General features: G+C 39.6%; 42 protein-coding genes, 17 tRNA genes, 1 rRNA gene, 1 pseudogene and 1 other annotated feature. Of the genes and pseudogenes, 11 read left to right on the top strand and 50 right to left on the bottom strand.

Annotated elements, in window-relative coordinates; translation table 11 throughout:
- Positions 1-99: 99 nt before the first annotated feature.
- The 10 genes from J7E63_RS22655 to J7E63_RS22610 form a co-directional block, all read right to left on the bottom strand.
- Positions 100-173, bottom strand: a tRNA-Gly gene (locus J7E63_RS22655).
- Positions 174-189: 16 nt separating this feature from the next.
- Positions 190-266: transfer RNA gene (locus J7E63_RS22650), tRNA-Pro, on the bottom strand.
- A gap of 6 nt (positions 267-272) precedes the next feature.
- A tRNA-Arg gene (locus tag J7E63_RS22645) sits at positions 273-346 on the bottom strand.
- Between the two features lie 60 nt (positions 347-406).
- Positions 407-492, bottom strand: a tRNA-Leu gene (locus tag J7E63_RS22640).
- A gap of 61 nt (positions 493-553) precedes the next feature.
- Positions 554-638, bottom strand: a tRNA-Leu gene (locus tag J7E63_RS22635).
- 24 nt (positions 639-662) lie between these two features.
- A tRNA-Gln gene (locus J7E63_RS22630) sits at positions 663-737 on the bottom strand.
- A gap of 61 nt (positions 738-798) precedes the next feature.
- Positions 799-870: transfer RNA gene (locus J7E63_RS22625), tRNA-Glu, on the bottom strand.
- 11 nt (positions 871-881) lie between these two features.
- Positions 882-972 (bottom strand) — tRNA-Ser (locus J7E63_RS22620).
- 3 nt (positions 973-975) lie between these two features.
- Positions 976-1050: transfer RNA gene (locus tag J7E63_RS22615), tRNA-Asn, on the bottom strand.
- A 122-nt stretch (positions 1051-1172) separates the two neighbouring features.
- The gene (locus J7E63_RS22610; RefSeq protein ID WP_215016712.1) at positions 1173-1646 is read right to left on the bottom strand and encodes a SprT family protein; all 474 of its coding nucleotides are present in this window, start codon (positions 1644-1646) and stop codon (positions 1173-1175) included.
- Between the two features lie 95 nt (positions 1647-1741).
- Here J7E63_RS22610 and cmpA point away from each other — a divergent pair, with 95 nt between their 5' ends.
- Complete coding sequence (gene cmpA, locus J7E63_RS22605; protein ID WP_088085061.1) at positions 1742-1855, top strand: cortex morphogenetic protein CmpA; 114 nt, start codon at positions 1742-1744, stop codon at positions 1853-1855.
- Between the two features lie 302 nt (positions 1856-2157).
- Here the strand turns inward: cmpA and J7E63_RS22600 are convergent, their stop codons facing one another.
- The 6 genes from J7E63_RS22600 to acpS form a co-directional block, all read right to left on the bottom strand.
- Positions 2158-4332, bottom strand: coding sequence for a Tex family protein (locus J7E63_RS22600; RefSeq protein ID WP_308161993.1), 2175 nt, complete (start codon positions 4330-4332; stop codon positions 2158-2160).
- Between the two features lie 276 nt (positions 4333-4608).
- Positions 4609-4959, bottom strand: a complete 351-nt coding sequence (gene ndoA, locus J7E63_RS22595; RefSeq protein WP_007083556.1) for a type II toxin-antitoxin system endoribonuclease NdoA — start codon at positions 4957-4959, stop codon at positions 4609-4611.
- 4 nt (positions 4960-4963) lie between these two features.
- On the bottom strand, positions 4964-5245 hold the full coding sequence (locus J7E63_RS22590) for a CopG family ribbon-helix-helix protein (protein WP_066097189.1): 282 nt from the start codon (positions 5243-5245) through the stop codon (positions 4964-4966).
- 271 nt (positions 5246-5516) lie between these two features.
- Entirely contained in the window at positions 5517-6680 is a 1164-nt protein-coding gene (gene alr / locus J7E63_RS22585) for an alanine racemase (protein ID WP_215016708.1), read from the bottom strand.
- 125 nt (positions 6681-6805) lie between these two features.
- A complete protein-coding gene (locus tag J7E63_RS22580) occupies positions 6806-7819 on the bottom strand; it encodes a LolA family protein (protein WP_215016706.1) in 1014 nt (337 codons plus the stop codon).
- Between the two features lie 189 nt (positions 7820-8008).
- Entirely contained in the window at positions 8009-8359 is a 351-nt protein-coding gene (gene acpS, locus J7E63_RS22575) for a holo-ACP synthase (protein WP_215016704.1), read from the bottom strand.
- Positions 8360-8462: 103 nt separating this feature from the next.
- Between acpS and J7E63_RS22570 the strand changes: the two genes are divergently transcribed.
- Entirely contained in the window at positions 8463-9188 is a 726-nt protein-coding gene (locus J7E63_RS22570) for a rhomboid family intramembrane serine protease (RefSeq protein ID WP_215016702.1), read from the top strand.
- Between the two features lie 210 nt (positions 9189-9398).
- Here J7E63_RS22570 and J7E63_RS22565 read toward each other — a convergent pair whose 3' ends face one another.
- From J7E63_RS22565 to uvsE, 3 genes are all read right to left on the bottom strand, one after another.
- The gene (locus tag J7E63_RS22565) at positions 9399-10862 is read right to left on the bottom strand and encodes a PH domain-containing protein (RefSeq protein WP_251033693.1); all 1464 of its coding nucleotides are present in this window, start codon (positions 10860-10862) and stop codon (positions 9399-9401) included.
- Positions 10852-11328, bottom strand: a complete 477-nt coding sequence (locus tag J7E63_RS22560; RefSeq protein ID WP_215016700.1) for a PH domain-containing protein — start codon at positions 11326-11328, stop codon at positions 10852-10854. Before J7E63_RS22560 ends, J7E63_RS22565 begins: the two co-directional genes overlap by 11 nt.
- 72 nt (positions 11329-11400) lie before the next feature.
- The gene (uvsE, locus tag J7E63_RS22555) at positions 11401-12363 is read right to left on the bottom strand and encodes a UV DNA damage repair endonuclease UvsE (RefSeq protein WP_215016698.1); all 963 of its coding nucleotides are present in this window, start codon (positions 12361-12363) and stop codon (positions 11401-11403) included.
- A 144-nt stretch (positions 12364-12507) separates the two neighbouring features.
- Here uvsE and J7E63_RS22550 point away from each other — a divergent pair, with 144 nt between their 5' ends.
- From J7E63_RS22550 to J7E63_RS22540, 3 genes are all read left to right on the top strand, one after another.
- Positions 12508-14058: a spore germination protein gene (locus J7E63_RS22550; protein ID WP_215016696.1), complete on the top strand. Its 1551-nt coding sequence runs from the start codon at positions 12508-12510 to the stop codon at positions 14056-14058.
- A gap of 20 nt (positions 14059-14078) precedes the next feature.
- Positions 14079-15218, top strand: coding sequence for a Ger(x)C family spore germination protein (locus J7E63_RS22545; RefSeq protein ID WP_251033694.1), 1140 nt, complete (start codon positions 14079-14081; stop codon positions 15216-15218).
- Between the two features lie 225 nt (positions 15219-15443).
- Positions 15444-16556: a GerAB/ArcD/ProY family transporter gene (locus J7E63_RS22540; protein ID WP_215016692.1), complete on the top strand. Its 1113-nt coding sequence runs from the start codon at positions 15444-15446 to the stop codon at positions 16554-16556.
- 56 nt (positions 16557-16612) lie between these two features.
- Here J7E63_RS22540 and cshA read toward each other — a convergent pair whose 3' ends face one another.
- The 3 genes from cshA to J7E63_RS22525 all read right to left on the bottom strand — a co-directional run bounded on the left by cshA (position 16613) and on the right by J7E63_RS22525 (position 21289).
- The gene (cshA, locus tag J7E63_RS22535; protein WP_215016689.1) at positions 16613-18112 is read right to left on the bottom strand and encodes a degradosome RNA helicase CshA; all 1500 of its coding nucleotides are present in this window, start codon (positions 18110-18112) and stop codon (positions 16613-16615) included.
- 591 nt (positions 18113-18703) lie between these two features.
- Positions 18704-20083, bottom strand: a complete 1380-nt coding sequence (locus J7E63_RS22530; RefSeq protein WP_215016686.1) for a UDP-N-acetylmuramoyl-tripeptide--D-alanyl-D-alanine ligase — start codon at positions 20081-20083, stop codon at positions 18704-18706.
- A 132-nt stretch (positions 20084-20215) separates the two neighbouring features.
- Positions 20216-21289 (bottom strand): D-alanine--D-alanine ligase, encoded by a 1074-nt coding sequence (locus J7E63_RS22525; RefSeq protein ID WP_215016684.1) that lies wholly within the window; start codon positions 21287-21289, stop codon positions 20216-20218.
- A gap of 224 nt (positions 21290-21513) precedes the next feature.
- On the opposite strand from J7E63_RS22525, the gene J7E63_RS22520 reads away from it, so the two are divergent.
- Positions 21514-22182 carry a sulfite exporter TauE/SafE family protein gene (locus tag J7E63_RS22520; RefSeq protein WP_215016682.1) on the top strand — a complete coding sequence of 223 codons (669 nt, stop codon included), beginning with the start codon at positions 21514-21516 and terminating at the stop codon, positions 22180-22182.
- A gap of 70 nt (positions 22183-22252) precedes the next feature.
- On the opposite strand, the gene J7E63_RS22515 is transcribed toward J7E63_RS22520, so the two are convergent.
- Positions 22253-23029, bottom strand: coding sequence for a hypothetical protein (locus J7E63_RS22515; protein ID WP_215016680.1), 777 nt, complete (start codon positions 23027-23029; stop codon positions 22253-22255).
- Positions 23030-23258: 229 nt separating this feature from the next.
- On the opposite strand from J7E63_RS22515, the gene mgtE reads away from it, so the two are divergent.
- Both mgtE and uptA read left to right on the top strand, forming a co-directional pair.
- Positions 23259-24617 carry a magnesium transporter gene (gene mgtE / locus J7E63_RS22510; RefSeq protein WP_214713449.1) on the top strand — a complete coding sequence of 453 codons (1359 nt, stop codon included), beginning with the start codon at positions 23259-23261 and terminating at the stop codon, positions 24615-24617.
- A 357-nt stretch (positions 24618-24974) separates the two neighbouring features.
- Positions 24975-25568, top strand: a complete 594-nt coding sequence (gene uptA, locus J7E63_RS22505; protein ID WP_251033691.1) for an undecaprenyl phosphate transporter UptA — start codon at positions 24975-24977, stop codon at positions 25566-25568.
- A 143-nt stretch (positions 25569-25711) separates the two neighbouring features.
- Here uptA and J7E63_RS22500 read toward each other — a convergent pair whose 3' ends face one another.
- The 3 genes from J7E63_RS22500 to argS all read right to left on the bottom strand — a co-directional run bounded on the left by J7E63_RS22500 (position 25712) and on the right by argS (position 30030).
- Entirely contained in the window at positions 25712-27538 is a 1827-nt protein-coding gene (locus J7E63_RS22500; protein WP_215016714.1) for an APC family permease, read from the bottom strand.
- Between the two features lie 269 nt (positions 27539-27807).
- Positions 27808-28272, bottom strand: a complete 465-nt coding sequence (locus J7E63_RS22495; protein WP_215016678.1) for a DinB family protein — start codon at positions 28270-28272, stop codon at positions 27808-27810.
- Positions 28273-28335: 63 nt separating this feature from the next.
- On the bottom strand, positions 28336-30030 hold the full coding sequence (gene argS, locus J7E63_RS22490; protein ID WP_215016676.1) for an arginine--tRNA ligase: 1695 nt from the start codon (positions 30028-30030) through the stop codon (positions 28336-28338).
- Between the two features lie 52 nt (positions 30031-30082).
- Positions 30083-30294, bottom strand: a binding site (T-box leader).
- Positions 30295-30397: 103 nt separating this feature from the next.
- On the opposite strand from argS, the gene J7E63_RS22485 reads away from it, so the two are divergent.
- Positions 30398-30655, top strand: a complete 258-nt coding sequence (locus tag J7E63_RS22485; RefSeq protein ID WP_168241563.1) for an alpha/beta-type small acid-soluble spore protein — start codon at positions 30398-30400, stop codon at positions 30653-30655.
- A gap of 196 nt (positions 30656-30851) precedes the next feature.
- Complete coding sequence (locus J7E63_RS22480) at positions 30852-31127, top strand: hypothetical protein (RefSeq protein ID WP_215016674.1); 276 nt, start codon at positions 30852-30854, stop codon at positions 31125-31127.
- 73 nt (positions 31128-31200) lie between these two features.
- Here J7E63_RS22480 and J7E63_RS22475 read toward each other — a convergent pair whose 3' ends face one another.
- The 4 genes from J7E63_RS22475 to J7E63_RS22460 form a co-directional block, all read right to left on the bottom strand.
- Positions 31201-31773 (bottom strand): TetR/AcrR family transcriptional regulator, encoded by a 573-nt coding sequence (locus J7E63_RS22475; protein WP_215016672.1) that lies wholly within the window; start codon positions 31771-31773, stop codon positions 31201-31203.
- A 123-nt stretch (positions 31774-31896) separates the two neighbouring features.
- The gene (locus J7E63_RS22470) at positions 31897-32679 is read right to left on the bottom strand and encodes an ABC transporter permease (protein WP_215016670.1); all 783 of its coding nucleotides are present in this window, start codon (positions 32677-32679) and stop codon (positions 31897-31899) included.
- 6 nt (positions 32680-32685) lie between these two features.
- Positions 32686-33489 carry an ABC transporter permease gene (locus J7E63_RS22465; RefSeq protein ID WP_215016668.1) on the bottom strand — a complete coding sequence of 268 codons (804 nt, stop codon included), beginning with the start codon at positions 33487-33489 and terminating at the stop codon, positions 32686-32688.
- Positions 33486-34463, bottom strand: coding sequence for an ABC transporter ATP-binding protein (locus J7E63_RS22460; protein ID WP_215016666.1), 978 nt, complete (start codon positions 34461-34463; stop codon positions 33486-33488). The genes J7E63_RS22465 and J7E63_RS22460 overlap by 4 nt, the downstream gene beginning before the upstream one ends.
- Positions 34464-34901: 438 nt before the next feature.
- On the opposite strand from J7E63_RS22460, the gene J7E63_RS22455 reads away from it, so the two are divergent.
- Positions 34902-35261 carry a hypothetical protein gene (locus J7E63_RS22455; protein WP_215016664.1) on the top strand — a complete coding sequence of 120 codons (360 nt, stop codon included), beginning with the start codon at positions 34902-34904 and terminating at the stop codon, positions 35259-35261.
- Between the two features lie 372 nt (positions 35262-35633).
- Here the strand turns inward: J7E63_RS22455 and J7E63_RS22450 are convergent.
- The 20 genes and pseudogenes from J7E63_RS22450 to rrf form a co-directional block, all read right to left on the bottom strand.
- Positions 35634-35951, bottom strand: a pseudogene (locus J7E63_RS22450) (VOC family protein); the annotation flags it as partial.
- Between the two features lie 24 nt (positions 35952-35975).
- Positions 35976-36944 (bottom strand): ring-cleaving dioxygenase, encoded by a 969-nt coding sequence (locus J7E63_RS22445; RefSeq protein WP_215016662.1) that lies wholly within the window; start codon positions 36942-36944, stop codon positions 35976-35978.
- 31 nt (positions 36945-36975) lie between these two features.
- Positions 36976-37374 carry a DoxX family protein gene (locus tag J7E63_RS22440; RefSeq protein ID WP_215016660.1) on the bottom strand — a complete coding sequence of 133 codons (399 nt, stop codon included), beginning with the start codon at positions 37372-37374 and terminating at the stop codon, positions 36976-36978.
- Between the two features lie 63 nt (positions 37375-37437).
- Positions 37438-37860, bottom strand: coding sequence for a MarR family winged helix-turn-helix transcriptional regulator (locus J7E63_RS22435; RefSeq protein ID WP_215016657.1), 423 nt, complete (start codon positions 37858-37860; stop codon positions 37438-37440).
- Between the two features lie 343 nt (positions 37861-38203).
- Entirely contained in the window at positions 38204-40006 is a 1803-nt protein-coding gene (glmS, locus tag J7E63_RS22430) for a glutamine--fructose-6-phosphate transaminase (isomerizing) (protein WP_215016655.1), read from the bottom strand.
- 478 nt (positions 40007-40484) lie between these two features.
- On the bottom strand, positions 40485-41834 hold the full coding sequence (gene glmM, locus J7E63_RS22425) for a phosphoglucosamine mutase (RefSeq protein ID WP_215016653.1): 1350 nt from the start codon (positions 41832-41834) through the stop codon (positions 40485-40487).
- Between the two features lie 38 nt (positions 41835-41872).
- Positions 41873-43102 (bottom strand): CdaR family protein, encoded by a 1230-nt coding sequence (locus J7E63_RS22420; RefSeq protein WP_215016651.1) that lies wholly within the window; start codon positions 43100-43102, stop codon positions 41873-41875.
- Positions 43095-43922: a diadenylate cyclase CdaA gene (gene cdaA / locus J7E63_RS22415; protein ID WP_168241545.1), complete on the bottom strand. Its 828-nt coding sequence runs from the start codon at positions 43920-43922 to the stop codon at positions 43095-43097. Before cdaA ends, J7E63_RS22420 begins: the two co-directional genes overlap by 8 nt.
- Before the next feature lie 130 nt (positions 43923-44052).
- The gene (locus tag J7E63_RS22410; protein ID WP_215016649.1) at positions 44053-44679 is read right to left on the bottom strand and encodes an anti-sigma factor family protein; all 627 of its coding nucleotides are present in this window, start codon (positions 44677-44679) and stop codon (positions 44053-44055) included.
- 18 nt (positions 44680-44697) lie between these two features.
- A complete protein-coding gene (gene sigW / locus J7E63_RS22405) occupies positions 44698-45261 on the bottom strand; it encodes an RNA polymerase sigma factor SigW (protein WP_088085027.1) in 564 nt (187 codons plus the stop codon).
- Positions 45262-45533: 272 nt separating this feature from the next.
- Positions 45534-46430 carry an arginase gene (gene rocF, locus J7E63_RS22400; protein WP_214713468.1) on the bottom strand — a complete coding sequence of 299 codons (897 nt, stop codon included), beginning with the start codon at positions 46428-46430 and terminating at the stop codon, positions 45534-45536.
- Between the two features lie 428 nt (positions 46431-46858).
- Positions 46859-46931 (bottom strand) — tRNA-Lys (locus tag J7E63_RS22395).
- A gap of 2 nt (positions 46932-46933) precedes the next feature.
- Positions 46934-47008 (bottom strand) — tRNA-Gln (locus tag J7E63_RS22390).
- Between the two features lie 49 nt (positions 47009-47057).
- A tRNA-Tyr gene (locus J7E63_RS22385) sits at positions 47058-47142 on the bottom strand.
- A 22-nt stretch (positions 47143-47164) separates the two neighbouring features.
- Positions 47165-47237, bottom strand: a tRNA-Thr gene (locus J7E63_RS22380).
- 176 nt (positions 47238-47413) lie between these two features.
- Positions 47414-47489, bottom strand: a tRNA-Val gene (locus J7E63_RS22375).
- Positions 47490-47530: 41 nt separating this feature from the next.
- A tRNA-Glu gene (locus J7E63_RS22370) sits at positions 47531-47605 on the bottom strand.
- Positions 47606-47626: 21 nt separating this feature from the next.
- Positions 47627-47699, bottom strand: a tRNA-Thr gene (locus J7E63_RS22365).
- A gap of 27 nt (positions 47700-47726) precedes the next feature.
- A tRNA-Asn gene (locus J7E63_RS22360) sits at positions 47727-47801 on the bottom strand.
- 14 nt (positions 47802-47815) lie between these two features.
- A 5S ribosomal RNA gene (gene rrf / locus J7E63_RS22355) occupies positions 47816-47932 on the bottom strand.
- Positions 47933-48013 lie beyond the last annotated feature (81 nt).

The following is a 48013-nucleotide window of genomic DNA, read 5'->3' as shown; positions in this document are numbered from 1 at the left end:
TGTTACGTTGGCTTAGTTTCTTTATTGAAACTAAAAATTTTTGTTTGTTTGCACGATTTTGTTTGTTTAGTTTTCAAAGAACAATTATTAAAGGTAATTTGGAGCGGGTGAAGAGAATCGAACTCTCATCATCAGCTTGGAAGGCTGAGGTTTTACCACTAAACTACACCCGCATAAAATATATTCGACTGGTCGGGAAGACAGGATTCGAACCTGCGACCCCTTGGTCCCAAACCAAGTGCTCTACCAAGCTGAGCTACTTCCCGTTAAAGTGCGCCCTGAGAGATTCGAACTCCCGACCTTTTGATTCGTAGTCAAACACTCTATCCAGCTGAGCTAAGGGCGCATGTATTGAAGTCAACTTTTAAAGTATACCAGACTCGGTATCGTTTGTCAACAATTTATTTGGTGCGGCCGAGAGGACTTGAACCTCCACGGGGTTGCCCCCACTAGGCCCTCAACCTAGCGCGTCTGCCATTCCGCCACGACCGCACGATAATTAGCGACAAAAACAATCATAACATACTAACCAAATTAATTCAAGTAAAACATTTGGTGCGGGTGAAGGGAGTCGAACCCCCACGCCTTGCGGCGCCAGATCCTAAGTCTGGTGCGTCTGCCAATTCCGCCACACCCGCATTTAATATTGATTTACAAAAAAATGGCTGGGCTAGCTGGATTTGAACCAACGCATGTCGCAGTCAAAGTGCGATGCCTTACCGCTTGGCTATAGCCCAATATTGATGTTTATAAAGATTAAGAAACAGGAAATGAATCAATGTCACTCCCCGTCCCAGATGACCCCTACGGGACTCGAACCCGTGTTACCTCCGTGAAAGGGAGGTGTCTTAACCGCTTGACCAAGGGGCCGAAAAATTATATGGCGGAGAAGGAGGGATTTGAACCCTCGCGCCGGTCACCCGACCTACACCCTTAGCAGGGGCGCCTCTTCAGCCTCTTGAGTACTTCCCCATATGGCTCCGCAGGTAGGACTCGAACCTACGACCGATCGGTTAACAGCCGATAGCTCTACCACTGAGCTACTGCGGAATAATATTATTAAAAACCTTAAATCAATTAGGCAATCACCTTATCGACTCTTTACATTATAATGACGTTATAATAGAAAGTCAATATAGTTTTTAGATAAAGATTTTTTCCAAATTCTTACGTCATTCTAAAATTATTTCTTTTATTTTCGTCAACTTTCCTCTACATTTTCCACAAACGTATCTACTTGTATCAATGCTTCTTTTTCGCCTGTAAGATAGCTGACATTTCGAGCATTGATATAGAAGGATTCTTTTGGATGTTCGTTTTACTGGTCTACCGGGTAATTGTGCACAAAATCGCGGTGCTCCTACTTTTTTTAATAATTGCTTAAACTCTTGGTCTCTATGCTGATACCCCTTCCCTTCAAGGTGAAGATGATAATGGCATAGCTCATGTTTAATGATCCCCACTAATTCTTTTACACCTAGCTGCTCGTAATATTTTTTATTTATTTCAATATTATGTGTGCCAAGAAGGTATCTGCCGCCTGTTGACCTTAGTCTTGGATTGAAAGACGCTATGTGTCGAAACTGCTTCCCAAATGATTCAACAGATATCTTTTCAACTAATGATTGAAGTTCTTGTTGTTCCATTTTGGGACCCTCACTTTCTTTGCGAACATGACAACCTATTATAGCATATATTGTATATACCTTTAATAATGATGTACTTTTCGGGAGGTTTTATTATGCCAACTTGGTTGCAAAACCAAATGAAAAGAGCTTTCTATGAGAAGGATCGCTATCAGATCAAGATGCTAAACCAGTGCTGGTTCTTTTACAGAAAAAAACACTTCTCTTAAGTTCATGAGGACAATTTATGCACTTCTCTTCCAATTTTTGTCCTCATGAATACCTCATGAGGACATTTTACACCTTTCTCTTCCTATTTTTGTCCTCATGAACACCTCATGTGGACATTTTAGACCTTTCTCTTCCTATTTTTGTCCTCATGAACATTTATGAGACCTTTCCCTTCACATCTAATAATTATTTCTAAGAGAGTTAATTGATTGGGACAAAAATAAAAAAGAAGACCCACTCGCATTGCGAAATGGTCTTCTATAATGGTGATAACGTTATTACAGGAACTCGTTAATTCCAACTAGTTCGAAGGCGCCAGCATTGTTAACGCAACCCGGCCTTTTTTCATATCAACGGAATCCACCCATACAGTGACTACATCCCCTACTGACACAATATCCAAAGGATGCTTTACAAATCTATTGCTTAGTTTGGAAATATGCACAAGCCCGTCCTGCTTAACGCCGATATCAACAAATGCACCGAAGTCCACAACATTCCGAACCGTACCTTGCAGCTCCATACCTGCTTGTAGATCTTCTAACTTAAGGACATCTTTTTTCAAAAGAGGGCGTGGTAAATCATCGCGCGGATCGCGTTCCGGCCTTACCAAAGCATCAATAATATCCTTTAGGGTTAATTCCCCGATAGCAAGTTCTTCTGAAACAGCTTTTAAATCAATCCCATTAAGAGCAGTTATTAACTCATCCGAACCAAGGTCATCAGTTGTAAATCCTAGACTCGCTAATAATTTCTTCACTTCGTCGTAATTTTCCGGATGAATCCCTGTTCGGTCAAGCGGCTGCTTGCCATCTAATACGCGCAAAAACCCTATCGCCTGCTCATAGGTTTTTGCACCAAGACGAGGTACTTTCTTTAATTGAACCCTGCTCGTAAATTTCCCTTCCTCTTCGCGCTTTTTGACAATATTATTTGCAGCCGTCTTGTTAAGCCCCGCTACATACTGTAAAAGTGATGGAGAAGCAGTATTCACATTTACACCGACCCTGTTAACGGCTGTTTCAACCACAAAATGCAACGATTCTGACAGACGTTTCTGGGAAACATCATGCTGGTATTGACCGACACCAACCGATTTTGGGTCAATTTTCACCAATTCCGCTAATGGATCCTGCAAGCGGCGGGCAATGGAGGCTGCACTTCTTTCTTCTACCTGCAGATTTGGAAACTCTTCTCTAGCAAGTTCAGATGCAGAATATACACTGGCACCGGCTTCATTAACAATCAAATAAAAAATTTCTTCATCCATTTCTTTTAAGATATCTGCGACAAACTGTTCTGTTTCCCTTGAGGCTGTACCATTTCCTATTGCCGCCATTTCAACTTTATACTCGCGGAGGATGTGAATAAACTTTTCGCGCGCTTCTTTGGCTTTGTTAACCGGTGGATGGGGATAGATCACATCTATCTTCAGCACCTTGCCTGTTTCATCTACGACTGCTAATTTACAGCCTGTCCGGTAGGCAGGGTCGACACCTATGACGACTTTGCCTTTCAACGGTGGCTGTAAAAGTAAGTTACGAAGGTTTTCAGAGAATATATGTATGGCTTGCTCTTCACCCTTATCCGTTAATTCATTGCGGATTTCCCGCTCAATGGAAGGCTGAATTAATCTTTTGTAGCTATCTTCCATCGCTTCTAACACAGTGGGTGCTGATGGAGAGTGCTGGATACGGATCCACTTTCTCGATAAATATGACAAGATTAAATCGGCATTCATTCTAATCGAAACTCTTAAAATGTCCTCTTTTTCACCACGATTTAAGGCGAGAATTCGATGCGGAACAATTTTATTTACAGGTTCTTCGTATTCATAATACATTTCGTAGACGTTTTTCTCATCTTTTTCCGCTTCTTTGACCACCGATACAACTGCACCGGATTTAAATGTTTCTTTACGAATCCATTTACGGCTTTCAGCATCATCAGAAACCCATTCCGCAATAATATCTTTCGCACCAGCAATCGCATCCTCAACGGTAAGGACTTCTTTTTCTTCTGATAAAAATTGTTTTGCTTTGTCTTCAACACTTTCTTTTGTAAAAGTCAGAAGCCACTCTGCAAAAGGTTCCAAACCTTTTTCTTTTGCAATCGTCGCTTTTGTCCGTCTTTTTTGTTTATATGGCCTGTATAAGTCTTCAACTTCTTGAAGCTTTTCTGCTTTGGTAATCGCCTGGTTAAGTTCGTCTGTTAATTTTCCTTGTTCGGCAATGATTCGAATAACCTCTTCTTTTCTATGCTCAAGGTTTTGGATATACTGCCAGCGTTCTAAAATATTGCGAATCTGTACTTCATCAAGTGCTCCTGTCATTTCTTTACGATATCGAGCAATAAAAGGAACTGTATTGCCTTCATCTAATAAAGAAATCACACTCTTTACTTGTTTATGAGATATTGTCAGTTCAGCTGCAATTTTCTTTAACAATTGATCATCTTTTACGATTGTATCATTCACAAAACAATCCTCCATTCCTTTTCATTCTATTGTATCAGAATCATTAGTCCGTTTCATTAAAGTGCCTTCCGCTATTTATTCTAAAGGCTGCTTTATACTTGGCTGTTGATTTCCGCTCCAGGGCGCTTCAATCAACATGTGCCAAAATCAACAATGAGCTTTAACATAGCCATTAAAAAAAAATAGGCGAGCATATGAGCTCGCCTAAGCAGAAGTAGAAAATGAGGTCAGGATATGTATGAAAAAACGCTCTTCCTAAAAAGAGCGTGCTTTAAATTAAAATTCGATGAGACCCAGGCTAACCTGCAACGCTTCATCCACTTTTTCCATCATTTCGTCATCGAGATGGGTGATTTTATCGGTTAACCGCTGCTTATCAATTGTACGAATTTGCTCTAACAGAATGACCGAGTCTCGTTCAAATCCGTAGCGCTTCGCATCAATTTCTACATGAGTAGGAAGCTTGGCTTTTTGAATTTGAGCTGTAATCGCTGCAACAATCACTGTGGGACTAAACCGATTCCCGATGTCGTTTTGGATGACAAGTACAGGTCGGACGCCGCCTTGTTCAGAACCAACAACTGGGGATAGGTCCGCGAAATAAACGTCACCACGTTTGACTATCAAAGGATTATCCTCCGCTTACAAGACGTTCAACTGTGTGTTCTGCCTCATATTCTGCTAAAAATGCTTCTGATGCAATTCTAAGATTTATCTTTGCCATTTCCATGTATCCACGTCTCATCGACTCGCGAATTTGTCTCTTTTTTCGTTCGCGTAAATACATTTTTGTTGCTTGGTAGATAAACTCGCTGCGGTTTACATTTTCTTGTTTAACAAAACCATCTAATTCCGTTAAAAGATGTTGCGGTAACTTCACTAAGATTTCCGTAGTTGCGCCTGACTCAGCCACAAACATACACCTCCACCATCACTACACACCATTTTTATCTAACCAGAATTCCTTCTGACGCATAAATTCAACACACTACATGAGTCGACCCAGAGTCTGTTTCATACAGTGAGTTTCACTTATCTATCTGTACCATCTACAATAATAACACTTATCGAACTTATTGCATAGACTATTTATAATACTACTGTATTATAAGCCAATAAAACACTCTTTTATGCACAAATTACCGCAATATCATAAATATGACTGGAAATCTTCATTTAGCCCATTAATCTTCAAGAAGGTAATTTTTTAAATCGACAATTTTCCCACTCTTTTTATAAATGCGCGGAACTCGATTTGCAATGATACATGGAACTTCATAATTAATTGTGTCAAGCTTTTGGGCGATTTCATTAACAGAAATAAACTGTTCCTCGTCCCCGCCGATTAATGTTACGGTGGTCCCAATTGGAACATGATATGGGAGACGAATCATACATTGATCCATACAGATTCGACCGACAATCGGCGACCTCGTTCCCTTAACAAGCACCTCTTGGCCTTGCAGTTTGCGAATCCAGCCGTCTGCATAACCAATCGGGATGGTCCCAATCCACTCTTCTTCACCAGTTTCATACGTTGCCCCATAGCTCACTTTTTCGCCCTTTTGCAACTTCTTTACATGAACAAGTCGTGACCTGAGTGAAAATGCTTCCCGGAGCGGAAAAGGAATTTCACTTTCCATCTCAAGTGAAGGTGTCAGGCCATACATTGCAATGCCAATCCGAACGGCATTAAAATAAGCGCTAGGATATCTTAGTGCAGCAGCACTATTGCTTGAGTGGATATACTTCGGTTGTTCTTTTAGCCCATTGGCCATACTGTCAAATAACGCTAATTGCTGACGAAAATAGGTTTCATCCAGTTCATCAGCCGTAGCAAAGTGTGTATAAATCCCTTCCAATATAAATTGGTCATTTTCGGAGATGATTTGTTCGATTGCAGTTAACTCTGGTAAGCTGCGAACACCAATTCTCCCCATCCCTGTATCTACTTTGATATGAAAAGAAATTCGATCCTCTGTCTTTAGATGTTTTATGGCCTCTTGCAGCCATTCCTTCTGGAAAACGGTAAGGGTAATATAAAATTTCGCTGCCACTTGAACATCTTCAGGCCGTGCAGCACCCAAGACAAGAATAGGAGCAGTAATTCCTTTCTTTCTTAAGGCTATCGCTTCATCCATAAAAGCAACTGCTAAATAGGCTGCACCTGCTTCAAGGGCTGTTTCTGCCACTTGAATATCCCCGTGGCCATATGCATTTGCTTTGACAACTGCGATCATATTCACATCTTGAGGCAAATGCTTTTTGACGGAGGCAACATTGGCAAGAATACAATCTAAATCTATTTCCGCCCATGTATCTCTATAAAAAAAACCTTGCTCTTCCATGTTTCCACTTCCTAATAGCTTTAATTAAATGTCATTCCATTTTATCACAAAAATTATCAAACTGCTGTTTACTATCATTTACAAATAAAAAACAGGCCCTGTAAAGAGCCTGCTAGTATCAATATTTATTTTACTGCTTCACCTTGGACAGATGCTGCAACTTCAATCATTTCTTCCTTCGTTAGGTTTTTCGATGCAATCATGTAATCCACACCATTATGCGACCAAGAGAGGGAGTGTTCCGAAACAGCCCCGATCGTCATACCTAAGTCGACAATATCACCTTCAATATAGGTTGGATTCGCAGACGCTGTTTTTGCTGTTACCTTTTCCTGGACAAGCGTGAACGATTTTTTGCCATCATAGGTGAGGACAACCCTCTTGCCATCTTCTAGCGCCACTTCTTTTTCCTCAATCAATTTTGTCCCTTTAAGTTCTGTAGTTGGATACATAACGGTAAAGGCATCATCGCCGCCATCTGCCATAGCAGGCAAATTAAGCTGCGCACGTGTCATGTTTTTCTTCATATCGAAATCATCCTTGTCAAAGCTGGCATTAAATTTCACTTTGGAAAACTCAACAGTTACAAGGGCATTTCGATCCGGATCCATTACTTTTACCACAGCAGGTGATAAATCACTTTTATTCAACTTGATTTCTTGGAATGGGAGCATTGTATTGTTTTGATAGCGGGTCTTCGTTTCGAATACATAATATTCTTTAGTGGTGGAGAATTTTGCACTTTTATCTGCAACAATATCCTTAATCAGCGATTCATACAAGTAGGCCTGGCTGCTATTTTGCGGCCAATCGCTTTGGAAACGGAAGCTCTTATTTAGAGCAGGGGTAAGAACAAATACGCCTTCGTTATTCCTTAATATCATCTGACTTTGGTCTTTTTGAGCATTTTTCAAATTCACGCGATAAAAGGTAGGATCTTTATGCCAAATTTCAACCTTATAAATTTGTGAATTAGATCCCATTTTCAACGTCATTTTTGCATTCACCTTATAGCCGCTTAAGTCATCTAGTTTCCCCGTTAGCTCTTTTACCACATCACCTTGTGATTTAGAACCGCAGGCCGCTAGTACAAAAATGACCATGAGCCCCGTGATTAGCAGCAATAGCTTTTTCCTCATTCCTTCAACCCCTTCTTGTCTCATTTCATATGATTATAGAGAAGAGAAAGGCAGGGGTCAGGCAATGGAGTTTGCTTAATGACCATGGCTGACCTTGTCTCTCCTGTTTCCCTATGAATATATGAGACAACCTAAAGGAATATGATAAGGAGTTGCCAAGCTATTTATTTTTATAAAAATTTATATGCACTAAATTTCTTCAATAATTACATGCGCTACGGCGTAATCTCTACTATGTGAAATAGATAAATGGGCATGCCTCTCTGGCTTTGCAAAAAAGGGTTTTCCAGATCTATCATTTTCAATTTCAATATCTAAAAATGATAACTCTTCACCAATACCTGTGCCATTCGCTTTAGAATACGCTTCTTTCGCCGCAAAGCGCCCTGCTAAAAATTCTACTTTTCTGACAGCCGATAAACCTTCAAATTTTAGCCGCTCATTCGGAGTTAACACGCGGTCCACAATTTTCTTTTGTCGATTGAGGATGTCCTCAATCCTTGAAAGTTCAATAATATCGATCCCAATCCCTTTAATCATCGTTCATCTTCCTTCTATTTGATATACAATGAGCATAAGTAATAGTGTACGAGGACGGAAATTAGTTATTTATAGTTAATGTGAAACTCAGGAGGTTTTTATCATGTTTACGAGAACGGAAAGTTTTCGCGATTTTATCCGCCTTTATCCAATTGTTTCTATTATTATTACCATTCATGTAGGATTATATCTTTTAACGAGTATAACCATCTTCCCTAACTCTTGGTTCTTTGAAAATCTTTCTGGAGTTAATCTTTATATTAAGGAAGGGGAATATTGGCGGCTGATTACACCGACCTTTATTCATAGTGGTTTTTCACACATGCTGTTTAATAGCTTTTCCCTTGTGCTATTTGGACCGGCACTGGAGCGCATGCTTGGAAGCGGCAGATTTTTATTTGTCTATCTGCTGTCAGGTTTTATTGCAAATGTCGCCACACTGCTGCTCCAGCCGCTCACCTATACCCACGTTGGTTCAAGTGGAGCGATATTTGGTTTGTTTGGTTATTACCTTGCGGTTATTATGTTTCGGAAACATATGCTTTCCAAGCAAAACTCGCAAATAATCCTTACTCTTTGTGTTGTCAGTCTCATTATGACATTCTTACAGCCGAATATTAATATTACCGCCCATCTTTTTGGATTACTTGGTGGTTTTTTAATGGGGGCGATTCCTTATTTCAATAAAAAAGATTTATCCGATTCGATTCGAGGCACCGCGAACTGGGCCAGCAGTAAGAAGAGCAGCATCTCCTATCAATCTCCATTGAAGGTGATCATTTGGGCGTCGATTATTATCATTGCTATTCTCGGATTACTAGCCCAATAAGAAAAGCGCAAGCGCCCTGTTCAGCGGCGTATGGCCTGGAGCGCTCCAACTGAGATAAAGGAAACACGAAGAGCCGAAGGCGATTCGATGTTGACTTATCGTAGGGCGGAGAGCGAAGGACACTAGCCGCTAGGGCGCTGGAGCTGGACAATTTTCAAAGTCGAAATTTATACTTTCTTATCTTGAAATAACAGGGATTTGCAGTCGAAACTACCTTTCACTGCAAATCCTTTTTTCTTTGCCGCTAGAATACCAATCATAAATTTTCTTTAGATCGCCCTTTTCCATATCAACGACAGTGCCGCCTGCATCACCAACGCCCGATTTCACAAAGGCTTCGAATGTTCCTAGTTCTTGTTTCTGCTGAAAATAACTTTCTCTTATTTCCAAGCTTTGAATCTTATTTTTCTTCATTATAACCATCGTTCGAATCAACATTAACGTTCGGTATCTTAGCGTTAGCTGCTGTTCAGCAAGAGTCCAACCAGCTGCCTTATATTTTAAAACAGCCCCAAGCGTCATCGCACCAAGCAGAATGATGGAAAGAAGGCCCCAAGTCTTCAAAAATAGTAGCGACACAATCACGATCGGAATAGCAATGTACCAGTGCCTGAATATATAGCGCCACATCGACCGTTTCGGTAGTAGGGTAAAGGTGGTCGGGACAAGGTAATCTGTAATGGCCGGTTCAAGGATGGAAGCGATCTGATCTAGCTTGACGATCGGCAAAAGGGTCACTTTAGAACCTTCATGATTGGCCGATGACCCGCCAGCACTTTCCGCATATACGGTCGCATAACCGAGGGGTTGTCTGACCATATTTTCACTGATGCGAATCGCTTGGATCCGCTTCAACGGAATTGTTATTTGTCTTCTCTCCAACAGGCCCTGAGTAATAACTAAATCATTGTCTTTTTTGATCACAGTAAAATTAGCATACTTTAGCATCGTACCAATGAGAGCGATTACCCATGCCAGGAAAAATCCAATAACCACAAGGATAATAAGCAGGATCAGATTAGGGGCCGTCCATTTTTCAATACCGCTGGCTAATCTTCGAAAGGGAATCAGGTCATCCACTTGACTTAATAACGCAAGGACAGCTGAGATGACCACCCCAACACCACCTGAGGTTAGGGAAAGTATTAATAATTGTCCGGTGGAAATTTTATAAACGGATTGACCCTCAGGTAGATCTTTTCCTTCGATTGCCCCGCTCCCTTTAGCTGCTGCCGTAAATTCCTGGATTACCAGAGCCTCCTCTTTCGATATCCCAGAAAGGACGGCTTCCGCTTCTTCTGATCCCATTCCGCCAGCTGTTTCAATTTGGAGTTTTACCAACCCGAACAATCGTTGTAAAATACCTTCGGAAAGATCGATACTTTGAATTCGCTCATATGGAATGTATCTTTTCTTTTGAATGAAAATCCCATCTTTAATCCGGAGTTCATCCTGTTCCAATTGGTATGTATACCGTAACCATGAGAGGAGACTGCTAATAAAAATAATAATAATCGCTATTAAGGACACACCCAAGGTGAAGAGTAACGGGCGACCACTATCACGAGTAACCGAAAATGTAAAAGCAGCAATTGGAAAAATAAAGTTTTTTATTCTTTTACCCATATATCCCAAAATGGCTATGGGATGAAGTCGTTTTGGTTTAGACATCATCTTCAGCAACCCTTGCTAGTTTCGATATATTGAGCCTTAATTGTTCTGCTTCTGTTTCTTCCAAAGCAGGAATTGGATGGGCTGTAGCCGCCGTATGAACAATCACTGATGCTAATTTGTACTTCCTTAGGATAGGTCCTTGGACGGTATCTACATGCTGGACGCGAACCATTGGAATTAAGGTACGACTTCGGATAAAGAAACCCTCCTGCAGCTCTATTTCTTCCTCACGAACTTCATATCTCCACCATTTCCATCTGAGTGCAGGAAATAGAAAAATATGTAAAAATGTAAAAATAACTCCTAATATGATGAGGGTAAGCGAAATCCAGAAGGGACCATCGAAAATATATAATAGTATAACAATAACAGCTGTGATCGACCATTCTATGACAACCTTGATTACTGCAGAGATTCTCCATACCTTTAAGGCCTTTTCCGAAAGTCGATTTTGCGGTTCAACCATTCATCTCTCCCCCTACTTCACAATCTCAAAATCAGTTTAAGTATACATGGTTGGGGAGTACGGCACTACTACTTATTCGATAATAAAACTGGACTGGTCGATCCACGTAACTCCTTCACACTCTTGCAAATCCTTTACCAGCTCAAAAAGCGCCGTATCTTTTTGCTTCGCTTCAATCATACAGTGGATCTCTGGAACAGTTCCCTTAACTTGATTTAAAAACCGAAGAAACATTTGCGGGTCAATTGTGTCCGCATGGGCTCTAAAATCCTTTTCGGAGCGCGGACTGGATATATGTATCTTTATTGGCAGAGGAGACTGTGCCCAAGTCGCAACAATCCGCTCCCAATCAGCCGTCCAGTCTTCCTCTTCATGATTAGCAAGATGATGATGATAATCAAACACCATCGGCAGACCCAACTTTTCACAAAGGTATAGTGTCTCCTTTATTGTAAATGTCGTATCATCATTTTCGAGCATAATCATTTTTTGGATTGGAGGGGGAACATAGGCCCAATTATGAATAAAGTATTCCAGGGCTTTCTCCTTATCGTTATACCCTCCACCGACATGAAGTACACAACGGTGTTCCGTATCTATTTCCATTCCTTTTAGGAGTCTTTCATGCATGGCAAGCGTCTTTAAGGAATTAATCAAAATATCCTTATTCGGTGAATTAAGCACCACAAAATGATCTGGATGGAAGTCAATCCTAGAAGGGTGCTCTTTTATATAATTGGCTAGTTTTTTGAGTGGTTCTTTCAATGGTTTGATGTAGTCCCAGTCCAGTAATTCCTCATGATTAGCCAGGGGAATGAGCCGCGAGCTTAGCCTGAAAAAATGAATTTGGTTGCCCTCATTGTGTTTTAATAACCGCAAGCAATTTTCTAAGTTCGATATAGCGATTCTCTCTAATTTCCGAATCGCTGCGTCCCGGTCTTTTATTTTTTCAAATTGAGCAAATGTCATCGTTTGTGATGGCGATGCGTTCTGGAGTTCTACGCTCATTGCTACATATCCAAGTTTGACAATCATTTTGTCCACTCCTACTTAATTCTGTTCCATTTTTTGAAATTTAAATAAAGATATAGTGTTATTCTCACCCATCGATCCTTTTCAACTACAAAATATTTTCCATCGATATGGGAACTCTAAAAAAAAGTTTGTGGAGTGAATACAATGGGCATTTTCTCAAAAACAAAAAAACAACAAGAATCTCAAAGCACTTACACCCATGAACAAGTTTTCTTAGGAGAAAATTTTGACGTTCGGATGAAGTGGATAAGGAATGCCTTCCAGCAATGTTCTGATATTGCGTTTCATGAATTAACGGCTAGTCAAACACGTTGTGGAATTGTTTATTTAAATGGGATGGTCGATCAACAGTTATTCGATGAACAAGTATTAACCTATTTGGTATCTGAGGATTTTGCTTCCTCGCATAAAGAATTTATCCATAAAATACTTGAATTAAACCTGGTAAGTTCGATGTCAAGCAGTGTTCTCACTGATATGCAGCAAGCAGTTCATCTCGTACTCGATGGCTATATTTTTATTTTTTTCGATGGGGATCCTCGAATGCTCGCCTTTTCGCTAACTAGCTTCGAGAAGAGAGCGATTAGTGAACCTGCCAACGAGAATGTGATCAGGGGTCCCAGAGAAGCTTTCGTTGAGGATATTCATACGAACATTACCATGGTTCGCAGAAAAATTAAGTCGCCCTCATTGAAAATGGAGCAACTATTAATCGGTAAATATACGAAAACAAAAGTTTTCATTGGCTTTCTCGACGGGATTTGCAAAACAGAACTAATTAAAGAAGTAAAACAGCGTTTAGGTGGTATACAGATGGACGGAGTGTTAGGAAGCAGCTATTTGGAAGAGTGTATTGATGATTTTCCTTTATCACCATTTCCTCAAGCCCAAAAAACAGAAAGACCTGATGTCGTTGCTGCAGCCTTGCTTGAAGGAAGAGTGGTTATTTTTGTGGATGGGTCACCGATCCCACTTATTGTACCTGTGAATTTTTTTATGTTCCTTCAATCAGCAGAAGATTATTACCAGCGTTATATTTCCAGCAGTTTTGTTCGTTTGCTTCGGTATATATTTTTACTCTTTTCTCTGCTTTTCCCATCATTCTATATTGCAATCACCACCTTTCACCCGATCATGATTCCGGCCGATTTATTATTAAGTATTGCCGCCGCTAGGGATAATGTTCCCTTCCCTGCAATCGTCGAAGCATTCATTATGGAGATTGCATTTGAGGCCTTACGTGAGGCAGGAATCCGTACACCAAAAGCCATTGGTCAATCGATTAGTATTCTAGGTGCTATAGTCATTGGCCAAGCAGCGGTACAAGCAGGGATTGTTTCTGCACCAATGGTGATCATTGTCTCGCTAACAGGAATAGCATCATTTATTATTCCACATTTTGATTTGGGGTTCACCATTCGTCTGCTTCGCTTTCCAATCATGATTTTATCCGGGACCTTCGGAATATTTGGGTTAATGATTGGCTGCCTGCTTATCTATATTCATATGATCCACCTAAGTTCATTCGGAATGCCTTATCTCACTCCTGCTGCGCCATTACGGGGAAGTGATTTAAAGGATACATTTATTCGTGCTCCTAGATGGTTGATGAATCATCGTCCTTCTTTTGTTGGGACATCAGATTCAGTACGGTTAAATATAAAAAAGTCAGTGGATGAGGATGATGAAGATTGAAGAGTATCCTAACATGGTCCATGGTGATATGCACTTTATTTTTAACAGGGTGCTGGTCCCAAGTGGAAATTAATGACCGTGCATTTGTTTCAACAATCCTCGTTGATAAAGCCAAAAACGGGCAAATCGAATTAACCTTAACCTTTCCGCTTCCAAATCGACTTGTTTCGAGTTTAACAGCGGGACGAAGTTCACCTGGTAATCCATATGCAGCATTGACTTATAAAGGGGTCAATATTTCAGAAGCTTTTCATAAAGCGCAGGTAGATTTGCCAAGGAGAATTAGTTTTGGTCAGGCCAAGGTCTTAGTAATAGGAGACAAAATGGCAAAAGAAGGGATAGTAAAAATTCTTGAATTTATTATTCGGGAACCAAGTTTGAATCTGAATATAAGTATGTATGTAGCCCCTAAAAAGGCACAGGATATCCTTCCTATGGTTCCTGACTTTGAAAATTCCCAAACGAGAATCCTTTTAGGATTTGCCAAAAATGAGATTGCACTAAGAGTCACTCCGAAGGACTTTCTCGAAACAAATAATGGGAATATGATTGTCAGCCGTTTAAAGGTGGAGAAACGGAAAATGCTCAGTGAAAAAGGGAAAGAGGCTGTTAGGGTTGGTACAGATGGCATGGCCTTATTCGATCAATACAAAATGGTAGGAAAATTGTCTAGTTATGAAGGTCGAGGAGCGTTATGGTTTCGTGAAGCTATTAAAAATTTTTTGGTTACGATTAAATCTCCGACAGATAAAAAAAATATAAGCTTAATCGTGAGGCAAACAAAGACAAAAATCCGCCCATCTAAACAGGATCCTTTCACATTCGATGTTTATGTAAATGTGGAGGATGATGTATCCGAATCCAACTCAGCGGTTGATTTGAAGAAAGATAAAAATTTGAAACAATTGCAGATTATTGCCCAAACTGATATTAAAAACAGGATCGAAGCTGCCTTTCAATCCACTAAAAGGACTGGTGCGGATGCTTTTCAACTCGGTGAATATTTATCATGGTATAAACCAAAAATATGGAAAAGTGTAAAATCGGATTGGCAAACGGTTTATCGAGACAAGGTAAAGCTAAATATCCATATTGATTTAAATATAGAACACGTTGGTACGGAAGGTAATCCATTTTGGACAAAGGAACTAAACCCATGATTATGATTATCTTATTCTTTTTGTTTATTTTATTTTACGAGTTAAACTTCCTAAGGAAAAAAAAACGAAAACAACGAACCTATTGGATTGTCTTGACTGTTATGAGCGTGTCCTTTCTTTACTGTCTTTCAGTGACCCTTTTTAAGGATTTTCCTAGCACCAATATCTTGATTCAATTCCTATTCAAACCAATACAAGACAGAATCATAGGATAGGTGGATCACTTTGAAAACTAATAAAATTACACCTAATCAAATTACACTCTTTTTAATCCTTTATTTTTTCTCGACATTTGTCGGATTTTTCTCCGTCCAACTCATCGAAAAAGCACAATACGATTCCGTACTCGTCATTTGTATTAGTGGTTTTGTTGGATGTATTTATGCCTATTTAACGGTAAAACTAGCTAATCGACGGCCCAAAGAATTTATTGTTCATTACGGAAAGGAGATCTTCCCCTACTGGATTCATTTTTTCCTTATGGGATTCATTTTCTTATTCTGCTTGCATGGCTGTTCCATTCTTTTAAGGGAATACGATGACTTTCTCATTCTGGTCTATCTACCAGGTACACCAGGATGGGCAGTTGGGACGCTGTTTGGAATTGTTATCGCGATAACCGCTCGATTAGGCGTCGTCGCCATATTTAGAGCAGCCCAAGGTTTATTTTTTATCATATTATTCTCTCTTCTATTCAACAACATTTTTATTGGAAAAGAGTTAAAATTTGATCGCTGGATGGCGTTTGTGACCAATCATACTTTCCCTGGTATCTTGAAAGGGAGTTATTTTACCTCTCCTTTTCTAGCAGAACTGGTGTTATTTGTTTTTATCTTTCCATTCTTTACGGAAAAAAACAAAACACTAAAATCGATGGTATGGGGGATTATTTTTGCCTGTATCTTGATCACGACACAAATGGTATCAATGTTGCTTTTATTTGGTCCAAGTTTAATCTCTCATTTATCCTTTCCCATGTTGGAAATGGTCCGCTTTATCCATATCGGTGAATTAATTGAAAACTTAGATCCTCTACTAATAGCCGTTTGGTCTACCACGGTTTATTTAAAAATTAGTTTTTTCCTATACCTTTCTTCTTTTATTTTAGCTCAATTATTTAGCTTAAAGGATCACCGTCCCTTTACCTTCTCATTAGCCGCTATTATGGTGGCGATGTCGATCCGTATTGCTAAGAATGCAGCCGATCTTAGTTTTTTCTTTGAAACCACCTGGGCAACCTATGCCTATTTTATAGAGTCCATCCCTATTCTTTATTTGCTTATGGACACCGTAAGGCAATTTTGGAAGAAGAGGGCAAGCAAAAAGGCAGAGAATTAGCAAACAAGAAGAGCATGGACAAGGTGTCCATGCTCTTCATTATCTAGCGAATTATTTTATTGATGATTAAAGCTTCTTGGCTTTGATGTTGACTTACCGCCACCGCCAGTTCTTTTTTCACCACTGCGCGGCTTTGTTGGTGCTTTTTTTCTGTTACGGTCCCCGCCGTATGAACCTGAACCTCTAGAATCATCTCTTCTTCTACGGTCACGATCTTGGGGTTTTCTTTCTCGTCTTTGTGGAAGCTGTTCTTCTGTCAGCTTAACCGGTGTTGTATCCGGTTCTTTTGTTAACATTTTCAACACAGCTGCGACAACAGTTGCTGCATCATTTTCTTCCAACAATTCTTGAGCTGCTGCCTTATAATAATGTAAGTTGTTCGATTCAATCGTTGCAACGATCTTTTCTACAACTGCTTTTTGTTGACCTTCTAAAGCTTCATCAAGCGTAGGAGCTTTCATTTTTTCCATCTTGCTTCTAGTAGTTCTTTCCACGACAGCAAGATATGATTTTTCACGTGGTGTAATAAATGTTAAAGCTACACCCTTTTTACCGGCACGACCTGTACGTCCAATACGGTGAACGTAGCTCTCAGGATCTTGAGGGATATCAAAATTGTATACGTGAGTTACTCCGGTGATATCAAGTCCCCTCGCTGCTACGTCTGTTGCTACAAGCACATCAATTGTTCCTTCTTTAAATTTACGAAGAACTGACATACGCTTTGCCTGAGTTAAATCGCCGTGGATACCCTCTGCGGTATAACCCCTTAAAGTTAAGGCTTCTGATAATTCATCGACCCGGCGCTTCGTACGACCAAAAACAATCGCAAGTTCAGGGGATTGAATATCAAGAAGTCGTGTTAATACATCAAACTTATTTCTTTCCACTACTTCAAGGTAATACTGTTCAATTGAAGGAACGGTCATTTCTTTCGTTTTGACACGAATAATTTGCGGATCCTTCATGAACTTTTCTGCCATTCTTTGAATCGGTCCTGGCATGGTTGCAGAGAAAAGCAATGTTTGGCGATCTGATGGTGTTGAAGCAAGAATTGATTCAATATCTTCAATGAATCCCATGTTTAACATTTCATCTGCTTCATCAAGAATCACTGTGTTAACAGTTTCGAGGCGCATCGTTTTTCTGTTGATATGATCTAATACACGGCCTGGAGTACCAACAATGATATGTGGTGCTTTCTTTAATGAGCGAATTTGGCGGCTGATATCCTGCCCGCCATATATTGGCAGTACGCGAACTCTTTTGCCTGAACCTAGTTTATATAGTTCTTCTGATACTTGAATTGCAAGTTCACGAGTTGGCGCAATAATGATACCCTGGATTGCATCCGCACTAATATCAACTTTTTCAATCAATGGAATCCCAAATGCAGCTGTTTTACCTGTTCCTGTTTGAGCCTGGCCGATCAAATCAATACCTTTTAGCCCCAATGGAATAGTTTCTGACTGAATTGGTGTTGCCTCCTCAAAACCCATTTTGAGGACGGATTGTAACGTGGCCTGACTTAGACCTAATTCTTCAAACTTTGTCAATGTTTTCATTCTCCTTCATCTATGTGAAAATATTTTTTAAGTGCTGAATATTTTCGCCTGATACTCAGAAAAGCGGAAGCGCCTGCTCTTAGAGGCGAAAAGCGCTTGAGGGCCCAAGTGAAGTCCTATTTTGAATTAATAAAAATGCTATAGGTTATCTTTCATCTTTGATCAAGTAGGTTTAAAGTTCATCACGGATAAAATAAATTTTAATTTTATCACATGATGGCAGTGGATTTTTATACTTCATCTTAGGCAGGACCGAAACGGCTCGGTTCCCTTGGCGCTTGAGCGGACACGCATCAAAATGCCGTAAATAGGTAACATCTTTATTTTACCAAAAAAAAACATGCTCCCTCAAGGAGTATGCCCTTTAATAATCGTTCTTTAGACACGTTGATGAATATCATACCACTGTTGCTAGTATTTTGCAATAAAGACAAGTTTGTTACAGGTTCAAACCGATCCTATTACTTCATCAAATTGTCCAATACTCGATAAGAAGGGCAACTTCTCCACACAAGGGGGGTCTCAGTTATTTTTCTTTTATCAAGCTTAAATCATTCATTAATTCGTCAGTTTTAATTTCTTTTATTTTTTTTGCAAAGCCGTTACGATTTCCTCTAATTTCATACCTCTTGATGCTTTGACAAGGATTAAGGTGTTTTTATTTACATGTCGCTTTAATTCTTGAATAAGTGATGCTTTTTCTGTAAAAGCAAACACTCTTTCTTCTCCCAAAACAGTTCTGGCTGAGTTTGCAATATGCCCCCCTAAGTTTCCATAGGTGAACAGAAGATCGACTTTATCACGGTTTAAAGCAGTTCCAATTTGCTGATGATACTGTTCTTGCTCTGGACCAAGCTCTAACATGTCCCCTAAGACAAGGATTTTTCGATCATACCCCTTAAGATTGGAAACTAATTCGATCGCCGCCATCATAGAAGTGGGACTTGCATTATAAGCATCGTTAATTATTTTTTCGCCTTGATCCCCTTCTACTAACTCCATTCGCATATTCGTTAACTTAATACCAGCTAACCCCTCATTCATTTTTTCGAAAGGGATTGAAAAATAGTTAGCAATCAACATCGAGGCAAGTGCATTTAAAATATTATGCGTTCCTAATACTGGAAGTTCGAAAGTAGTCTTTGAAACGTTGATGTTGAAACGATTCCCATTCTCTAACTGAGTAATATCAGTTGGATATAGATCATTCGTTTCATTTCTGCCGAATGTTTTAACCTGTACATTGCCTTTATGTTGTTGAATTCGTTCCATCAGCAGTGGTTCATCACCATGGAGGACAGCTAGCCCCCCTTCTCTTAGCCCTTGGAGGATTTCAAGTTTCGCTTCCGCGATTCCCTCCCTTGAACCGAGGTCGAGAAGATGTGATTCACCAATATTGGTAATCACTACAGCATCCGGGCAGGCAAGCTTCGTTAGGAATTCAATCTCCCCCCTGCCGCTCATTCCCATTTCAAGGACGGCAATTTCAGTGTCTTCATGTAATCCTAAAACCGTTAATGGAAGACCAATATGATTATTATAATTTCCTTCTGTCTTTTGAACCTTATAATTGGTGGCAAGAATGCCGGCAGTCATATCCTTTGTCGTCGTTTTCCCATTACTTCCAGTGATACCGACCACTTTTACGTCTAATTGTTGCCGGTAACTTCTTGCCAATTCCTGTAAGGCCAAGAGGCAATTATCGACAATCAAAATGGGTAAATGGGTGGGCGGGTTCGGGACATCCTTTTGCCAAAGGGCCGCAGCTGCTCCTTTACTGATGGATTCTTCGACATATTTATGTCCGTCTGAAACCTCTCCTTTAAAAGGAATAAACAGGTTACCATTTTCAATCTTACGGGAATCAATGGAAACACCCGTGATTATCGTTTCTGTAAACGGACTCATATCATTTTGAGCAGAAACCATTTCAGAAATCTGTTTTAACGATCGTTTTATCATTGAAATCCTCCTTTTTATTTATTTCTTTGAACTTTGTTTACTGTCTAGCTACAGCGCCCAGCGGCTATTAAACGGGCGCTTTCGCTTTTCTCATAGAAATGGACACGGCAGCTACAGCCGTGTCTCCGTTTTTTAGAAAGTAAACTTTATCTGTTGTTTCTCTGCATGTCTTTCTTTCGCCAGACTTACAAGCCGCTCAATCAATTGTGGGTACTCTAAGCCTGTGTGCTTCCACAAGAGCGGGAACATACTGAATGGGGTGAAGCCAGGCATCGTATTTACCTCATTAATTAGCGCTCTTCCATCTTTTGTTAAGAAGAAATCGGCACGGACTAAACCAGAACAATCTAAAGATTTAAAAGCTTGGATTGCCATTTGTTTAATTTGTTGTGATTCTTCGTCTGTTATGTCTGCAGGGATGATCAGCGCTGTATCCCCGCTTTCATATTTCGCTTTATAATCATAGAAATCCTTTTTCGGAACAATTTCACCGGCAACCGAACATTCAGGCTCATCATTCCCAAGAACCGCCACCTCGATTTCACGAGCAACGACGCCTTCTTCAATGATGACTTTTCGGTCAAATTGAAAAGCCTCGGCAAAGGCGGTTTCTAATTCCGCACGATTTTTACATTTGCTGATTCCGACACTGGAACCAAGGTTTGCGGGCTTTACAAAGCAAGGATAGCCAAGTTCTGTTTCGACCTTGCTATAAGCCTCTGCCTTTGCTTTCTCCCATTCACTTTTAATAAAGGCAACATAGTTTACTTGAGCAAGCCCTGCCTGTGCAAATACATTTTTCATCATAACCTTATCCATTCCTGCCGCTGAAGCTAGAACTCCATTGCCGACGTATGGCAGGTTTAATAGTTCTAATAATCCTTGTACGGTTCCATCTTCCCCGTTTGGTCCGTGCAGCAACGGAAAGATGACATCAAGTGTTTCCTGCTTCTCAGCTTGGAAAAGTGCGGGCGCGAGCGATAAAGGCGATAATTGATTCCCCTCTGCAAATTCAAGCGCCTTCACGTTTTCAACCGGCTCACTTAACTGCGGTCCTTTAATCCATTTTCCTTCTGTATTTATGTAAATAGGATGAATTTCAAATTTTTCAAGGTCTAACGCTCGAATGACAGCCAGTGCTGTCTGCAGAGACACCTGGTGTTCGGCTGATTTTCCTCCATATAATAAACCTAATTTTGTTTTCATACGAAAACCTCCATTTTCTCATTCACGGTTATATTTTAACACTTATTTTAAAAAGAAAGGAAATGTAGTCCACCAATTTTTTATATGTTTTTTCCTATTGAATATTTTATGATGGCCATAGCTTGCTTAAAAACTAGCGCTGGTTAAATTGTCAATTTTCTCATTCTCGATTATCCTAATATTTCATGTATAATTATTTTAAAACGTTAATCTGGAGGCACATAATGACGGGATCCCTTTTATCCATATTATTATTAGGCTTTTTGCTGGGAATTAAGCATGCAATCGAGCCTGATCATGTTATTGCAGTTTCAACCATCGCAAGTGAATCAAAAAATTTAAAGCGCTCAATCTTTGCCGGTGTCTACTGGGGTATCGGGCACACGGCTACACTTTTCATTGTCGGAATGTTTTTGATTTTAGCCAAAAACACAATTACAGATACGGTCGCCCTGAGTCTTGAGTTTATCGTGGGAATTATGCTAGTTAGTCTCGGCTTAAATAGTATTGTAGCGTTTATGAAACATCGCCATCATCACCCACACACCGACGGTAGCCAGACCATTGAAAAAAAAGGCCGTACCCATTATAAATCCTTTTTCATCGGGCTCATTCACGGGCTTGCTGGCAGTGCGGCAATGGTTCTACTAACAATGAGTACTGTTTCGACCGCGTGGCAAGGTGCTTTATACATACTTATTTTCGGTTGCGGCACCGTTGTTGGTATGCTCAGCTTTTCAACTGTTATTGGTATCCCCTTTGTTTTGACATCCGGTAAACAGTTGAATAGGTATTTGAATCATCTCGCAGGCATTATCAGCATATTATTCGGAATTTATTATATGTATAACTTAGGCGTGAACGAAGGATTATTCAGCCTTTGGTTTTCATAAGAAAAGCGGAAGTGTCATAAAAAACAGTCCCACCCATATGGAGTGGGACTTTTTTATCAAGCCAAATGATCTAGACGACATTTAATTTCCATTCTTTTGTCTTCTTGTCAAAAATAATTTTCGCGTGATATGGTTTAGATGATATTTGATCATATTCCTCCACCATGTCATCCATATTGGCGAAATCACCAATTACCCAGATGGGAATTTCAATTTTCCCCCGCTGGTGATCTGCAGCTCGTAATGATATGCAAATTCCTTCTTTAATGAAGGGTGTTAATGAAAGCAGGATTTCTTTATTCACCTGAGGATACGTTCTTTTCTTTCGAAATCCTAGGATCGATTTTTCTATCTTAAGATCTCCTAATTTTACGGCCACTACTTCGCTAAGTACATGAAAAAAATCTTTGAAGCTGCGGTAATAAGTTTTGTTATACCAGCCATCATCTTGTGCTAAATAAACAAAACGGTTCCCTAATTTGTTATAAAAAGGCAATTTCAAATGATGCTTTTGATGACCTAAGTACAATAATTCAGCGATTTCCTGTCCCGTCAGTTCATTCAACACATCTTCCTCAATAAAATCAATCCAGCAAAAGTTTTCGTAACTATAAACATTGTCCGCCGCTAACTTTTTAATTCTTTCTTCAGGGCAATATTCGAGTTGTGTATGCATATTAAAATCAGCATCATCAAAGCGGTGCTTTAGTAAAAGCAAGTGATTTAATGAACCTGAAAAAGCAGCAGCGAATTCAGCAAATTCGATACCGGAAGACATTACATACTGGTCTGTTTGGTTCAAATGGACATAGATGAGATCCTGTATGTCTTGATGATGCTTCTTCAAAGCAAAACTCCTCCGATCAACACATGAAATGATTTAGTCAATACTTCCTTATTTTATCAAATAATAGTCCAAATAGCTTATTTCAATTCTTTTACAAATAATAAGTTTGATTAACACATACTAGATTTATGCCTATTGATTATTATTTGTTAACTTTCCTTTTTCATCTATATTTCTTTATCAAATTAGAATCTATGCATTAGCAAGATAAGGAGCTGGTCTATCACATATGATTAAAGATATGACTCAAGATGAATTAAGTCTTTATATTATTAAAACCTTAAAAGAAAATAAAAAAACTGAATTCGAAAAAATACTCGAAGAACTCCAGCCCTATGATATAGCGAAGATATATGAAGATCTACCTGAAAAACACAAAGGACGATTTCTCCTGTTTTTAAAATTTGATATTCTAGCTGATCTAATGGAAGAGCTTGATAAAGAAGACCAGCTCGGTTTATTAAATATTTTAGGAATTGAAAAATCAAGTAAGGTCCTTGATTTAATGGATAATGATGATTTGGCGTTATTGCTGCATGAATTATCACCAGAGAAAAAGGATTCCCTCTTATCTGGGATGAAAGCAGAGGAGTCTAATGCCGTCCAAGATATCATGAAATATCCTCCGGAAACAGCCGGAAGAATCATGACCAACCGATTTGTTTGGATCCGAAGCTATTTTACGGTTCGAGAAGCAGTTGATAAGTTTAAAGTATTCGCAGAATTTGCCGAGTCTATTAACTATTTATATGTGATTGATGAAGAGCGAAAACTTGTCGGCGTAGTTTCTTATCGTGATTTACTATTAGCAGAGCCAGACGAAAAGATACGAACGATTATGTATGAAAGGATTATTTCCGTTACGGTGGCAACAGACCAAGAGGTTGTGGCGCAAATCGTGGAGCGGTATGATTTCCTAGCCATCCCGGTTGTGGATGAGAATAATGTCCTCGTTGGGATTGTCACGGTCGATGACATTATCGACATCGTGATTCAGGAAGCAAATGAAGATATCGAAAAATTGTCCGCTACTGGGAAATCAATCGACTTTGAAACCAAAACATTAGTTGCGGCTGCAAGAAGACTCCCTTGGCTCATCCTGCTATTGTTCATCGGTGTCATCTCCGGGAGAATTATCAGCAGTTTTGAAGATACCCTCAAGCAGGTTGTGGCACTTGCCTTTTTTATGCCGATGATTGCCGGGATGACGGGAAACACTGGAACCCAATCCCTTGCGGTCGTAGTAAGAGGACTGATTTCCTACGATATTGATAAAGGCGTAATTACCCGCTTAATCGCAAGGGAGCTTGGTGTTGGGATTACGATAGGGATCACCTGCTCTGTTCTTATCGCGGTCATCGCATATATATGGCAGGGAAGTCTCATTTTAGGTGCCGTTGTCGGCTGCTCGCTATTTTTCACGTTAATCATTGGGACACTTGCCGGGACGATTATTCCGCTTATTCTTTTTCGTTTAAAAATTGACCCTGCCGTTGCCTCAGGACCACTAATCACCACCTTGAATGACATTTTTTCATTGCTTACCTACTTTGGCATTGCAACCATGTTTTTAAAATATTTAATGTAATAAGAAAAGCGCAAACGACCGTTTAGCGGCGTATGGACTGGAGCACTTTGACTGAGATAAAGGAAACACGGAGAGCGTTAGCGATCCGATGTTGACTTATCGTAGGGAAAAGGGCGAAGTACACTAGCCGCTGGGAGTTGGAGCTAGACAGTAATCTAAGTTCAAAATTTTTAACCTTCTTAATTTATAGAAAATGAAACCTTTTTTGAAGTGAATCGTTAGGTAATATATCAGTTTAAAAATTTTCATAAATTAAGAATGTCTCAATGATAAACACCATATTTATATCATTATGAGACAAACTGTTATAGTATTATTAAGTTAAACTGATTATTTTTTTATAAGTGAAGGTGGATTATGACAGACTTTATTAATAATATTTTGGAATCTTTATCACAATTAGGATATTTCGGCATTGCCTTAGGATTAATGATAGAGATTATTCCAAGTGAAATCGTCTTGGGTTATGGCGGGTATATGATTTCACAGGGACATCTCAATTTTATCGGGGCAGTGATTGCCGGGACGATCGGCGGAACGCTCGCCCAGTTATTTTTATATTGGGCGGGTTATTACGGGGGCAGACCTTTCTTAGAAAAATACGGAAAATATGTCCTTATTAAAAAGAATCATATTGACATTGCTGAACAATGGTTTGAAAAATATGGCGCAGGAGTGATTTTTTCGGCAAGGTTCATTCCAGTTGTCAGACACGCGATTTCCATTCCTGCGGGTATTGCCAAAATGTCAGCAACTAAATTTACTCTCTACACCGTGGCAGCCATTATCCCCTGGACCATTCTGTTTCTATACCTAGGTAAAGTCTTAGGCAGTAACTGGTCACATATTAAAGAATACGCACAACCCTATGTGATGCCCGCCATCATCGGAGCCATTGTTCTAGGGGCGATCTATTTTTTAATCAAAAAAACAAAGAAAACCACCGATTAATCCCGGTGGTTTTGCTTTGCTGAAAATTTTATTTGAGCCCATGAGTCAAGTTTTTTCACATGGTTTCTCCCCGCTAATACTTCAAGACTGACTAGTATGGTCCATTTATTTTCAATCAAAAAATCCAAATCCCGCCCCACTTTTTACTTTTTAAAATGAAATGGCAGTGTGGCCACAATAACCTTCTTTTTAAAAATAAGATAGGCACGGATTAATAAACTTGATTGATTGTGCAGGATATTATGCCAACTTTTCTTGGTAATAAACTGCGGAATCAAAACCGTTACACGATAATTGTTTTCCTCTGCCTTATGTTCTACAGTATCAATAAATTTTGATAAGGGAATTAGTATACTTCGATAATGTGACTGTAAGGTAACGAGTCTAACATCCGGCTGCCATTGCTGCCATTTTTCTTCAAAACGCTTTTCATCCTCACGGTCAAACGACACATAAACAGCAAAGATTTGATCAGTTAATGATTTCGCATAATTAATTGAGTTTTCAACCACTTTCGTAATTCCTGCAACAGGTACAATAATGACATTTCCCTCAATTGGCTGCGCTGGATGGTCAGGATGAATCCTCAATTGTTCACCCACCGCTTCATAATGATAATTAATTCGTTTGAAGGCAAAAACGATTATTGGTAAGAAGATCACCACAAACCATACTTGACTAAATTTCGTCAGGAAGAAAATGATTAACACGGCTAAGGTGATGAGCGCGCCAATTAAATTGGCACTAAGTTTCGCAACCCATCCGACTGGTTTTTCACGTAACCATTTAATAATCATTCCCGTTTGAGATAAGGTGAACGGAATAAATACACCAACCGCATAAAGCGGGATTAAGTGCTCTGTTTGCCCTTTAGAGAAGATTATAAGCAAGATGGAGGCTACTCCTAAGGATACAATCCCGTTCGAATACCCGAGCCTGTCCCCCCTAATCGTAAACATTCTTGGCATATACTTATCCTTGGCAAGTGCATACGCTAATAAAGGAAAAGCAGAATATCCGGTATTAGCTGCCAGAACTAAAATGAGGGCGGTCGTTCCTTGGACAAAAAAGTAAAGATAATTACGCCCAAAGGTTTCTTTGGCAATTTGCGAGACGACCGTTTCGTCATGCCTTGGCGATATACCGTAATAATAAGCTAGGAAAGTAATCCCCGTAAATAACAACGCAAGAAGCGTCCCCATTAATACTAATGTTTTGGCCGCATTCTTTGGTGCCGGATCTTTAAAACTTGGGATTGCATTCGATATGGCTTCTACCCCAGTTAATGCCGAGCATCCCGACGCAAAGGCGCGTAACAGCAAGAAAAGCGTAATCCCTTGAACAGGCGCTCCAATTGGTGCATGCTGGACAGTCGGTGATACATGGCCGGTCATGATTTTAAAGAGACCCACACCAATTAAAATGAACAGGGCAACAACAAACAAATAGACCGGATAAGCTAAGATTGACGCTGATTCTGTTAAACCGCGTAGATTAAGAATTGTAATCAGAACTACCAGAACACACGCAATCCCAACGGTATGCGCATGTAAGGTTGGAAAGGCTGACGTAATCGCATCCGTACCAGCAGAAACACTTACTGCCACTGTTAATATGTAATCGACCAATAGGGATCCCCCGGCAATTAATCCCGCTTTCTCACCGATGTTCTCTTTCGAAACAATATAGGCCCCACCGCCATGAGGGTAGGTATAGATAATTTGTCGATAGGAAAGGATTAGCGCCGCTAATAGAAATAATACTCCAACTGCAATCGGAACCGAATACCAATAGGCAATGACGCTTACGGTTGCTAACACGATTAGGATTTGTTCAGTCCCGTATGCTACAGATGATAAGGCATCGGAAGAAAGAATGGCTAAAGCCTTGAAAATGTTTAATTTTTGTTCGCCTAGTGCCGTTGATTTTAACGGCCGGCCGATTAAGAATCTCTTAAAAGAAGAGAGCACCTGATTCACCCACCACATTTGAAGTAGAATTACCGATTGATTTTAACACAAGACAGTAGTTAATATGAAGTGTTTTCTTTTGACGAAGTACCAAATATTTCATGTAACTATCCATTAAAAATAGTATTATTACATAGTCTTATCCTAAATAGCACGATTATGAAGAAAATTATTATTTAAGAACATATAAAATTTACAATTACCACTAACAAAAAAGCATGGAGACATTATTTAGTCTCCATGCTTTTACAGTAGCTTTTTTCAAAAAACTATTTTACCGCTCCATTAATTACACGTTTCATTGCCTGGATTTGGCCTAAATGAATACTCTCATGGAAAATTGCAAAATTTGTTAGTTCACCAAACGTTTCCTGACCAAGGAATGGTGTTTTTAGCCTTTGGTTAAAACTCTCCGCTGGAATTTCTTTAATCCTTGACACTTGTTCTTGCAGCTGCACAATTAATTCCTGTACCGAAGGAACTTCTCCCTGCCAAGCAGCCGGACTTGTACCAGAGGCAAATAACTCCATATAGTTTGCTGGCAGCTGGGTTGATTTTTTCGGGAATCCAAACATAAATTGCTCTGCAACAGTTAAGACATGGCCAACATGCCAGTGGATGGTATTGTTAAACCCTTCCGGCTGAACATCAGCAATCCCCTCATCTAGTGCATCAACACTTTTAACAAACCTATCCCTTGCTAACTCATAATGCTTAAATAATAATTCACTCATTTTATTTTCCCTCCCATTCGATTACATAGCTATAGTTTAATTGATTTTTGCCTTGTCAGGAAACTACATTTCAACCGGAGCTTCCAATCCTAATAAACGTAATCCTTCTTTCAAAACTTCCGTTACTGCATAGACAAGCGCTAACCGTGCCTGCTGTTCTGGAGTGTCTTCAAGGATTTTTACTTCTGCATAATATTTATTGAAGGCTTGTGCTAAGTCAATAATATATTTAGCCACCTGGGATGGGTCGAAGTTGATGCAGGCTCTTTTAATGGCTGGCGAAAATTCCATTAAGAGGCTCGTTACCTTCCACTCCTTCTCCCAAGCATTTTCGTAGGATAAGGCACCCAACTCCGCATTTACATTCGCCTTTCGTAAAATAGAACATGCCCTTGCATAAGTATATTGCACATAAGGGCCTGTTTCTCCTTCAAAACGAAGCATTTCCTCTAACGAAAATTCAATATCGTTCATTCGATTGTTCTTTAAGTCATGGAAAATTACCGCTCCAACGCCTACTTGTTTGGCCACATTATCTTTGTTTGGAAGGTTAGGATTCTTCTCTTCAATATTATGCCTAGCCATCGCAATCGATTCATTTAAAACTTCCTCTAATAAGACAACCTTGCCTTTTCGCGTGGACATTTTCTTTCCATCTTTTAGCATCAATCCAAATGGAATATGATGCATTTGTTTCGACCAATCGTAGCCCATCTTTGCTAACACAGCCATTAACTGTTTGAAGTGGAGGCTTTGTTCATGGCCAACCACATATAGGGATTGGACAAATTGGTATTCCTCCTGGCGATAAAGAGCCGCCGCTAAATCTCGGGTCGCATACAGCGTTGCCCCATCAGATTTTTTGATCAGGCATGGCGGCAGCTGTTCTTGGGTGAGCTCGACCACCTGTGCCTGCTCGGATTCGACCAATAGCTGTTTTTCTTCAAGAAGCTTGACGACACGCTCCATTTTGTCATTATAAAAGGCTTCGCCGGCATAAGAGTCAAATTCGACATTCATTAACTGATAGATTCTTGAGAATTCTTTTAATGACTCATCACGAAACCATTTCCAGAGTTTTAATGCTTGATCGTCTCCGTCTTCTAGCCTTTTAAACCAGCTGCGCCCTTGGTCTTCAAGGCTTGGATTCGTCTCCGCTTCTTCATGAAATTTTATATACAGGGTTAATAGCTCTTTAATCGGATTCTGCTTGACCTTTTCGGCATCTCCCCATAATTGATAGGCAGTGATCAGCTTCCCGAACTGTGTCCCCCAATCACCAAGATGATTGATTTTAATCGGCTTGTAACCACATTTCTCGACAATTAATGCAAGCGAGTTGCCAATCACCGTTGAACGCAAATGTCCCATTGAAAAGGGTTTAGCAATATTAGGGGAGGACATGTCAATGGTGACAGCACCGCCGTCCCCAAACGTAAGCGCACCATACTTCCCTTTTTGCGAGATGATTTCATTCACTACTTTTTCAGAAGCCGTCTTTTTGTTTAGGAAGAAATTAAGATAGGCTCCAACCACTTCTACTTTTTCAAAAATAGGAGAGTTAATCTTCTTACTTAACTCCTCAGCAATTAGATTGGGGGATTTTCTCTTTAGCTTCGCTAATGTAAAACAAGGAAAGGCTAAATCACCGAGCTCCTGATTCTTAGGTTTTTCAATCATCAGTTCCAGATTGGTTTGTGAAATCTCTTGGACCAGTAATTCATGTAAAATGGCTGCAAGCTCCTGCTTAAAATTCATCTTTAATACCTCCTTTTATCTTTAAAAAAAACAAAAAACTCCCGTCTCTATTAAAAGAGACGAGAGTTCATAATCCCGCGGTACCACTCTAATTGTTCAAAAGAACCAGCTTTCCTTTGTAACGGAGGATCCTCCGGCATACCCTACTCGAGTTCAGGTACACATCTCAAAAATGCGCTTCATTATCTGTTCTGTTTCAGGCTCCCACCACCCCTGAATCGCTGGTACATCATAGATAACTACTCTCTTTATCATTGATTTTATCCGAATTTATTATCTGTATTATACTGGATTAAAATGGATTTTTCCAGTGATTGTTGATTATTTTTCACATTCAGGTAATCCTACAACTAAAGGAGGGATTTTTATGGCGAGAAGAAGAAATAAAATCCTTGTCCCCGAAGCGCGCAATGGCTTGGATGCGTTGAAAGCAAAGGTCGCGAATACCGGGAACCCTGAGGATGCGAAATTTGAAGCAGCAGAAGAAGTGGGTGTTCCATTGAACAAGGGATATAACGGACAGCTTACATCTGAGCAAGCCGGAAAGGTAGGCGGCAGGCTGGGCGGCAGCATGGTCCGCGAGTTGGTCAAAATGGCACAAGAAAACTTAGCGAAGAAAAAGTAATGCGCGGGGCCTAATTTGTTAGGTCTCCTTTTTTATTTTTAGGCTGTGTTTAACGGCATTGTTGATTTTTATAGCCAAGTTGATTGAAGCGCCTGGAGCGGAAATCAACAGCCAAGTTTAAAAAAGTAATTTTTTTAAAAAAAGTTTGACAATTTTGTGACAATTGATAGAATATTCTTACAAGGAGTTGATAGTGATGCAGGAAAAACACTTAAAGAGTATATTTACATTTAAAAAAACAGCAATCTTTGGAAGCGTTCTAGGGCTCATTCTGATTTTGTTAGGTCAATTTGTAAACGGTTACAATACTGCTTATTTCTTAACTGCACTAGGATTTGGAATACTTGCCGGTTCCGTGGTCAATTACCTTTTTGGAACATTTTTAAGTTTAATGGAAGAACTCACTGGAAGCCGTAATAAGAAGTGGCCAAAAATTCCCACTGCTTCAAAAAATATTTATCTTTTAAAATAAGAAATCGGCAGCGCCACTTAGTGACGCACCGATTAGTTAAAAGACTTGTATTGAGGTACACACAAGTCTTTTTCTATGTGGACAAACCTTTTACTAAAAATACTTTCATGATTTCCGCGATTTGTTCCGAGCTCAGCGGCTGATGATTTCTTTCCCAGTCTGAAACTAAGGCAATATACATTTTTAAAAGAAGAAAGCTGGTAATTTCGGTGTCGTTCGGTGGGATTGCCCCTTTCGTGATAGCTGTGTCAATCTTCTGCTTCAAATAGGCAATGATTTCATCCTCAACGTGTTGCAGCATTTCCGAAACAGCTAGAGTCCCCATTTCCGCTTCCTCTTGGACCAGTTTAATCATCAGTTGGTGCTGAGCGCGAAACTCTAATAAACGATAAAGTGCCCGATGCACGTTTTCTGTGAAGGGTAACTCTGGTTGGATGACGGATTCTGCCTCAGCAATCATTTCTTTAACCAAAGTGGAAATAATCTCTTCGAATAATTCTTCTTTATTTTTAAAAAAAGTATAAATCGTCCCTTTGCCAACATTGGCCAGCTTTGCGACTTGATCCATTGTTGTTGCTTTATAGCCAAATAATGAAAAAGACTTAGTTGCTGCCTCTACAATCATCTTTCTTCGATCGGTTGCCATGTCAACCTCCACTGACCATTTTAGTTTTTCAGTCACTTTTAATATACCATAGGATAGGTTTAGTTTCCAAATTTGTCAAAAGTAAAGCCAAGCTCCCTCATAAATAGGAACTCGGCTATTGTTTTACGAACCCGTGGAGCGATAATGTTTTACCCCAACTTGCCAGACAAGGAGACACGGGAGAATAAACAAGCTGCCAGCTGCCGGGATCAGCATATAAAAAATCTCGGTCCCACCGCTCTTTCCGAGAATATAAAGAAGCGGTAAGTAATTCACGGTTCCAAACGGGATCACAAAGGTAAAAAAACGGGCCACCCATTTTTGATAAATATTTAATGGGTATTGCGCCATTTCTCTCCCGCCATCGGTAAAAATGTTAACCACCTCAAGACCTTCAATCGTCCAAAAACACAAGGTGGCCGCCAAGATGTAGATGCCTGTAAAAATAAGCACACCGCTAACAATCATCAGCATTAGTGTGACTGCTTTTACCATACTCCATTCGATGTTGAGATGGATTAGGGCCCCGACCAATACAATCGTACTTTGAAGGAGCCGGCCAAATCTCGTAAACTCGAATTTGGACCCGAGTACTTGAATAAACGTACTGCGAGGGCGAACGAGTAATCGATCAAAATCACCATTCCGAACCAAGCTGGAAAAAGCATCAAAACCTCGGGCAAAGCATTCACTCAGCGCAAACGCCATATGAATGATGCCGAAGCAAAGTGCTACCTCAAAGAATTGCCATCCTTTTATTTGCCCAAACCGTTCGAATAGAAAGTAAAGACCTGCAAAGATCGAAAAAGGAATAAAAAATTGGCCCAGCGTTAATAGCCAAAACGATGTCCGGTATTGCATTTGTGATTTAAAGAGAATCAATAAGTATTTAAAATATATTCTCATTTTTGGTTAACCTCCTTGGACGACAGCTTTCTTTAATACTCCATTTAGTGCCGCCCTCCCTAGCAAGAAAAGACCCGCAAGATAAATCAATTGGATAATGATACCGATCATGGCGTCATGCGGTGGGATATGTCCTGAGTAAACCCTGAACGGGAAATCCGCCGTCCAGCGAAACGGCAGGACATTAGCTATTTTTTGAAGCCAAGCTGGCATAAGAGGTACAGGAATGATTAATCCAGCAAAAAATTCGCCGAGGACACCAAATATTAATAGCGATCCCATCGGGGACAAGGTCACAAACACGGATATATATAAGAACATCGAGATCGCTACTAAGAGAAGCAGGCCTAACAGTAAGGCGCTTAAGAAGAATAAAAAGGCTGTTGGGCTGGGTGGAAGAGTCATGTTGTACGGCTTTGGTAAGAAGAATGAAACAATTAGAATCGGAAAGCAGCGCAAGAAGGCACTGGATAGCCGCTGCGCCAGCAGCTTGGCATACCAATAACCATAGAGCTCACATGGCCGGCATAGTTCGTAAGCAATATTGCCACTTGTTATCAGATCAAATAGCTCGTTATCGCGAAACCAGATGGTAACGAACACAAGAAAGGCCTGTTGCAGCCAGATGTAGGTGATTAATTCTTTTAAGGAAATAGGAGGAGTTTTCGTTGCAAATTCGTAAAATGCTTCAAATACCATAATCGTTATAAAACCCCAGAAAAATTGAGTAGCTACCCCTGCCAATGCAGCAGTCCGGTACTGCATTCCAATGTTTAACCGCAGCTTCAAAACAGATAGATACACCCTCATATTTTGTACTCCTTATAAAGCTGGAGAATCGTTTCCTCAATCGGTTGGGATTCAATCGAAATATCAATCAACTCAAGCTTATCGGACAACTGAGTAATGATTTCCGAAGTGTTAACCTGCTCCGTATCAATGCTGAGGATGACCCGTTCCGGCGATCTCGAAACCACGGTTGCATGTGCGATCTCAATTGGGTTTTCATTTTTGCGGAAATCAGCGGTGATCGTTTTTTGGGAACCAAATTTTCTTCTTAATTCCTCTAAACCGCCGTCGTACAATAAGCTGCCTTTTCCGATTAATAGAACCCTGTCAGCCAACGCTTCGATATCATTCATATCGTGCGTGGTCAGGATGACGGTGACACCCTTTTCCTTGTTGATCGTTTTGATGAATTGGCGGACAGCTATTTTAGAAGCAGCATCAAGGCCGATGGTTGGTTCGTCTAAAAATAGGATTTTCGGATTATGTAGGAGAGAAGCTGCTAGTTCACAGCGCATCCGCTGCCCTAAGCTTAATTGTCGGACGGGTGAATTGATTATGTTTTTCAGTTCTAGCGTTTCGATGAGTAGATTAATCGTAGTTTGATATTCTTGCTGGGGAACCTTGTAGATGTCTTTTAAAAGTTCGAAGGAATCCATTACCGGAACATCCCACCATAGCTGTGAGCGCTGACCGAAAACAACTCCAATATTTTGGACATAATGCACCCGGTCTTTCCACGGTGTGTAACCCATGATCGTGCAATTCCCGGTGTCAGGCACCAGGATCCCGCTCATTATTTTTATCGTCGTCGATTTCCCCGCCCCATTCGGGCCAATGTAACCGACAATTTCTCCTGGATTAATCGAAAAAGATAGATCCTTCAGAGCGTCAACAACCGTATGTTTTCGATAAAAAAGAGACTTCGCAGCCTGACGAAAGCCTGTCTGGCGCTGGGCCACCTTGAAAGATTTGCTTATCCCTTGTAGATGAATCAACCGTTATCCCCTCCTGATCTATCTAGAGTCATAGAGGAAAATAATAACATCTTATATTTATTGTTGTCAATAATTTTTCTGAATAATAAAATAACTATTGTTTGGAATGTTAACAAAATATACACTCATGTAGAGCTATAAATTTTATAAAATGAACTTGGGAATCTATAAAGTGCCTATTAAAGACAATTCAACTTCTTCCTTGGTGGGTTTTGTCCTTAAGAATACTTATATGAAACCAAAAAAACACCGTTCAAAAAAAATGGGCGGTGTCTCTAGGCGATGTAGGGGGTTACATTATGTTTTTAAGAAAGAAAAGATTAAATTATTTGCTTTGTTTGGTATTGTTTATTGTTTTACTTTCTGGATGTAACAGTAACGAGAAATCAGTTGTAAAATTACCTTTTATCATTATCAGGAGAAAGTGAGAATTGGGAGGTGGATTCTTACAAATTAGAACTTTCACCAGATGTCTTTAATGTTGGGAACGGAACAATTACAATGAAAAATCAAACAACATATACTACTGATTTTATTGATATAAAGGTACACGCTACCATTAATAATAAAAATGAAGTTATTCAATCCAAGAGGATAACAGGAGATGATACTGCAATAAATCAAATGACTATTGGAGCAATCGAGGGTGAAGATGTATTAGTCGGTAAAAATGGGAAACCTATTACATTAAAAAATATAAGTGATATTTATATAGAAATAGAATGGCAAGACGTAAATGAAAAACAAAGGATGCGAGAAAAAATTGATATATATAATAAAGAATATTTCTTCAAGTAACCTACGCTAATTGAAGAAGAAAGGAAACTCTTAAAATTGGGTTTCCTTTAATTATGTCCAATTATCAACATTAAAATATAACAGAGCCTAAAAATAAAAAAACTCCTCGCAAAATTCTGCTAGGAGTTTATTGTATGATGATATGTAATTTATGTAAATAAATAAATATTTTACCATACATTAATGAAATTATCAATAAAAAAATCATTGATAATCTCTAAAAAAAATTTAAATAAGGGGAAAAAGACCCGATCCCAAAACACCGGACCGAGTCTTTAGCTTTAGTTGTTGGAAGACAACTAAATTGGGTACTACGGAACGGTCAAACCCGCATTCACTTCTTTCATATCTGTTCGTTTAATATTTTTCCTTTTATTCTTTGATGAATTCCTTTGTACTTCTCACTGTATCAATTGGGCGAACTAATTTTTCTATTTCTGCACGTTTAGGCTCTAAGAATGGAGGTAAAGATAATTTTTCCCCAAGCGTTTCATAAGGTTCATCTCCCATAAAACCAGGACCATCTGTAGCGAACTCAAATAAAACTTGCGGTGCAACTCTTGCGTATAATGACTCAAAAAAGTGACGATTTACATAACCGGATGTATGGAATCCGAAACTATTCATCCGTTCAATCCATTCTTCTAAAACAGAGCGATTCTCTACACGTAATGCCGCATGGTGAACCGTATTCATTATATATTCCTCCAAGATTTAATTTAAGATCAATGGTCGTAATTTTTCTTCGATCTCTTTTCGATTTGGTTCCAAAAATGGTGGAAGTGCTAATTTTTCCCCCATTGTTTCCATTGGTTCATCTGTCGCAAATCCTGGTGTATCTGTTGATAATTCAAATAATATACCATTGGGTTCCCTGAAATATAATGCCTTGAAGTAATACCGTTCCACTTTCCCTGAATTCGGTAACCTGTATTCTTTCAAACGCACTGCCCATTGATCATATTCTTCCTCATTCGGAACACGGAAGGCAACATGGTGAACACCTCCACGACCTAAGCGGACTCTTGGCAAATCGGGTCTTGATTCAATATGAACTTCCGCACCGCTGCCGCCTTCTCCAGTTACATAAATCAATAGATCTGGATAATCCCCTTCAAGTGAAGGATAAGCACCGGCAAATCGAAAACCCATAACTTCTGTTAAAACACCGATAGTTGGTTCTGCAATTGCGACTGTGAGGGTTACAGGTCCTAAACCAATAATGGCATGTTCCAGTGGAATGTCATCCTTTTGCCATGGAATCCCAGCTTTCACACCTTTTTCACCGTTATCGGCTACCAGTATTAAGCGGGTCCCATCGAAATCTCTGAAAGCCAATGTATCACGATTTGCTCTTTTTTGAATATCATCATGTTCCACCCCAAATTGATTAAAACGTTCTTTCCAAAATAACAATGAATCTGAACTTCTAACCCTTAGTGAAACAGTAGAAATATCTGAAGTTCCCCTGTATGTTTGCCCAAGATGTGGAATGTCAAAGAACGTGACTTCAGTTCCTGGGGTTCCTTCCGCGTCAGCATAGAAAAGATGATAGGATTCTGTATTATCTTGGTTAACAGTTTTCTTTACCAATCTCATTCCTAAAATTTTTGTATAAAATTCATAATTTTTTTCCGCTTTTCCTGTTAATATTGATACATGATGTAGTCCTAATAGTTCCATCTCATTTCACTCCTGGCAAATTCTTTGTATTTTAGAATAAAAGTGAATCTAAAGCATATTGACCGGGACCGACCAAAGCTATACCAATAGCAACTGCAAGTAAAGTTAAGTTGTATTCATATCCATTAGCTGTTGCCCATAATCCGTTAGGAGCATGAACTTTCACTATCGCCATTGCCATAGTTCCTGCAATCATAATTCCTGCAAGTGGAGTTAAAAGTCCTAAGGCAAACAAGATTCCCCCAATAAGTTCTGCTAATCCTGCCAAAAGAGCCATGGTTACTCCGGGTTTCATGCCAATGGATTCAAACCACCCTCCTGTACCTTTTAAACCATAACCACCAAACCAACCAAACAATTTTTGAGCACCATGACCCACAAATAGTAAACCAATTACCAAACGAATGATTAATAAACCAATATTTATCATATTAAATCCTCCTAAATATTATTTATCTCGAATTCGAGATAATTTATTAAAAAAAATGAAAGGTTACACTTTACTCTTTACTTTTTTCAAAAGCCGCACCAATTTCTCTGCCTCATCAGAATCTAATGAGTCAAACATTTGATTGACAAACTTATGATATTTCGGCATGATGTCGTTCATCAATTCGTTTCCATCATCAGTTAATGTCACATGTATCACCCGGCGATCATCTGGACAGGCATTTCGTCTTAATAAACCTCTTTGTTCTAGTTTATCTATAACATAGGTCATCGAACCACTTGAGACCAATATGCAATTTCCAATTTGTTGAATTGTTTGTTTCCCTTTTTGATAAAGTACCTCCAAAACAGAAAATTCCGTAATACCAAGCTTGTTTTTTGTCATTTCTTCCTTTATTCGATCATGAATTGCTTTAGATGCTTGCATTAATATCAGAAAGGGCGAATTATTGCATTTCCTCTCCATTAATTTCACCTCCCTAAATAATCTTGAATTAAAATATCTTGAATATGAGATAATAATAATACTTTTAAATTTTTTTGTCAATAACCTTTTAATTTATCGATCTAATCTAACTCGTTTAAGAAGATTCTTTCACAATCCTCTACCAAAATTATGCGATAATTATCCATTACTTTTTAATAGTTCATGGAATCCTGGTAATCAAAAAAAAGACCCAACTCTAAAATTAGGTTGGGTCTTAGTTGATCACATTGTTGAAAAACAGTTTAAAGTTAGTTCCCGACTTTGTTGTCCGGTACCCAACTTTGTTGTAACTCAACATTAGTTTATTATTTAAAACTCTTATTTACTCAACAGTCACCGATTTCGCAAGGTTACGTGGCTTGTCGACGTCACAGTCGCGGTGCAGTGCAGCGTAGTATGAAAGTAACTGCATTGGTATAACAGAGATCAGCGGTGTTAATAATTCATTTACTTCTGGAATCACAAAGCTATCTTCGTCACGATCTAACCCCTTCATCGAAATGATGCATGGGTTAGCTCCGCGAGCAACTACTTCCTTCACATTTCCGCGAAGGTTCATGTTTACACTTTCTTGAGTAGCTAGAGCAACAACCGGTGTACCCTCTTCAATTAAAGCAATCGTACCGTGCTTTAATTCGCCGCCTGCAAATCCTTCTGCTTGAATATAGGAAATTTCTTTAAGTTTCAAGGCACCTTCTAAACCAACATAGAAGTCAATCCCACGGCCGATGAAGAAGCAATTGCGAGTTATGGATAAAAATTCTCTTGAGATATGCTCAATAAGCTCTTTCGAATCACAAAGAACTTCCATTGCGTTCGCAACAATACCAAGCTCTTTTACAAGATCAAAGTCAATTTCTAAGCCGCGGCTTTTGGCAGCAACTTCAGCTAAAATAACTAATACCGCTAACTGTGCTGTATAAGCCTTCGTTGAAGCAACAGCAATTTCAGGACCTGCATGTAATAAAAGCGTATAGTCCGCTTCACGAGAAAGCGTTGAGCCTGGAACATTTGTAATCGTTAGTGTAGGGTAACCCATCTCTTTTACATTAACAAGAACGGCACGGCTGTCAGCTGTTTCTCCACTTTGTGAAATGAAGATAAATAACGGCTTTTCAGAAAGAAGCGGCATGTTATAACCGAATTCACTGGAGATATGAACCTCAACGGGGATTTTTGCCATTTTCTCAATGAACTGCTTCCCGACAAGTCCTGCATGATAGGAAGTACCAGCTGCAATAATATACAGACGATCCGCTCCATTTAAAGCATCAATGATTTCACGATCAATGGTTAATTCACCTTGCTCATTTTGATATGTTTGGATAATACGGCGCATCACAAGCGGCTGTTCATCAATTTCCTTCAGCATGTAATGGGGATATGTTCCTTTTTCAATATCACTAGCATCAAGTTCAGCTGTATATGGTTTACGGCTGATAATTTCACCGTTCAGATTTTGTATTGTTACTTTATCCTTTTTTACGATAACAATTTCTTTGTCCATTAATTCCACGTACTGGTCTGTTACTTGCAGCATCGCCATTGCATCACTTGCCACAACATTGAAGCCTTTACCTAAACCAACAAGAAGCGGGCTTTTATTTTTGGCCACATAAATGGTTTCATTATCTTCTGCATCTAAAAGCGCTAATGCATATGAACCATGTAAAAGAGTCAACGTTTTACGGAAAGCCTCTAATACTTCCAAACCTTCGTTTACAAATAACTCAATCATTTGAACAATAACTTCTGTATCCGTTTCACTTTCAAACGTTACGTCAGATAAATATTCCTGTTTTAAAAGATCGTAGTTCTCAATGACCCCGTTATGAACGAGCGTAAAACGGTCAGATGTACTCTGATGCGGATGGGAATTCCCTTTACTTGGCACCCCATGTGTTGCCCAGCGTGTATGTCCAATCCCGATATGTGCATGTACATCCTCATCAACAATACTGCGTAAATCAGCAATACGACCTTTTTCTTTAAAAACATGAATTCCGTTCTCATTCTTTACAGCGATTCCAGCTGAATCATAGCCTCTATATTCGAGTTTTTCTAAGCCTTTTAGTAAAATCTCTTTCGAGTCTCTATTCCCAATATATCCAACAATTCCACACATTCTTCTGTTTCCTCCCTATCCAGGGGGCAATAATGCTTGGAGGCAATACTTGCCCCCTGATCAATGTTATGGTCAGGTATCTGTCTATACCCTTTTGAAACATTACTTCTAGTATGCGCATTTTCTTCTCTTTGTGCACAGAGTTGCCCCTGTGTTTTAAAGAAGAAATTTTCGGTTGTGCGTCTCAACCGGGAGGTATCCGCCGAACATTCGATACTCCTCCTCCTCGTCAACTAACCTCACCACTTTAGGTTAGTCCAGGCGCTTTTTAAAAGGATAATTCTCTTACTACCCACCTTTCATTAAAAATATGCATTCATTCTGCTTTGAAAAAGCAAAGCAAATTAATACTACTATGATTGAGCGTCACCGTCAACCAAAACCAGGGATTTCCCTCTTTCTCCTTACTTATAACTCATACATAATAAAATATGCATAAGGGATTTGAATCGTTCCCTTATGCATATATTTTTCTGCTTTATTCTTTTAATTCCATTTCTTCTTTGACAACTGCCACAATCCTGTTCACATAAGATTCACAAAGTTCCTCTGTCGATGCCTCTGCCATGACGCGAACAAGCGGTTCCGTTCCTGATGGTCGGACAAGAATTCTTCCGTTTCCTGCCATTTCAGCTTCAACTTGCTCAATAACCTCTTTTACCTTTGCATTATCGGTTACATGATGTTTATCGGTTACTCTCACATTGACAAGCTTTTGCGGGAATTTTTTCATTTCACCAGCTAACTCAGAAAGAGGCTTCCCAGTTGCCTTCATAATATTGACTAATTGCAGGCCTGATAATAAACCGTCACCTGTGGTGTTATAGTCTAAGAAAATAATATGGCCTGATTGTTCGCCGCCCAGATTAAACCCATTTTTCTTCATTTCTTCGACAACATAACGGTCACCTACCGCTGTCGGTACACTATGGATCCCATGTGCCTCAAGTGCTTTATAGAATCCAAGATTACTCATAACGGTTGATACAATCGTCCCATGCTTTAAGCGGCCTTGCTCCTTCATATATTTACCGCAAATGTACATGATTTGGTCCCCATCAACAATTGTTCCATTTTCATCAATCGCAATCAAACGGTCTCCATCACCGTCAAAGGAAAGACCTACATCAGCACCCTTTTCTTTGACTAAGGCTGCTAGTGCTTCAGGGTGTGTTGAGCCCACTCCTGCATTGATATTTAAGCCATTGGGAGAGGCGCCCATTGTTGATAGGTCCGCATCTAAATCGGCAAATAAGTGTGCCGCTAGAGACGACGTTGCCCCGTGTGCACAATCTAAGGCAATATGGATTCCTGTAAAATCTTCATCCACACTATTTTTCAAATATTGGAGATACTTTTGACCGCCCTCGAAATAATCCATGACTTGACCAAGTTCCGAACCCACTGGTCGAGGCAGTTGATCTTCTGGTAAATCGATGAGCGTCTCAATTTCTAATTCCTGCTCATCAGAAAGCTTAAAGCCATCGGGACCAAAAAATTTAATGCCGTTATCAGCCACTGGATTATGAGAAGCAGAAATCATGACTCCTGCTTGGGCACCTAAAGCTTTAGTTAAATATGAAACACCTGGAGTAGATATAACTCCTAAACGCATAACTTCGGCTCCAATGGATAATAACCCTGCCACAAGGGCTCCTTCTAACATATGGCCAGATATACGCGTATCCCGTCCGATGAGAACTTTGGGACGATCTTTATCCTTTGTTAAAACATATCCGCCATAGCGGCCTAATTTAAAGGCCAACTCAGGTGTTAATTCGCTATTTGCTACTCCACGTACCCCGTCGGTCCCGAAATATTTTCCCATTTTAAAAATCTCTCCTTCAACATGTGTATTGCTAGATATTAGGCATTATTTTTTTCGATCGTAATTTTCGCTGATGATTTAGTAGGTTTCCACTTTACAGCCGAAGGTCCTTCCACGTGAATGTCCACTATATGATCCCCTTCTACAAGGCCAGACAAATCAATAAAGACTTTGAAATCCTCAGGCCTAATGCTGCTAACTGCCGAAGAGGGACCATTAATAAGTATATTTATCATTTGATTTCCTGGGTCGTTAACCGTGGCCTTATATTCTTCGGATAATCCTTGAATGTTTAACGGTACATCCGAAACTGTTTTTTCTTCTTGTTTTTTGACCACAACGGTTGCCTTTACTATTTGCGGGGTAACCTTTGTAATTCCATTAGAGATAATGACAGGCAATGTAAGGGTGGTGTTATCGGTAATTTTACTGATATCAACCTCAACACGGACATTATCCGTATTTTTAAGAACATCTTCATCCCCTGTGATTGTTGCCTCTTTTTCATCGATATCAATCGATTCAATCGTCACACCTTCTGGGGCAGTACCATTTCTAACAATTTTTATCGGTACAGTCTTACTGTTGCTTTTTATTGGTATCGTGATTTCTACCGTTTCCGGATCGACCACTACATTTAACTTATTTAGATCTTTGTCAAGAACCTGGACATTAGCCTCTTCTGAAATGGTTTCTTTCAGTTGACCTTTTTCCTCAAGGGCAGCCTTTACATACGTAATCCGGTCGATGACACTTTTGGCACCTGTAATCTTCACTTTATTTGGCTCAACAACGGGTTGTCCTGCAGAATAACCCGCTTCTATTTGGCTCGCATTAAATTCTGCTTCAACTTTAAATTCCTTTGTGATTTTTTCCTGAACAGATACAGTTACACTAGCTGGTTTCATCGTCGCACTCAATTTATCCGACAGGTCTCTTACTTTTAATTTTACTTTCTGTTTCCCAATTTTAGCTTTTGATAAATCTACGTAAACCTCAAAGTTCTTCAACGCTTTAGCAGACTGAATGTGCGTTATTGGTCCTTTTAAAGTGATATCAACCGTGGCTGGAATTCCTGACACCACTAGATTTTCCGTATCATAATAAACCTTTACAGGAATATTGGTAATGGTTTCTGTTGATTGCTCTCCTGGCACATTCACATCCGTTATTTTTTTACCTGTATGTGGTACAGAAGAATATAAAAGTACCGCTAACAACAAGGCAAGAATTTTAATAAACCAAGGATTATCCATCAATTTATCCATTATTTTTCCCCCTCCAGTTCCAACGAGCTGAAGAAGCTTGTTTTGTTTTCAAATGAATAAACAATTCACTCGTAAGTAATTCTTTCAGTTGTTCTGTATTTATCGCTCGGTGAAGCTCCCCGTTCTTTGTAAGGGAAATATGACCTGTCTCTTCAGAAACGATGACAGTGACACTATCAGTCACTTCACTTATTCCTAATGCAGCCCGATGTCTGGTTCCCAGCTCCTTAGATATAAACGGGCTTTCGGATAACGGCAGATAGCATGCGGCTGCTGCGACATTATTTTTTTGGATGATTACCGCACCATCATGGAGCGGTGTATTTGGGATAAAAATATTAATCAGCAATTCAGAAGAAATATTGGAATTTAGCTGGATCCCCGTTTCTATGTAATCGCCCATTCCCGTTTCTCTCTCGATCGAGATTAACGCCCCAATACGGCGCTTTGCCATATAATCAGTTGCCTTAACAATCGCCTCAACCGTTTTTTCCGGATCTTCATCATCCAGATTACTGCTTCTTGAAAAGAACTTCCCCCTGCCTAATTGCTCAAGGGCTCTTCTAAGTTCTGGCTGAAATATAATAATAATCGCAAGAAACCCGTATGTTATCGCCTGTTCCATCATCCAGCTTAATGTTTGGAAGCCTAGAAACTCACTGACAACTCGGACTAGAAGAATCACGAGAATGCCTTTTAGTAATTGAACGGCCTTCGTTCCTCTAATCACATTGATCAGCTTGTAAATGACATACCATACGAGGACAATATCAACAATACTAGCTAAATACTTCCATAGTTCGAAATCAGCAAACGGCATTGTTCTTCCTCCGTAATTTTCTTTAACACAAATAAATTACAACCTATTTATTATACCATAAATATCACTTGTACCTATTATATGTATCTGGGTAAAAAAACAAATCACCCGGTCAGAGTGATTTGTTTTTTTATTTGGTTTCTGGTTGGTCTTCCAATATTTGAACCACATCTTGTGCGGTCTTTTTAATATGATACCAAATCCAATCGAACACTTCATTTACCTCTTCAATCTGCCCTGTTACATGTCCTGCAGAGGCCAAATATTTTTCACCATTGATAACTGTCACATCACCTTGGACTTCACCTTCAATTTCTAATGTCCCATTCCGAACAATGACATCGCCCTTGACCGTCTCACCTTTAGGAACAATAACCGTATTATTTTTAACTACTAAGTTTTTTTGCTTCGATACAGAAAACTCTCGATCTTGATTCCAAGTAGAAAATACGCTTCCCATCATTAATATGAGAAATAAAGAGGCAGCTGCAAGCAAAGGATGGTTTTTCAACCAACGCTGCATCCAAATCTTTCGTTTCTCTTTTGGTAAACGAGACAACACGTTCGCTGTAAAGTCATCAGGTACCTGCATATGTGACACGCTCTTTACAAAAGCGATCGTCTTATTTAGCTCATTAAATATAGCTTCGCATTCTTTACAGTTTTGGAGGTGCTCTCTTAATATTCGTTCTTGATCAGGTGTAATTTCTTCATCTAAGTATTCATGCATTAGTTCGATGATTTGTTCTGGACACATTAACAGTTTCACCTCTTATCACACATATCGTAATTGTTGTCTTAACGCTTCCCGGCCACGGTGAATCCTTGTTTTAACCGTTCCAAGAGGTAAATCAAGAATTTCGCTAATTTCATTTAAGGACAACTCTTCAATATATTTTAATACGATGGCTGTCCGATATTTATCGGGCAGTTTTAATATCTCTTTCTGGACCGTATCCTGCAACTCTAAGCTTTCTACTTCTGACTCTGGCAGCGGTGTGTTCGAAGGGATCTGCGAATACATTGTTAATCCTTCTGTCCCTGCAACCTCTGCATCTAAATAATGATCCGGTTTCTTTTTTCGCATTCGGTCAATACACAGATTGGTTGCAATCCGAAAAAGCCAGGTTGAAAATTTCAAGTCTTGATTAAAGGTTTTGATATTCACATAAGCACGAATAAAAGCTTCCTGTGCCATATCCTCAGCTTCATGACGATTTCCAAGCATCCGGAAACATAGTTGATAAATACTGTTTTTATATATTTCAACAATTTCACCAAAGGCATCTTGGTCCCCTTTGATTACTTGTTTTATTCTCTTTTTTACAATTGCATCCATTACGTTACCTCAGCTCCATTGCTGCTATCCGATAATACGAATCGTTAGCAAAAAAGTTTCGTTTTACACGAAAAAATTTCTCAATACCTTTAATATTAACAAAAATTTACTAAAAGGGCTTACTAATTAGTTTAAAGATTTTATGAAGGGAGATAAATTGACACGGTTTTTAATTCTTTGACAAGAAGAAAATAGAAAAAAGCTGCATCTCGCCAGAAGAACAGGTTGGCCCGTTTTCTTACGAAATGCAGCTTTACTTATTTATTTATTTATTATAATAATTTTTCTCCGAATAATGAGCCCATCAATTCAACTGCCACTTTAGCAGTTTTATTTTTTTCATCTAAAATGGGATTTACTTCTACAAATTCTGCTGAGGTAATGATTTTTGCTTCCTCTAACATCTCCATAGCAAGATGACTTTCCCGGTAGCTGATTCCACCCATAACTGGTGTTCCAACGCCTGGAGCATCATTTGGGTCTAGGCCATCTAAATCAAGTGAAAGGTGGACACCATCTGTCTTTTCTTTCAGGTAAGCGATGGTTTCTTCCATTACTTTGGCCATCCCCATCCGATCAATTTCATGCATTGTGTAAACTTTGATTCCTATTTCCTTTATTAAATCTTTTTCACCATCATCCAGTGCTCTTGCACCAATAATGACTACATTTTCAGGTTTAACTTTAGGACCATATCCACCTATCTCGGTTAACAAGCTGTGCCCTAACCCGATACTTACGGCTAGTGGCATTCCATGGATATTACCAGATGGGCTTGTTTCAGCCGTATTTAGATCCCCATGTGCGTCATACCAAATAACACCAAGATTTTTATAATGTTTAGAGACACCTGCTAAAGTACCAATAGCAATACTATGATCCCCACCAAGCACAAGCGGAAACGCACCTGACTCGACAGCAGCATCTACTTTTTCAGCCAACAAAGCACTTTTCTCAGCAACTAAATCAAGATTCCGCAAATTGGATTCTTTATCCACCACAACTTCAGGTCTGCCAATTGGAATATCACCTAGATCATGTATTTCATCAAATAGTGGCTTAAGTCGTTCAACCATCCCAGCATAACGGATGGCACTTGGCCCCATATCTACCCCTCGTCGCATTTGACCTAAATCCATCGGCATTCCAATAATTGAAAGTTTACTCATATTAATTCCTCCTACCCCTTTATATATCTATTTTAACCGCTTTCATACCAATGACTCAACTCGACAAAATTATGTATATATATACGAAGCAAAAAAGCGTCTACGTGACCAAGACCGAGGAAAATTAATGAATCCAGTCACGTAGAATTGGTATATGTAACCGAAACCAAGGAAAGTCAATGAATCCAGTCACGTAGAGTGGGCCTACGTGACCAAAACCAGGGAAATTCAATGAATCCAATCACGTAGAACCGGTCTACGACTCAAACCAAGAGAAATCAGTGAATCCATGCACGTAGACCTGGCCTGCGTGACTGAAAATGTGATTAAATTTCTGATCAACTTCACAGAATTAATAATAAAATTAACAGGGCCAAAAAGAAAAAGACTTTGGATATTTAATCCAAAGTCTTTTTCTTTATTATAAATGAGCCATGAAGGACTCGAACCTTCGACCCTCTGATTAAAAGTCAGATGCTCTACCAACTGAGCTAATGGCTCTCTGGCTGGGCTAGCTGGATTTGAACCAACGCATGTCGCAGTCAAAGTGCGATGCCTTACCGCTTGGCTATAGCCCAATAGAGATGTAATATTATCTAGTATGTCCAACTTTTTTAAAAATATAAATGGTGGAGGGGGACGGATTCGAACCGCCGAACCCGGAGGGAGCGGATTTACAGTCCGCCGCGTTTAGCCACTTCGCTACCCCTCCATATTAAAATTTAAAAAAGCAGTGCCGGCGAGAGGACTTGAACCCCCAACCTACTGATTACAAGTCAGTTGCTCTACCAATTGAGCTACCCCGGCATGTAGTTTGAAAAAATATTAAGTTTGAACACGATGACTTCGTTGCCGTCATCCTGACCTCAGAAAGCTTATGCAAGCAGCAGCTCGGTCAGTATGCTGAAGTATATTCAAGGAGCTTATTCGATCGTGCTCTACCAATTGAGCTACCCCGGCATGTAGTTAACATAATTATATTATGGTGGAGGATGACGGGCTCGAACCGCCGACCCTCTGCTTGTAAGGCAGATGCTCTCCCAGCTGAGCTAATCCTCCACAGCAATGAAAGTTATTTTACGCTAGTGCATAAAAAACTTTGGTGACCCCTACGGGACTCGAACCCGTGTTACCTCCGTGAAAGGGAGGTGTCTTAACCGCTTGACCAAGGGGCCATACTATTATAAAAATAGGAAAGCTTCCAAGCGGGCTCGAACCGCTGACCTCTTCCTTACCATGGAAGTGCTCTACCTACTGAGCTATGGAAGCATAGCTATATATAAGTTTACATAAAAATGGCTCCGCAGGTAGGACTCGAACCTACGACCGATCGGTTAACAGCCGATAGCTCTACCACTGAGCTACTGCGGAACAATAATATTTCAGCCTGGCAGCGTCCTACTCTCACAGGGACGCGTGTCCCAACTACCATCGGCGCTGAGAAGCTTAACTTCCGTGTTCGGTATGGGAACGGGTGTGACCTTCTCGCCATTACTGCCAGACTATTTTCAAGTCATTATTTATTATAATATCTTTTTGAAATTTTTCAAGAGGAAAATTATTTTTTTTCATTCCCTCAAAAC

Source organism: Bacillus sp. ISL-75 (assembly GCF_018613095.1).
The sequence above is the reverse complement of the archived record's forward strand: the minus strand, read 5'-3'. Positions and strand labels throughout refer to the sequence as shown.

What these genes read in the sequence shown, in the direction of transcription:
- J7E63_RS22610 (WP_215016712.1), bottom strand. Translation starts at nt 1,646, where the DNA reads ATGGAACAACAAGAACTTCAATCATTAGTTGAAAAGATATCTGTTGAA.
- cmpA (WP_088085061.1), top strand. Translation starts at nt 1,742, where the DNA reads ATGCCAACTTGGTTGCAAAACCAAATGAAAAGAGCTTTCTATGAGAAG.
- alr (WP_215016708.1), bottom strand. Translation starts at nt 6,680, where the DNA reads ATGGAAGAGCAAGGTTTTTTTTATAGAGATACATGGGCGGAAATAGAT.
- J7E63_RS22580 (WP_215016706.1), bottom strand. Translation starts at nt 7,819, where the DNA reads ATGAGGAAAAAGCTATTGCTGCTAATCACGGGGCTCATGGTCATTTTT.
- acpS (WP_215016704.1), bottom strand. Translation starts at nt 8,359, where the DNA reads ATGATTAAAGGGATTGGGATCGATATTATTGAACTTTCAAGGATTGAG.
- J7E63_RS22570 (WP_215016702.1), top strand. Translation starts at nt 8,463, where the DNA reads ATGTTTACGAGAACGGAAAGTTTTCGCGATTTTATCCGCCTTTATCCA.
- J7E63_RS22565 (WP_251033693.1), bottom strand. Translation starts at nt 10,862, where the DNA reads ATGATGTCTAAACCAAAACGACTTCATCCCATAGCCATTTTGGGATAT.
- J7E63_RS22560 (WP_215016700.1), bottom strand. Translation starts at nt 11,328, where the DNA reads ATGGTTGAACCGCAAAATCGACTTTCGGAAAAGGCCTTAAAGGTATGG.
- uvsE (WP_215016698.1), bottom strand. Translation starts at nt 12,363, where the DNA reads ATGATTGTCAAACTTGGATATGTAGCAATGAGCGTAGAACTCCAGAAC.
- J7E63_RS22550 (WP_215016696.1), top strand. Translation starts at nt 12,508, where the DNA reads ATGGGCATTTTCTCAAAAACAAAAAAACAACAAGAATCTCAAAGCACT.
- J7E63_RS22545 (WP_251033694.1), top strand. Translation starts at nt 14,079, where the DNA reads ATGGTGATATGCACTTTATTTTTAACAGGGTGCTGGTCCCAAGTGGAA.
- J7E63_RS22530 (WP_215016686.1), bottom strand. Translation starts at nt 20,083, where the DNA reads ATGATAAAACGATCGTTAAAACAGATTTCTGAAATGGTTTCTGCTCAA.
- J7E63_RS22525 (WP_215016684.1), bottom strand. Translation starts at nt 21,289, where the DNA reads ATGAAAACAAAATTAGGTTTATTATATGGAGGAAAATCAGCCGAACAC.
- J7E63_RS22520 (WP_215016682.1), top strand. Translation starts at nt 21,514, where the DNA reads ATGACGGGATCCCTTTTATCCATATTATTATTAGGCTTTTTGCTGGGA.
- mgtE (WP_214713449.1), top strand. Translation starts at nt 23,259, where the DNA reads ATGATTAAAGATATGACTCAAGATGAATTAAGTCTTTATATTATTAAA.
- uptA (WP_251033691.1), top strand. Translation starts at nt 24,975, where the DNA reads ATGACAGACTTTATTAATAATATTTTGGAATCTTTATCACAATTAGGA.
- J7E63_RS22495 (WP_215016678.1), bottom strand. Translation starts at nt 28,272, where the DNA reads ATGAGTGAATTATTATTTAAGCATTATGAGTTAGCAAGGGATAGGTTT.
- argS (WP_215016676.1), bottom strand. Translation starts at nt 30,030, where the DNA reads ATGAATTTTAAGCAGGAGCTTGCAGCCATTTTACATGAATTACTGGTC.
- J7E63_RS22485 (WP_168241563.1), top strand. Translation starts at nt 30,398, where the DNA reads ATGGCGAGAAGAAGAAATAAAATCCTTGTCCCCGAAGCGCGCAATGGC.
- J7E63_RS22480 (WP_215016674.1), top strand. Translation starts at nt 30,852, where the DNA reads ATGCAGGAAAAACACTTAAAGAGTATATTTACATTTAAAAAAACAGCA.
- J7E63_RS22475 (WP_215016672.1), bottom strand. Translation starts at nt 31,773, where the DNA reads ATGGCAACCGATCGAAGAAAGATGATTGTAGAGGCAGCAACTAAGTCT.
- J7E63_RS22470 (WP_215016670.1), bottom strand. Translation starts at nt 32,679, where the DNA reads ATGAGAATATATTTTAAATACTTATTGATTCTCTTTAAATCACAAATG.
- J7E63_RS22465 (WP_215016668.1), bottom strand. Translation starts at nt 33,489, where the DNA reads ATGAGGGTGTATCTATCTGTTTTGAAGCTGCGGTTAAACATTGGAATG.
- J7E63_RS22445 (WP_215016662.1), bottom strand. Translation starts at nt 36,944, where the DNA reads ATGGAACTATTAGGACTACATCATGTATCAATATTAACAGGAAAAGCG.
- J7E63_RS22440 (WP_215016660.1), bottom strand. Translation starts at nt 37,374, where the DNA reads ATGATAAATATTGGTTTATTAATCATTCGTTTGGTAATTGGTTTACTA.
- J7E63_RS22435 (WP_215016657.1), bottom strand. Translation starts at nt 37,860, where the DNA reads ATGGAGAGGAAATGCAATAATTCGCCCTTTCTGATATTAATGCAAGCA.
- glmS (WP_215016655.1), bottom strand. Translation starts at nt 40,006, where the DNA reads ATGTGTGGAATTGTTGGATATATTGGGAATAGAGACTCGAAAGAGATT.
- glmM (WP_215016653.1), bottom strand. Translation starts at nt 41,834, where the DNA reads ATGGGAAAATATTTCGGGACCGACGGGGTACGTGGAGTAGCAAATAGC.
- J7E63_RS22420 (WP_215016651.1), bottom strand. Translation starts at nt 43,102, where the DNA reads ATGGATAAATTGATGGATAATCCTTGGTTTATTAAAATTCTTGCCTTG.
- cdaA (WP_168241545.1), bottom strand. Translation starts at nt 43,922, where the DNA reads ATGCCGTTTGCTGATTTCGAACTATGGAAGTATTTAGCTAGTATTGTT.
- J7E63_RS22410 (WP_215016649.1), bottom strand. Translation starts at nt 44,679, where the DNA reads ATGTGTCCAGAACAAATCATCGAACTAATGCATGAATACTTAGATGAA.
- sigW (WP_088085027.1), bottom strand. Translation starts at nt 45,261, where the DNA reads ATGGATGCAATTGTAAAAAAGAGAATAAAACAAGTAATCAAAGGGGAC.
- rocF (WP_214713468.1), bottom strand. Translation starts at nt 46,430, where the DNA reads ATGAGTAAACTTTCAATTATTGGAATGCCGATGGATTTAGGTCAAATG.